The 56,238-nt window shown below is 37.4% G+C and carries 69 protein-coding genes (2 of these 69 only partly in view); 22 read left to right on the top strand and 47 right to left on the bottom strand.

Annotated features, from left to right (window positions below; all coding sequences use genetic code 11):
* The 6 genes from secDF to asnB form a co-directional block, all read right to left on the bottom strand.
* Positions 1-2,596, bottom strand: the 5' portion of a protein-coding gene (gene secDF / locus ES711_RS12095; protein WP_146893561.1) for a protein translocase subunit SecDF. It extends 389 nt beyond the left edge of the window; only the first 2,596 of its 2,985 coding nucleotides appear in the window; the start codon lies at positions 2,594-2,596; its stop codon lies beyond the left edge, outside the window.
* A 200-nt stretch (positions 2,597-2,796) separates the two neighbouring features.
* Positions 2,797-3,444 (bottom strand): hypothetical protein, encoded by a 648-nt coding sequence (locus tag ES711_RS12090; protein WP_146893560.1) that lies wholly within the window; start codon positions 3,442-3,444, stop codon positions 2,797-2,799.
* A gap of 144 nt (positions 3,445-3,588) precedes the next feature.
* Positions 3,589-4,251, bottom strand: a complete 663-nt coding sequence (locus ES711_RS12085) for a DUF4412 domain-containing protein (protein ID WP_146893559.1) — start codon at positions 4,249-4,251, stop codon at positions 3,589-3,591.
* A 169-nt stretch (positions 4,252-4,420) separates the two neighbouring features.
* Positions 4,421-5,341: a malate dehydrogenase gene (gene mdh, locus ES711_RS12080; protein ID WP_146893558.1), complete on the bottom strand. Its 921-nt coding sequence runs from the start codon at positions 5,339-5,341 to the stop codon at positions 4,421-4,423.
* A gap of 247 nt (positions 5,342-5,588) precedes the next feature.
* On the bottom strand, positions 5,589-7,529 hold the full coding sequence (gene gyrB, locus ES711_RS12075) for a DNA topoisomerase (ATP-hydrolyzing) subunit B (protein ID WP_146893557.1): 1,941 nt from the start codon (positions 7,527-7,529) through the stop codon (positions 5,589-5,591).
* 365 nt (positions 7,530-7,894) lie between these two features.
* Positions 7,895-9,565, bottom strand: a complete 1,671-nt coding sequence (gene asnB, locus ES711_RS12070; RefSeq protein ID WP_146893556.1) for an asparagine synthase B — start codon at positions 9,563-9,565, stop codon at positions 7,895-7,897.
* A 257-nt stretch (positions 9,566-9,822) separates the two neighbouring features.
* On the opposite strand from asnB, the gene ES711_RS12065 reads away from it, so the two are divergent.
* Positions 9,823-10,362 carry a DUF2911 domain-containing protein gene (locus ES711_RS12065; protein ID WP_146893555.1) on the top strand — a complete coding sequence of 180 codons (540 nt, stop codon included), beginning with the start codon at positions 9,823-9,825 and terminating at the stop codon, positions 10,360-10,362.
* Between the two features lie 55 nt (positions 10,363-10,417).
* Here ES711_RS12065 and ES711_RS12060 read toward each other — a convergent pair whose 3' ends face one another.
* Entirely contained in the window at positions 10,418-11,050 is a 633-nt protein-coding gene (locus ES711_RS12060) for a 7-carboxy-7-deazaguanine synthase QueE (RefSeq protein WP_146893597.1), read from the bottom strand.
* Positions 11,051-11,106: 56 nt separating this feature from the next.
* Complete coding sequence (locus ES711_RS12055; protein ID WP_146893554.1) at positions 11,107-11,553, bottom strand: RidA family protein; 447 nt, start codon at positions 11,551-11,553, stop codon at positions 11,107-11,109.
* Between the two features lie 57 nt (positions 11,554-11,610).
* Here ES711_RS12055 and ES711_RS12050 point away from each other — a divergent pair, with 57 nt between their 5' ends.
* From ES711_RS12050 to ES711_RS12015, 8 genes are all read left to right on the top strand, one after another.
* The gene (locus tag ES711_RS12050) at positions 11,611-13,155 is read left to right on the top strand and encodes a helicase HerA-like domain-containing protein (RefSeq protein WP_146893553.1); all 1,545 of its coding nucleotides are present in this window, start codon (positions 11,611-11,613) and stop codon (positions 13,153-13,155) included.
* 57 nt (positions 13,156-13,212) lie between these two features.
* The gene (locus tag ES711_RS12045; protein WP_146893552.1) at positions 13,213-13,767 is read left to right on the top strand and encodes a hypothetical protein; all 555 of its coding nucleotides are present in this window, start codon (positions 13,213-13,215) and stop codon (positions 13,765-13,767) included.
* A gap of 17 nt (positions 13,768-13,784) precedes the next feature.
* On the top strand, positions 13,785-14,756 hold the full coding sequence (locus ES711_RS12040; RefSeq protein ID WP_146893551.1) for a YitT family protein: 972 nt from the start codon (positions 13,785-13,787) through the stop codon (positions 14,754-14,756).
* A 159-nt stretch (positions 14,757-14,915) separates the two neighbouring features.
* Positions 14,916-15,284, top strand: coding sequence for a cupin domain-containing protein (locus ES711_RS12035; protein ID WP_146893550.1), 369 nt, complete (start codon positions 14,916-14,918; stop codon positions 15,282-15,284).
* Positions 15,285-15,297: 13 nt separating this feature from the next.
* Positions 15,298-16,128: an alpha/beta fold hydrolase gene (locus ES711_RS12030; RefSeq protein WP_146893549.1), complete on the top strand. Its 831-nt coding sequence runs from the start codon at positions 15,298-15,300 to the stop codon at positions 16,126-16,128.
* 18 nt (positions 16,129-16,146) lie between these two features.
* Positions 16,147-16,908 (top strand): 23S rRNA pseudouridine(2604) synthase RluF, encoded by a 762-nt coding sequence (gene rluF / locus ES711_RS12025; protein ID WP_146893548.1) that lies wholly within the window; start codon positions 16,147-16,149, stop codon positions 16,906-16,908.
* A 101-nt stretch (positions 16,909-17,009) separates the two neighbouring features.
* A complete protein-coding gene (locus ES711_RS12020) occupies positions 17,010-17,195 on the top strand; it encodes a hypothetical protein (RefSeq protein ID WP_146893547.1) in 186 nt (61 codons plus the stop codon).
* 1 nt (position 17,196) lies between these two features.
* Complete coding sequence (locus tag ES711_RS12015; protein WP_146893546.1) at positions 17,197-17,625, top strand: VOC family protein; 429 nt, start codon at positions 17,197-17,199, stop codon at positions 17,623-17,625.
* A gap of 26 nt (positions 17,626-17,651) precedes the next feature.
* Here the strand turns inward: ES711_RS12015 and ES711_RS12010 are convergent, their stop codons facing one another.
* From ES711_RS12010 to argS, 4 genes are all read right to left on the bottom strand, one after another.
* A complete protein-coding gene (locus tag ES711_RS12010) occupies positions 17,652-18,395 on the bottom strand; it encodes a YwaF family protein (RefSeq protein WP_146893545.1) in 744 nt (247 codons plus the stop codon).
* A 13-nt stretch (positions 18,396-18,408) separates the two neighbouring features.
* On the bottom strand, positions 18,409-19,287 hold the full coding sequence (locus tag ES711_RS12005; RefSeq protein WP_146893544.1) for a bifunctional 5,10-methylenetetrahydrofolate dehydrogenase/5,10-methenyltetrahydrofolate cyclohydrolase: 879 nt from the start codon (positions 19,285-19,287) through the stop codon (positions 18,409-18,411).
* Positions 19,288-19,386: 99 nt separating this feature from the next.
* Positions 19,387-20,715 carry a signal recognition particle protein gene (ffh, locus tag ES711_RS12000; protein ID WP_146893543.1) on the bottom strand — a complete coding sequence of 443 codons (1,329 nt, stop codon included), beginning with the start codon at positions 20,713-20,715 and terminating at the stop codon, positions 19,387-19,389.
* 222 nt (positions 20,716-20,937) lie between these two features.
* A complete protein-coding gene (gene argS / locus ES711_RS11995) occupies positions 20,938-22,716 on the bottom strand; it encodes an arginine--tRNA ligase (protein WP_146893542.1) in 1,779 nt (592 codons plus the stop codon).
* 572 nt (positions 22,717-23,288) lie between these two features.
* Here argS and ES711_RS11990 point away from each other — a divergent pair.
* Positions 23,289-25,343 (top strand): ATP-binding protein, encoded by a 2,055-nt coding sequence (locus tag ES711_RS11990; protein ID WP_146893541.1) that lies wholly within the window; start codon positions 23,289-23,291, stop codon positions 25,341-25,343.
* Positions 25,344-25,643: 300 nt separating this feature from the next.
* On the opposite strand, the gene ctlX is transcribed toward ES711_RS11990, so the two are convergent.
* Positions 25,644-26,576 (bottom strand): citrulline utilization hydrolase CtlX, encoded by a 933-nt coding sequence (ctlX, locus tag ES711_RS11985; RefSeq protein ID WP_146893540.1) that lies wholly within the window; start codon positions 26,574-26,576, stop codon positions 25,644-25,646.
* 135 nt (positions 26,577-26,711) lie between these two features.
* Between ctlX and ES711_RS11980 the strand changes: the two genes are divergently transcribed.
* Positions 26,712-28,445 (top strand): M14 family metallopeptidase, encoded by a 1,734-nt coding sequence (locus ES711_RS11980; protein ID WP_146893539.1) that lies wholly within the window; start codon positions 26,712-26,714, stop codon positions 28,443-28,445.
* Between the two features lie 5 nt (positions 28,446-28,450).
* On the opposite strand, the gene ES711_RS11975 is transcribed toward ES711_RS11980, so the two are convergent.
* Positions 28,451-29,032, bottom strand: a complete 582-nt coding sequence (locus ES711_RS11975) for an NUDIX hydrolase (protein WP_146893538.1) — start codon at positions 29,030-29,032, stop codon at positions 28,451-28,453.
* Positions 29,033-29,157: 125 nt separating this feature from the next.
* Between ES711_RS11975 and pyrE the strand changes: the two genes are divergently transcribed.
* Positions 29,158-29,802, top strand: coding sequence for an orotate phosphoribosyltransferase (gene pyrE / locus ES711_RS11970; RefSeq protein WP_146893537.1), 645 nt, complete (start codon positions 29,158-29,160; stop codon positions 29,800-29,802).
* A gap of 80 nt (positions 29,803-29,882) precedes the next feature.
* Positions 29,883-30,281 (top strand): SRPBCC family protein, encoded by a 399-nt coding sequence (locus tag ES711_RS11965; protein WP_146893536.1) that lies wholly within the window; start codon positions 29,883-29,885, stop codon positions 30,279-30,281.
* Here the strand turns inward: ES711_RS11965 and ES711_RS11960 are convergent.
* A complete protein-coding gene (locus tag ES711_RS11960) occupies positions 30,278-31,009 on the bottom strand; it encodes a biotin--[acetyl-CoA-carboxylase] ligase (protein WP_146893535.1) in 732 nt (243 codons plus the stop codon). The two genes, ES711_RS11965 and ES711_RS11960, sit on opposite strands and share 4 nt — an antisense overlap.
* A 95-nt stretch (positions 31,010-31,104) precedes the next feature.
* Here ES711_RS11960 and rsfS point away from each other — a divergent pair, with 95 nt between their 5' ends.
* The 7 genes from rsfS (at position 31,105) to ES711_RS11925 (ending at position 36,570) form a co-directional block, all read left to right on the top strand.
* Complete coding sequence (gene rsfS / locus ES711_RS11955; protein WP_146893534.1) at positions 31,105-31,476, top strand: ribosome silencing factor; 372 nt, start codon at positions 31,105-31,107, stop codon at positions 31,474-31,476.
* A gap of 10 nt (positions 31,477-31,486) precedes the next feature.
* Positions 31,487-33,502 carry an ATP-dependent zinc metalloprotease FtsH gene (gene ftsH / locus ES711_RS11950; protein WP_146893533.1) on the top strand — a complete coding sequence of 672 codons (2,016 nt, stop codon included), beginning with the start codon at positions 31,487-31,489 and terminating at the stop codon, positions 33,500-33,502.
* A gap of 124 nt (positions 33,503-33,626) precedes the next feature.
* The gene (locus ES711_RS11945) at positions 33,627-34,232 is read left to right on the top strand and encodes an LUD domain-containing protein (RefSeq protein ID WP_146893532.1); all 606 of its coding nucleotides are present in this window, start codon (positions 33,627-33,629) and stop codon (positions 34,230-34,232) included.
* 81 nt (positions 34,233-34,313) lie between these two features.
* Positions 34,314-35,135: a phosphatidate cytidylyltransferase gene (locus tag ES711_RS11940; RefSeq protein ID WP_146893531.1), complete on the top strand. Its 822-nt coding sequence runs from the start codon at positions 34,314-34,316 to the stop codon at positions 35,133-35,135.
* Entirely contained in the window at positions 35,125-35,778 is a 654-nt protein-coding gene (locus ES711_RS11935) for a phosphatidylserine decarboxylase family protein (protein ID WP_146893530.1), read from the top strand. The genes ES711_RS11940 and ES711_RS11935 overlap by 11 nt, the downstream gene beginning before the upstream one ends.
* Positions 35,775-36,041: an acyl-CoA-binding protein gene (locus tag ES711_RS11930; protein ID WP_146893529.1), complete on the top strand. Its 267-nt coding sequence runs from the start codon at positions 35,775-35,777 to the stop codon at positions 36,039-36,041. The genes ES711_RS11935 and ES711_RS11930 overlap by 4 nt, the downstream gene beginning before the upstream one ends.
* Before the next feature lie 115 nt (positions 36,042-36,156).
* Complete coding sequence (locus ES711_RS11925; RefSeq protein ID WP_146893528.1) at positions 36,157-36,570, top strand: hypothetical protein; 414 nt, start codon at positions 36,157-36,159, stop codon at positions 36,568-36,570.
* 79 nt (positions 36,571-36,649) lie between these two features.
* Here ES711_RS11925 and ES711_RS11920 read toward each other — a convergent pair whose 3' ends face one another.
* Together ES711_RS11920 and ES711_RS11915 are read right to left on the bottom strand one after the other, a co-directional pair.
* A complete protein-coding gene (locus ES711_RS11920) occupies positions 36,650-37,564 on the bottom strand; it encodes a dimethylarginine dimethylaminohydrolase family protein (protein WP_146893527.1) in 915 nt (304 codons plus the stop codon).
* Positions 37,565-37,628: 64 nt separating this feature from the next.
* Entirely contained in the window at positions 37,629-38,915 is a 1,287-nt protein-coding gene (locus ES711_RS11915) for a citrate synthase (RefSeq protein WP_146893526.1), read from the bottom strand.
* Positions 38,916-39,170: 255 nt separating this feature from the next.
* Between ES711_RS11915 and ES711_RS11910 the strand changes: the two genes are divergently transcribed.
* A complete protein-coding gene (locus ES711_RS11910) occupies positions 39,171-39,719 on the top strand; it encodes a DUF481 domain-containing protein (RefSeq protein WP_146893525.1) in 549 nt (182 codons plus the stop codon).
* Entirely contained in the window at positions 39,692-39,922 is a 231-nt protein-coding gene (locus tag ES711_RS16625; RefSeq protein ID WP_146893596.1) for a DUF481 domain-containing protein, read from the top strand. The genes ES711_RS11910 and ES711_RS16625 overlap by 28 nt, the downstream gene beginning before the upstream one ends.
* A 10-nt stretch (positions 39,923-39,932) precedes the next feature.
* On the opposite strand, the gene eno is transcribed toward ES711_RS16625, so the two are convergent.
* The 30 genes from eno to rplD form a co-directional block, all read right to left on the bottom strand.
* Positions 39,933-41,225, bottom strand: a complete 1,293-nt coding sequence (eno, locus tag ES711_RS11900) for a phosphopyruvate hydratase (RefSeq protein ID WP_146893524.1) — start codon at positions 41,223-41,225, stop codon at positions 39,933-39,935.
* A gap of 207 nt (positions 41,226-41,432) precedes the next feature.
* Entirely contained in the window at positions 41,433-42,536 is a 1,104-nt protein-coding gene (carA, locus tag ES711_RS11895; protein WP_146893523.1) for a glutamine-hydrolyzing carbamoyl-phosphate synthase small subunit, read from the bottom strand.
* Positions 42,537-42,613: 77 nt separating this feature from the next.
* Complete coding sequence (locus tag ES711_RS11890; RefSeq protein WP_146893522.1) at positions 42,614-43,264, bottom strand: hypothetical protein; 651 nt, start codon at positions 43,262-43,264, stop codon at positions 42,614-42,616.
* Positions 43,265-43,356: 92 nt separating this feature from the next.
* Positions 43,357-43,848, bottom strand: coding sequence for a 50S ribosomal protein L17 (gene rplQ / locus ES711_RS11885; RefSeq protein WP_146893521.1), 492 nt, complete (start codon positions 43,846-43,848; stop codon positions 43,357-43,359).
* Positions 43,849-43,982: 134 nt separating this feature from the next.
* The gene (locus ES711_RS11880) at positions 43,983-44,975 is read right to left on the bottom strand and encodes a DNA-directed RNA polymerase subunit alpha (RefSeq protein WP_146893520.1); all 993 of its coding nucleotides are present in this window, start codon (positions 44,973-44,975) and stop codon (positions 43,983-43,985) included.
* Between the two features lie 94 nt (positions 44,976-45,069).
* Positions 45,070-45,675, bottom strand: a complete 606-nt coding sequence (gene rpsD, locus ES711_RS11875; protein WP_146893519.1) for a 30S ribosomal protein S4 — start codon at positions 45,673-45,675, stop codon at positions 45,070-45,072.
* Between the two features lie 178 nt (positions 45,676-45,853).
* Entirely contained in the window at positions 45,854-46,243 is a 390-nt protein-coding gene (gene rpsK, locus ES711_RS11870) for a 30S ribosomal protein S11 (RefSeq protein ID WP_146893518.1), read from the bottom strand.
* Positions 46,244-46,343: 100 nt separating this feature from the next.
* A complete protein-coding gene (rpsM, locus tag ES711_RS11865) occupies positions 46,344-46,718 on the bottom strand; it encodes a 30S ribosomal protein S13 (RefSeq protein ID WP_146893517.1) in 375 nt (124 codons plus the stop codon).
* Positions 46,719-46,720: 2 nt separating this feature from the next.
* Positions 46,721-46,837: a type B 50S ribosomal protein L36 gene (ykgO, locus tag ES711_RS11860; RefSeq protein WP_008269159.1), complete on the bottom strand. Its 117-nt coding sequence runs from the start codon at positions 46,835-46,837 to the stop codon at positions 46,721-46,723.
* 12 nt (positions 46,838-46,849) lie between these two features.
* Positions 46,850-47,065, bottom strand: coding sequence for a translation initiation factor IF-1 (gene infA / locus ES711_RS11855; protein WP_146893516.1), 216 nt, complete (start codon positions 47,063-47,065; stop codon positions 46,850-46,852).
* Between the two features lie 7 nt (positions 47,066-47,072).
* On the bottom strand, positions 47,073-48,419 hold the full coding sequence (gene secY, locus ES711_RS11850; RefSeq protein WP_146893515.1) for a preprotein translocase subunit SecY: 1,347 nt from the start codon (positions 48,417-48,419) through the stop codon (positions 47,073-47,075).
* Positions 48,420-48,432: 13 nt separating this feature from the next.
* The gene (gene rplO, locus ES711_RS11845; RefSeq protein WP_146893514.1) at positions 48,433-48,885 is read right to left on the bottom strand and encodes a 50S ribosomal protein L15; all 453 of its coding nucleotides are present in this window, start codon (positions 48,883-48,885) and stop codon (positions 48,433-48,435) included.
* A gap of 12 nt (positions 48,886-48,897) precedes the next feature.
* Positions 48,898-49,080: a 50S ribosomal protein L30 gene (gene rpmD, locus ES711_RS11840; RefSeq protein ID WP_146893513.1), complete on the bottom strand. Its 183-nt coding sequence runs from the start codon at positions 49,078-49,080 to the stop codon at positions 48,898-48,900.
* A 107-nt stretch (positions 49,081-49,187) separates the two neighbouring features.
* The gene (gene rpsE, locus ES711_RS11835) at positions 49,188-49,712 is read right to left on the bottom strand and encodes a 30S ribosomal protein S5 (RefSeq protein WP_146893512.1); all 525 of its coding nucleotides are present in this window, start codon (positions 49,710-49,712) and stop codon (positions 49,188-49,190) included.
* 6 nt (positions 49,713-49,718) lie between these two features.
* Positions 49,719-50,075: a 50S ribosomal protein L18 gene (gene rplR / locus ES711_RS11830; protein WP_146893511.1), complete on the bottom strand. Its 357-nt coding sequence runs from the start codon at positions 50,073-50,075 to the stop codon at positions 49,719-49,721.
* 10 nt (positions 50,076-50,085) lie between these two features.
* Positions 50,086-50,628: a 50S ribosomal protein L6 gene (gene rplF / locus ES711_RS11825; RefSeq protein ID WP_146893510.1), complete on the bottom strand. Its 543-nt coding sequence runs from the start codon at positions 50,626-50,628 to the stop codon at positions 50,086-50,088.
* 12 nt (positions 50,629-50,640) lie between these two features.
* Positions 50,641-51,039, bottom strand: coding sequence for a 30S ribosomal protein S8 (gene rpsH / locus ES711_RS11820; protein ID WP_133758898.1), 399 nt, complete (start codon positions 51,037-51,039; stop codon positions 50,641-50,643).
* A gap of 168 nt (positions 51,040-51,207) precedes the next feature.
* Positions 51,208-51,477, bottom strand: a complete 270-nt coding sequence (rpsN, locus tag ES711_RS11815; protein ID WP_027126044.1) for a 30S ribosomal protein S14 — start codon at positions 51,475-51,477, stop codon at positions 51,208-51,210.
* A gap of 3 nt (positions 51,478-51,480) precedes the next feature.
* A complete protein-coding gene (gene rplE / locus ES711_RS11810) occupies positions 51,481-52,032 on the bottom strand; it encodes a 50S ribosomal protein L5 (protein ID WP_146893509.1) in 552 nt (183 codons plus the stop codon).
* 2 nt (positions 52,033-52,034) lie between these two features.
* A complete protein-coding gene (gene rplX, locus ES711_RS11805; protein WP_133758900.1) occupies positions 52,035-52,346 on the bottom strand; it encodes a 50S ribosomal protein L24 in 312 nt (103 codons plus the stop codon).
* An 11-nt stretch (positions 52,347-52,357) separates the two neighbouring features.
* Positions 52,358-52,726: a 50S ribosomal protein L14 gene (gene rplN, locus ES711_RS11800; RefSeq protein WP_027126041.1), complete on the bottom strand. Its 369-nt coding sequence runs from the start codon at positions 52,724-52,726 to the stop codon at positions 52,358-52,360.
* Positions 52,727-52,728: 2 nt separating this feature from the next.
* Positions 52,729-52,986 carry a 30S ribosomal protein S17 gene (rpsQ, locus tag ES711_RS11795; protein ID WP_133758902.1) on the bottom strand — a complete coding sequence of 86 codons (258 nt, stop codon included), beginning with the start codon at positions 52,984-52,986 and terminating at the stop codon, positions 52,729-52,731.
* Between the two features lie 18 nt (positions 52,987-53,004).
* Complete coding sequence (gene rpmC, locus ES711_RS11790) at positions 53,005-53,196, bottom strand: 50S ribosomal protein L29 (RefSeq protein WP_027126039.1); 192 nt, start codon at positions 53,194-53,196, stop codon at positions 53,005-53,007.
* A gap of 13 nt (positions 53,197-53,209) precedes the next feature.
* Positions 53,210-53,635 carry a 50S ribosomal protein L16 gene (rplP, locus tag ES711_RS11785; RefSeq protein WP_146893508.1) on the bottom strand — a complete coding sequence of 142 codons (426 nt, stop codon included), beginning with the start codon at positions 53,633-53,635 and terminating at the stop codon, positions 53,210-53,212.
* Positions 53,636-53,654: 19 nt separating this feature from the next.
* Positions 53,655-54,389 carry a 30S ribosomal protein S3 gene (gene rpsC / locus ES711_RS11780; RefSeq protein ID WP_146893507.1) on the bottom strand — a complete coding sequence of 245 codons (735 nt, stop codon included), beginning with the start codon at positions 54,387-54,389 and terminating at the stop codon, positions 53,655-53,657.
* A gap of 8 nt (positions 54,390-54,397) precedes the next feature.
* Positions 54,398-54,805 (bottom strand): 50S ribosomal protein L22, encoded by a 408-nt coding sequence (gene rplV, locus ES711_RS11775; protein WP_027126036.1) that lies wholly within the window; start codon positions 54,803-54,805, stop codon positions 54,398-54,400.
* An 8-nt stretch (positions 54,806-54,813) separates the two neighbouring features.
* Positions 54,814-55,092: a 30S ribosomal protein S19 gene (rpsS, locus tag ES711_RS11770; protein WP_133758905.1), complete on the bottom strand. Its 279-nt coding sequence runs from the start codon at positions 55,090-55,092 to the stop codon at positions 54,814-54,816.
* 10 nt (positions 55,093-55,102) lie between these two features.
* Positions 55,103-55,930 (bottom strand): 50S ribosomal protein L2, encoded by an 828-nt coding sequence (gene rplB / locus ES711_RS11765; protein WP_146893506.1) that lies wholly within the window; start codon positions 55,928-55,930, stop codon positions 55,103-55,105.
* Positions 55,931-55,940: 10 nt separating this feature from the next.
* The gene (gene rplW, locus ES711_RS11760; RefSeq protein ID WP_146893505.1) at positions 55,941-56,231 is read right to left on the bottom strand and encodes a 50S ribosomal protein L23; all 291 of its coding nucleotides are present in this window, start codon (positions 56,229-56,231) and stop codon (positions 55,941-55,943) included.
* A 6-nt stretch (positions 56,232-56,237) separates the two neighbouring features.
* Position 56,238, bottom strand: partial view of a 50S ribosomal protein L4 gene (gene rplD / locus ES711_RS11755; RefSeq protein ID WP_146893504.1) — a 1-nt sliver only. Its footprint extends 629 nt past the window's final position; a 1-nt sliver of its 630-nt coding sequence is all that appears in the window; its start codon lies off the right edge, out of view — the gene reads right to left on this strand; only part of the stop codon is in view: it crosses the right edge, with 1 base visible at position 56,238.

The raw sequence follows: 56,238 nt of genomic DNA, 5'->3' as shown, positions 1-56,238 counted from the left end.
TCATAGAGAAGATTCCCAATACGATAATCACATCATGGAAAACTGCTGTAACAGCACCCAATGAGAATTGCCATCTTTTGAAACGCAATAAAATATAAAGGAACACCACTACCAACGATCCTAGAACAGCCCATAAAGACTCTCTTTTGATATCATCAGCAATTGTTGGGCTTACTTTACTAGAGAACATTTTACCAATTTTCTTCTCATCAGAACCTACTTTAAATTCGTCATAAGTAAGGCCGTTTGGAAAATAAGGTCTTAACGTTTCAAAAAGCTCAGACTGTACTCTCTCGTCTGCCTCTGCAGTGTTTTCATCTACTAAATACTTTGTAGAAATTTTCAACTGGTGTGAGCTACCAATCGTTTTAACCTCAGCACTACCAAAAGCTTCTAAGACATCTGCCTTAACTTCTTCAGGATTTACTTCTTGAGCAAAACGGACTTGATAAGTTCTACCTCCAACAAAATCAATACCTTCATCTAAACCTTTAGTAAACAATGAGAATAAACTCAACACAATCGCAATGGCTGAAATGATGTAAGCCATTTTTCGCTTATTGATAAAGTCGATGTGCATGTTTTGGAATAAGCCTTTAGTAACTGAAGTTGAAAACGTTAAGCCCTTACCTTTAGCAACATACCAATCTACCAATAATCTGGTGATGAAAATAGCAGTAAACAATGACGTTACGATACCAATAATTAAGGTTGTTGCGAAACCTTTAATAGGTCCCGTTCCAAATACAAATAAGATAATGGCCGTCAATAAGGTCGTAATATTCGCATCTAATATAGAAGACAATGCGTTACTAAAACCGTCCTTAATCGCTTCTGCTTGGCTTTTGCCTTTGGCTAATTCTTCCTTAATACGTTCAAATATAAGTACGTTAGCATCGACTGACATACCAATCGTCAGTACAATACCCGCTAAACCAGGAAGTGTCAGTACAGCTCCTAACCCGGATAATACTCCAAAAATCAATAAGATATTTAATAATAAAGCTATATCGGCAAATAGGCCGCCTTTACCGTAGTACATGATCATCCATACTAAGACCAATGATAATGCAATTAAAAATGAGGTTGTCCCACTTTCAATAGCTTCTTGACCTAAAGATGCACCTACCTCATCAGCTTGCACGATAGCAGCCTTTGCAGGAAGTTTACCTGCTCTTAAAACGTTAGCTAAGTCAATAGCCTCATTAAGTTCAAACGAACCTGAAATCTCTGAGTTACCTCCAGAAATAGGACCTGTAGTTACTCCTGGCGCAGAATACACAATATCATCAAGCACAATAGCAATCTGACTCTGTTGTGCATAAGCCTTTCCGGTCATTTCTTCCCAGATCTTAGCTCCTTTACTGTTCATGGTCATACTTACCGAAGGTTGATTTCTTTGGTTGTAAGCTTGACGCGCATCCGTGATCACTGCACCACTTAATTCTGGCGTGTTCTCTCTGTTCCCTTTTATTGCATATAAATCTACAAATTCGCTGTTTTTAGCTTGAATACCCCAAGCAAACTTAACGTAGCGTTGGTCTGCTGGCAATAAAGAACGAACTTCAGGTTTGTTAAGGTAAGACATGATTTTCTCTTTGTCTTTGGCTTCAAATGTTGCCACAACTGGACCACCTGAACCGTAACCTCTTAACAAATCTAAAATTGGATTTTCGCCTACGGTAGTAGAATCCGTAGAGGTAACTCCGGTTAATTCTGCAATTTTACTATCGGCATCATCAATCGTGTCGGTTACTACTTCAGATTCTGCAATTTCGCTCTGTGCATTTTTATTCACTAAAGGTTTTAAAGCCTCATTAGCTTGTGCCAAGAATGGAAGAAACTCTTCTCCTCTATATACATCCCAGAATTCCAATTGAGCTGTACTCTGTAAAAGATTTTTAACTCGCTCAATATCTTTAGCACCTGGAAGTTCAACAAGAATACGGCCTGTGTTGCCTAATCTTTGAATGTTTGGAGATGTTACCCCAAATTTATCGATACGTTTGCGCAATACTTCAAAAGCAGAAATAATCGACTCATCAACTTTTTGCTCAATGATTGGCTGAACATCTTTGTCCGTCATATCAAAAGTGATATCCTCACTTAAAGTTCTATTGGCAAAAATATCTGGTGATGCTAATTTTTGATTGCCTTTAATTTTATCAAAAGCGAGGAAAAAGTCTTCAACATAAGAATTTTGACTGTTTTTCTGAAGTTCAGAAGCATCATCTAAAGCCTTATTAAAAACAGGGTCTTTACTATTGTTTGAAAGTCCTTTTAAAATGTCTTTTACAGAGATTTCAAGAATAACATTGATCCCACCTTTAAGGTCAAGACCTAAGTTCATGGCTTTATCTTTTACCTCATTGTAGGTAAAACTTGCGATACCCAAATCAAAAACCTCCTGATTGGATAAGGAGTCTAGATATCTTGTTTCTGCTTGAGCCCTTAGAGACGGGTCGTCAGATTTAAGCGCAGCGATTTCTTCGGCGCGATTTTCAATTTGGTTAGCTTTGAATGTAAATGATAATTGGTAAATACTCACCAATCCAAATAACACAGCAAACAGCTTTACTAATCCTTTGTTTTGCATTACTTTATTTTTTTTAAGTCAAATTTTTTAACGCGCAAATATAGAATTTACCGTCCATTTGACAATTGTTTTTTAAGAATATGTACGGATTGTGGAGTGTCATAGATATAAGCCTAAAGAACTGGCATTGATCTTTGAAAAAACACTCAGAAAAAAATGTAGCAAAGAAGTGATGAAGCGTACGTTGTTACTTCTAGCCCTTATGCCATGGGTCCTGCCCTGACTTCAGGGAATTTGTGTAGATCATGATCTTTAGTAATGGCAATATATTGCTGAATAGCAACTTTTAATTTAAGAACGGGCGCATTGGTATCAACAAATGTAATTTCCGTTGGAATGTAAAAATTAGGATTTACAAATCGGTATTGCCCTGCTTTTAATTCCAAAGCACTTTTACCGTTTAAATCAGATACGGCGTTGTGACCATCCTGAATTTCATAAACATCAAGATTGTAGTTGATCCCATCCTTTTGAGATGGCAGCTGAAGAGGTAGTTTGGATTTTTTATTGGCGATAAAGCCTAAAGCAAGTTCCTTTTGCTTAGAAAGTATGGCTTTAATACTTGCCACATTGGCATTGCTGTAATAGCTGATAACCATTGTGCCATCTTCCTGTTCAGTGACTTGAATATAGCCTACGCCAATCTGCTCTAGCTGTTGCTCGACGATGGCAATGGTGCGTTGTGCTTCGGAGGAATTGATGTCAGCGTCAGTAAATTGCAGTACAATTTCCTGATTGGGTAACGTAGGTTGCTGTTGCCCAAAGATGCCACCTAATACAGCGATAAAAATCAGTGCTGCACTAAGATACCATTTGGGTTGTATGTCTATAGTATGAATACGTTTCAACAGATTGAATTAATGTCCCTTTGAAGATTACATATCTGAATTTTGCCGTGGACTTTCAAGCGGCAAATATATGAAAAAAAATCCCGATAGCTATCGGGATTTATTTTTACAGTTTTAAGGTTTTATAGTTTTAATGACAATGACTTACATTCCCATAAGATTATCCGTTTTTGTTAAGCCTTCAGGTGGGGTCATGTTGAATTTGTCGTCCGCTATTTTTTCTGATTTCACTTCAGTGACTTCAGTAACCATATTCATTTTAAAGCCTTGTTGCTCCAAAACTAAGGTCATGTGCATTGGAAAACCTTTAAAAGCATCTCCAAACGCCGTGGTCTGTTGAGAAATAGCATGCAATTTATCAGTAGCATAAATGGAACCTTTCACATCGGCTCCGTCTTTTTTCATCGTCACATTGTACTTAACGCATTCGTAACCAAGAATTGTTTTTGTCTCATTTGTTTTTTCGATGCTCACGTTTTCGAGGTCAGCTGCTGAAGGAGTCATATCGGTTTCCATATATTTCTTACCCATCATGGCATTGTCTAGTAACATTAGCGCTTTTTTGGTAGCGTTATCGCCAATAAAAACTGTCGTGCCCGTCATTGGGTTACTGGTTTCTGAACGCGTTTTATCACCCTTAAAATAAGTCGTGGTTATCATATCGCCTAGCATCGATAATTGCGCATTCATTTGCTCATTATCACTAGACATAGACTGCTTTGAAGTAACAATACCTTCAGTGATTTTTTCTTGAGCAAAGATGGAGACACTCAAGCTTAGCGTTAGTATTAAAAGTAATTTTTTCATAGTTTTTTTTGTGTTTATTTGATTTGGCAAGATATATATTTATCCAATTATTTATTTAGATATGGTATAAAACTTAAAGTGCCTAAGTCTTTTTACTGATGAATTTCGCAGAAACGATATTCTCCAGCGCATCACTTAGGCACTTATTTTAATAAGTAATATGTACTAGTTATAAAAGGTCATTGGTTTTACGAACGCCTTCAGCACTTTCTTGCATGTGCGCTTTTTCAGCATCGTTCAATTCAATTTCTACAATTTTTTCAATTCCGTTACGTCCTAAAATTACTGGAGCACCAATACAGATATCATTCAATCCGTATTCGCCTTCCAACAATACTGAACATGGGAACATTTTTTTCTGATCGCAAGCAATAGCTTGCACCAATGCGCTTACTGCTGCACCTGGAGCATACCATGCTGACGTTCCTAATAACTTGGTCAAGGTAGCACCACCAACTTTGGTGTCTTCCATAACTTGGCCTAATCTTTCTTCCGATAAAAACTCAGTAACTGGCACACTGTTACGAGTTGCCAAACGTGTTAAAGGCACCATTCCCGTATCACTGTGTCCGCCGATTACCATACCGTCTACATCACTAATTGGTGCTTCCAATGCTTCTGCCAATCTGTATTTAAAACGTGCAGAATCTAAAGCTCCACCCATTCCGATAATTCTGTGTTTAGGCAAATCAGTAGATTTATGAACTAAATAAGCCATAGTATCCATAGGATTACTCACCACAATGATGATTGTATTTGGAGAATTTTTAATCAAGTTAGAAGACACATCCTTAACAATTCCGGCATTAATCCCGATTAACTCTTCACGAGTCATACCTGGTTTACGAGGAATTCCAGAAGTAATCACACAAATATCACTCTCTGCAGTTTTAGAATAATCGTTAGTGACTCCTGTTATTTTGGTATCAAAACCGTTTAAAGAAGCGGTTTGCATCAAATCCATTGCTTTACCTTCGGCAAAACCTTCTTTAATGTCCAATAAAACAACTTCACTTGCAAAATTTTTAATTGCGATATATTCTGCGCAGCTTGCCCCGACGGCTCCTGCTCCAACTACTGTAACTTTCATGTGTTTAAGTTTAAAATATTAAGATTAAATGTTCCACAAATTTAACATTTTTAAACTATAATATATTTAAGATTGTCTTAAAAGGAAAAAAATATTTAGTGTTCTAACACTCCTAACACCCATGTCAGTTTTCAGCTTAGTTTGTGTGCTCCTGATTATAATGAAAAAAACCTCCTTAAAACTTAAAGAGGTTTGATCTGATATAAATTTGTTATGTTGAATTCTGATTCTTCAGAACCCGAAAAATTTACGCATCAATATTTGCATAGATGGCGTTCTTCTCAATAAATTCTCTACGTGGTGGCACTTCATCACCCATCAACATGGAAAATATACGATCTGCTTCACCTCCATTATCAATTTGCACTTGGCGCAACGTACGGAATTCAGGATTCATTGTGGTATCCCAAAGTTGTTCCGCGTTCATCTCTCCAAGACCTTTATAACGCTGGATGCCCACACTTCCACCAAACTGTTCAGCTAAAGCATCACGCTCCTTATCACTCCAAGCGTATTCTTTTTTCTGTCCTTTTTTGACTAAATACAAGGGTGGTGTCGCAATGTAGATATGACCATTTTCAATCAGTTCCTTCATATATCTGAAGAAGAAGGTCAAAATTAAAGTTGCAATGTGGCTACCATCAATATCCGCATCACACATAATTACTACTTTATGGTAACGTAATTTTGAAAGGTTTAAGGCTTTACTATCTTCTTCTGTTCCAATAGTTACCCCTAATGCGGTATAAATATTTTTGATCTCTTCGTTTTCAAAAACACGATGTGACATTGCTTTTTCCACATTTAAAATCTTACCACGTAATGGCAAAATAGCCTGAAAAGCTCTATCACGACCTTGCTTTGCAGTTCCACCTGCCGAATCGCCCTCAACTAAAAACACTTCACATAATGCAGGATCTTGTTCTGAACAGTCACTTAATTTCCCAGGCAAGCCTCCAATACTCATGACGGTTTTACGCTGCACCATTTCACGAGCTTTTTGGGCTGCGTGACGTGCTTGGGCCGCAAGAATCACTTTTTGAACAATGATCTTAGCGTCGTCTGGATGCTCTTCTAAATAATCCGTTAACATTTCAGAAACGGCCTGACTAACAGATGCCGAAACTTCTCTGTTTCCTAATTTTGTTTTAGTCTGCCCTTCAAATTGTGGTTCCTGAACTTTTACTGAAATAATGGCGGTTAATCCTTCACGGAAATCATCACCAGCAATTTCAAATTTTAATTTATCCAACATTCCTGATTCGTCCGCATACTTTTTAAGAGTATGGGTCAAACCACGTCTAAAACCGGATAAATGCGTTCCACCTTCGTGGGTATTAATATTATTTACATAAGAATGCAAGTTTTCAGCATAGCTGGTGTTGTACACCATCGCCACCTCAACAGGCACGCCATTCTTTTCACCTTCAAATGCAATGACTTCCTTAATTAAAGGCTCGCGGTTACCATCTAAAAACTTGATGAATTCTCTAAGACCTTCTTCTGAATGGAATGTTTCACCTTCAAAAGAACCATCTTCTTTAGTCGCACGTTTGTCTATTAAATGGATGGTAATACCTTTATTAAGGTAAGCCAACTCACGCATTCTGCTCGCCAAAGTATCATAACTATACTCTAACACGTGAGTAAAGATGGTTGGGTCTGGTTTAAATGTTACAACCGTTCCTCTTTTTTCAGTTTCACCAACTTTCTTCACCGGATACATTGGTTTCCCTTTTTCGTATTCCTGTTCCCAGATTTCACCTTTTCTGTAAACGGTTGCTGTTAGATGCTCAGACAAAGCATTCACACAACTCACCCCTACACCGTGCAATCCACCAGAAACTTTGTAAGAATCTTTGTCGAATTTACCTCCAGCTCCAATTTTGGTCATCACCACCTCAAGTGCTGAAACGCCTTCCTTTTTATGCATGTCAACAGGAATACCACGACCATCATCTTCTGTAGTAATGGAATTGTCCTCATTAATGGTCACACTAATGTTGTTACAATGTCCTGCTAAAGCTTCGTCAATAGAGTTATCGACCACCTCATACACCAAATGGTGCAAACCTCTTGTGCCTGTATCCCCAATATACATTGAAGGACGCATCCGCACGTGCTCCATGCCCTCAAGGGCCTGAATGCTATCTGCTGAATAATTATCCTTATTAAACTCTTCTTTCATATATAATTGTCTATTATTTATATTAAAATCATATGTTGTGATCCTTTTTTAATTGTGAATTTCAGTGTAGAAATACGTCTCCTTACCAGAAGATAAGCTCACTATAAATCACAAAAAAAATGATACTTGCGCATCATTTTTGGATACCTACAAAGATAACGAAAAGTGACGCCATTTGAAAGTATTTCATGCAATAACTCTTATAATTATCAACATTTGTTAATTACTAAAAAGTGCCTTAAATCGGCTTTAAAGCACCTCAATTTAAATTTTGAACTATTTTAACATCTTCATAAAACGCAAAAAACCTCCAAATCGCTCAGACGCGGTATTTAGAGGTTTTCAATTTGATTAAATTTTGAATATTACGCTTTTACATAGGCATCTGAATGCACTTTTGCTACGGCTCTTCCACTAGGGTCATTCATATTTTTAAAACTCTCATCCCACTCTAAAGCGATTTTGGTGCTACAGGCTACTGATGCCTCTTGGGGCACACACAGCGCAGCGGCATCGCTCGGAAAATGCTCTGCAAAAATAGATCTGTAGAAAAACTCTTCTTTGCTGGTTGGCGTTTGTAATGGAAACTTGTATTTAGCGTTGGCCAATTGCTCGTCAGTTACTTCATGGTCAACCATCAATTTTAGAGTGTCAATCCAGCTGTATCCAACGCCATCGCTAAATTGTTCTTTTTGTCTCCAGGCTACACTCTCAGGAAGCATGTCTTCAAAAGCTTTACGCACCACCCATTTCTCCATCCGCTCTCCGTTAATCATTTTATCTTGTGGGTTGATGCGCATGGCAACATCCATAAACTCTTTGTCTAAAAATGGCACTCGACCCTCAATACCCCAAGCGGCAAGGCTTTTGTTGGCACGTAGGCAATCGTACATATGAAGTTTGCTCAGTTTTCTTACGGTTTCCTCGTGGAATTCCTTTGCGTTTGGCGCTTTGTGAAAATAGAGGTAGCCTCCAAACAATTCGTCAGCACCCTCTCCAGACAATACCATTTTAATGCCCATTGATTTGATGACGCGCGCCATTAAATACATGGGCGTACTGGCACGAATCGTGGTGACATCATAGGTTTCAAGGTTGTAAACGACATCTTTTAGGGCATCTAAGCCTTCTTGAATGGTGAATTTAATTTCATGATGCACTGTCCCAATATGATCAGCAACCTTTCTAGCCGCTGCTAAGTCAGGAGACCCTTCCAAGCCCACTGAAAAACTGTGCAATTGCGGATACCACGCTGCTTGAGTATCGCCAGATTCAATGCGCTTTTCAGCATATTTTTTTGCAATGGCTGAAGTCACTGACGAATCTAAACCACCAGAAAGTAGTACTCCGTATGGCACATCACTCATCAGTTGACGGTGAACTGCTGCTTCTAAAGCTTCTTTGATGGCTTTAATACTGGTTTCGTTATCCTTTACAGCCTCATAGTCCGTCCATTCACGTTTGTACCATTGTACAAACTTACCATCCTTGCTGCTTAAATAATGCCCTGGAGGAAACAGTTCAATTTTTGTACAGTAACCTTCCAAAGCTTTCAATTCAGACGCCACATAAAATGTTCCGTTTTGATCCCAACCAATATAAAGTGGAATGATGCCCATATGATCACGCGCAATGAAATACTCATCTTTTTCTACATCATAGATGGCAAAACCAAAAATCCCGTTCATTTCGTCAATAAAATCAACGCCTTTTTTTTGGTATAAGGCTAAAATCACCTCACAATCACTTTCAGTTTTAAAAGTGTAGTCAGGAAATTGCTTTCTTAATTCCCGATGGTTATAAATTTCGCCGTTGGCGGCTAAAATAAAACGTTGGTCCTCACTCACCAAAGGTTGCTTCCCAGAAGCTGGATCAACAATCGCTAATCGCTCATGCGCCATAATTGCTTTCTCATTATTATAGATACCACTCCAATCCGGTCCGCGATGACGGATAATTTTCGCCATTTCTAATAATTGAGGTCTTAAATCCTCAGCTTTTTCTTTTAAATCGAAGGCACATACAATTCCACACATGATTCTATCTTTATTTAATGTTGGTTTTATTATAATACTAAGGCAAATATCAAATTAACATATCAATAATAAAACAAATACATAAGTATTGATTACAATTTGGAATCATATAAACACAATCTAGGCAATACTAAAAGCATACGGTTGTAAAACGTACTTATTTTGACAAATCGAAAAGTTTAAACCTTCAAACCCCGATTAATCATCCTTTTTAATATTTTTAATATTAAATTTAACCTTTAAAAAATAAAAATTCTATGAAAACCATAATGAAAACAGTAGTATTAACCTTGGCCCTTGCATTCTCATATTCTGTCCAAGCACAGAAATTCCCTGATTTAGACAAGAGCCCTATGGATGCCGCCACGTATCCTGGAAGTTATAAAATTTCTAAAAAAGATATAAAAGTGGTGTATAGCCGTCCGCAATTAAACGGTCGTGATGTCGCAAAATTAGTTCCTAATGACGAAGTTTGGAGAACAGGTGCTAATGAAGCTGCGGAAATCACCTTTTATAAGCCTGTAACCTTTGGAGACACCAAAGTAAAACCGGGCACCTATACCTTATTTACAATTCCTGGCGAAAAGGAATGGACGGTCATCTTAAGTTCAGATATTAACGTGTGGGGTGCTTACACCTACAAACAAGACCAAGATGTCGTACGTCTTAAAGTTCCAGTTTCCACAAGTAAAGATATCTTAGAGGCATTTTCAATTGTTTTTGAAGAATCAGCAGCTGGTGCGATTATGCACATGGGTTGGGGCAGCTTTAGAGTAAAAGTGCCATTTACATTCTAAGCCAACAAATACGTACTGTAATAAATAAGAGTCTAGAAAAATCTAGTCTCTTTTTTTATGGAATATTTAAATATTTATGGGTCTGTAGCGACACTTTCCATTTCGGATTGGCCATTACGTAATCTACAATTTGTGGGACTACTTTATCGCGTTTGCTCCATTCCGGTTGCAAATACAAAATACAGTCCTTATTAACCTTCGCTGCTTGTTCTTCAGCAAATTTAAAATCGTCTTTGTTATAGACAATCACTTTTAACTCATTGGCCTTTTCATAAACCAATTCAGTAGGTAATTTTAATTTTTTAGGCGACAGACAAATCCAATCCCAAGTACCGGTAAGCTCATAAGCTCCGGAGGTCTCAATATGCACTTGCAATCCTTTCTCCTTCAATTTAGAAGTTAACGGCTTCATGTTCCACATTAAAGGCTCTCCACCAGTAATTACAATAGTGTTACTATATTTTGCAGCATTTTCAACAATAGCGTCTGCCATTGTTGGCGGGTGCAATTCTGCAACCCAGCTCTCTTTCACATCACACCAATGACAGCCTACATCACAACCACCTAATCTTATGAAATAGGCAGCGGTACCTTTATGGAATCCCTCTCCTTGAATGGTGTAAAACTCCTCCATCAATGGCAGTAAGAGACCTTGGGCAATCAATTCTTGTTTTTCACTTTTCGTCATAGCGTGCAAAGATACTTCATAATCTTTGAAGATTGAAGCCAAGGAAAAGAAGTTTTTTATTTGGCCGCTACAACCTCAATTTCTACGTTCGCCTTAAGCGCCAGTCCGCTAGCAGCGAATGTTGTTCGTGCCGGTTTGTTGGGGAAATACGTTTTATAAACCGCATTAAACGTCGCAAAATCGTCAATATCCCTTAAAATAACTGTACATTTAATAACTTTATCTAAAGACGATTTGTGATGTTCCAAAACCGCCTTAATATTTTCAATGCTTTGTTTTGTTTCTGCCTCAACTCCGCCTTCAACTAATGTTCGCGTGTCATGGTCTAATCCTATTTGTCCGCTTAAAAATAACAGTCCATTATACTCAACGACATCACTAAATGGTGACTCTTGTTTTTGAAATTCGTGTGAGGGATGAAAAACGACTTTATGTACAGATCTGTTACAACCAAATGAAAATAGCATCACAAAAACAATAAGGAGAAGCGCTTTAAGTTTCATTTTTTATCTTTTATACTTGAATAAAATTACACTATTTTTATGCAAAATTTCAGATTAATGGGCAAAAAAGACGAATTTTTAAAACATATTCAGGAAGGAAACACCAATAAAGGTGAGTTCATTACGTTGGGTTCTGCCATGTTGGATGGTGCAACCATTACTAACGCATTTGTTAACGTGCCTTTAAAGACATTAAATAGACACGGACTTATTGCGGGTGCCACAGGTACAGGAAAGACAAAAACTTTACAGGTTTTGGCCGAAAACCTATCTGACAAAGGCATTCCCGTATTGTTGATGGACATTAAAGGCGATTTGAGCGGTTTGGCTGAGCCAAGTCCGGGACACGCTAAAATTGATGAACGTCAGGCTAAAATTGGACTCCCATTTGAGCCGAAAGCATTTCCTGTGGAAATTTTAACCTTATCAGAGCAAGACGGCGTGCGGCTAAGAGCTACGGTCAGTGAATTTGGACCAGTATTACTATCGCGAATTCTCGATTTATCAGATACACAGTCCGGTATCGTTGCGGTAATTTTTAAATACTGCGATGATCATAAGATGCCGCTTTTAGATCTTAAGGATTTTAAAAAGATTCTACAATATGCCACCCAAGAAGGCAAAGCGGAGTTTGAAGATTCTTACGGACGAATTTCAACAGCATCCACTGGAGCCATTCTCAGAAAAATTATCGAATTGGAACAGCAAGGTGCCGATTTGTTTTTTGGTGAAACCTCTTTTGAAGTGGACGACTTATTAAGAATAGACGATAATGGTCGGGGTTATATCAACATTATACGCTTGACGGATATTCAAGACCGTCCTAAATTATTTTCAACATTTATGTTGAGTTTATTGGCAGAAATCTATTCCACGTTCCCTGAACAAGGCGATTCTGGACGCCCAGAACTCATCTTATTTATTGATGAGGCGCATTTAATTTTTAACGAAGCATCCAAAGCACTTTTAAATCAGATTGAAAGTATAGTCAAACTAATCAGAAGTAAAGGTGTTGGTATCTATTTTGTCACCCAAAACCCAACAGATGTGCCGGAGGCAGTTTTAAGTCAATTAGGATTAAAGGTGCAGCATGCGCTAAGAGCATTTACGGCAAAAGATCGTAAAGCCATTAAATTGACCGCACAAAACTATCCGGATACGGAATATTACGATACCGCCACCGTGTTGACCTCTTTGGGCACCGGCGAAGCTTTGGTGAGCGCTTTAGATGAGAAAGGACGCCCCACCCCATTGGCTGCAACCATGATGCGAGCTCCAATGAGCCGTATGGACATTTTAAACGACAGTGAGTTGTCCTCACTCTTGTCTAAGTCAAAATTAGTGCGGAAGTACAATGAGACCATTGATCGGGATAGCGCTTATGAAATGCTCAATCGGAAAATTGAGATGGCTGAAGCTGATGACGCCAAAGAAAAGGCAAAACAGGAGCTGGAAGATTTGAAGAAGGCGCAGTCCAAGCAACGCACCACAACCACGCGTCGCAGCTCTGCCATGAATCCTGTGGTTAAGGTACTGACCAGTGCTACCTTTATCAGAAGTGTTTTTGGCATCATCTCCAAAGTCATGAAAAACAAACGTTAATTACATTCATTTTATTTAAAATTCTGCATTTGCAGAGCCCCTAAAAAATATTAAAACATGCACAAATCACTTATTGGTATTGCTCTATTGTCACTAGTATTAACCAGCTGTGACAAAGATCAGGATCCATTTTTAATCCAAAAACAAAACATCGGTAAGGTTACTGATTCCACCCAAGTAAAAGATTTAAAACTCGTTTTTGAAAATGATTCGATTGTCAATTATATTGGGAGTGATGAATTTACCAGAAACATCAATACCATTGATATTTATGACACAGAAGGAGCCGCCCTACTCAGTATGTCTCCAAACAAGAGAGCGGATTCAACGGCTGTTTTTAGCAGCGTACGTATTTTAGATCCGAGATTTAAAACTGAAAAAGGGATTTCAACAGCAAGTACTTTTAAAGATATCCTAGACGCTTATGAAATTTCAAAAATTGACAACCTCATCAATTCTATTGTAGTAAGTGTAGACGAAATTAATGCTGCCTTTACCATTGACAAAAAAGAATTGCCTTCTAATTTACGATTCGACAGAAACCTAAATATCGAAGCCTCACAAATTCCGGACAATGCGAAAGTAAAATACTTTTTCATCCATTGGAATTAACCCACTAACACACGCAGATGAGTTCATTTTTCTCTAAATTATTAATTACCATTGCTCGAAGAAAACTTGAGTCAAAAAATTCATCCACCACAGTCAGTAATAAGCAAGTCCTACCGTTAGCACGGCGGATTAAAATTGAAATCGCCCACGGCATCAAGGATTATATTTATGTCCTGATTGGAGTGTTTTCAGCTGGGTTCGGTTTAAAGGGCTTTTTGTTGCCCAACCGGTTTATAGACGGGGGCGCCACTGGTATTTCGTTGCTTTTAGAAAATATCACCCATATTAACTTGAGTTATTTATTAATCCTTGTCAACATTCCATTTTTAATATTGGCGGCCAAAACCTTCAACGTAAAGTTTGCGCTGAGAAGTATTATTTCCATTGCCATCCTTGCCTTGGTAGTCCATTACATTAACTATCCTACCATTACCGAAGACCCACTGCTGATTGCGGTTTTTGGAGGTTTCTTTTTAGGTTTGGGGATTGGCTTGGCCATGCGGGGCGGCAGTGTTATTGACGGCACTGAGGTGCTCGCCATCTGGCTCAGCAAGAAATTATCCATTACTATTGGAGATGTGCTTCTTTTAATAAATATTATTATCTTTTCATTTGGAGCCTATGTGTTATCTGTAGAGATTGCACTTTACGCAATTCTAACCTATCTTTCTGCAGCAAAAACCGTAGATTTCGTAGTGGATGGTGTAGAAGAGTACGTTGGGGTCACCATTATTTCAAATCAGCATGAAGCACTTCGCAAGATGATTGTAGAAGAATTGAGACGAGCGTGCACCATTTATGTTGGCAAAGGAGGTTATGGCCGACAAGAAGAAGCTTATAACAAAGACATTATCTACACCGTAGTGACCAGGCTCGAATTGGCCAAACTACATACTGAAATAGACAAGATTGATGCGAATGCGTTTATTATTATGGGTCTTGTAAAGGATATTAAAGGTGGGATGATTAAAAGAAAACCGATGAAATAATTTTACTGAGGGAAGCATGACGCAATGGATTTACACATCCTAAATGCCAACTGAAGACTGAAAAGTGAAAAGTGAAGAGTGAAAAGTGAAAAGTGAAAAGTGAAAACTGAAAACTGAAGACTGAAAACTGAAAACTGAATTTAATAACACCAATACCGTATGTCAACTAAACCTTATACCATTCAAACGTCTCCATTTGTGGTTCCTACCACCGATGGCAAAATTATAAAAGAACATTTTGGACGGGCTTCTGATGGTAATACTCAGCTGAGCATCGCCCATATGACGGCTCCTGCCGGGTGGAGTGAACCTTTTCAAACACCTGAATTTGACGAGTACACCTTTATTATCAGTGGTAAAAAACAATTCATTATTGAGGACGACACGGTTATTTTGTCGGCGGGCGAATCCATCAAAATAAATAAAAATACCCGAGTTCAGTATTCCAACCCGTATACTGAGCCTTGTCATTACTTGGCTGTTTGTCTTCCTGCGTTTTCTATAGACTTAGTAAACAGAGAGGTATAATCAATAGCCAACCATGAAGAAGGAAATTCTTATTAAAATAATCGGAAACTATTACAATGCACTGAGTTATGTTTCAAAACCCTATGCGGCAGACAAAGCATTGTATTTATTTATGAAGCCCCGCTCTGGGAAACTGAATGAAGAGCAGTCCGATTTTTTAAATACCGCCTTTCAAGAAGAGTTGAAATTTGAGACGTTTCCTATCATGACCTACAGGTGGCCCGGCACAGGAAAAACGATCATCTTAACCCATGGTTGGGAAAGCAATTCCGCACGCTGGAAACGGCTCATCTTAGAACTGAGGAAAAAAAGTTTTAATGTGATTGCTCTGGACGCACCAGGTCATGGCAAATCAGGTAGCGAAATTTTTAATGCCATCATTTATGCTGAATTTATTAATGTTGTGGCCAAAAAATTCTCTCCTGATATTATGGTGGGTCATTCTGTAGGCGGGATGGCATGCGCATTATTTCAACATAAATATCAATTTCCCAACCTAAAAAAAATCGTTCTTTTAGGAGCACCATCTGAATTTCAAGATGTCATGAAACGCTATACAGACATGCTTGGCTACAACCACCGCATCGTGTCGCAGCTTAATCATACCATTAACGATCGGTTTGGAAGACCTGCGGACAGCTTCTCGACTGCAAAATTCTTAGAAACCATTGAGTCGGAAGGTTTGATCATCCACGATCAGGATGACCGGATCATTCCTTATAATGATGCCTTACTCCTAAAAAACAGTTTTAAAAATAGCCAACTGATTACTACAAAAGGGCTCGGCCATTCCTTAAACGACGCGACCGTTGCCCAACACATTTACAATTTTATTGGAGTTTAAATCCACTATATTTGTGCCATGGAAGAAAATTTGAAACGTATAAATAAATATTTAAGTGAAGTTGGTTACTGTTCACGGCGTGCAGCGGACAAACTTATTGAAGCTGGACGTGTAACCATCAACGGAAAAGTACCGGAAATGGGCACCAAAATTTCTGACACGGATGTTGTACATGTAGATGGCCAACCTATAAAAGACACTAAAGAAGGTTTTGTGTACCTCGCCTTTAACAAACCAATTGGTATTGTTTGTACAACAGATACCAGAGTAGAAAAGGATAATATTATTGATTATATCAACTACCCAAAGCGCATCTTCCCTATTGGGCGATTGGATAAACCTAGTGAAGGTTTGATTCTTTTAACTGACGATGGCGATATTGTAAATAAAATTTTACGCGCTAGTAATAACCACGAAAAGGAATATATTGTAAAGGTAGACAAGCCCATCTCGCAAACCTTCATTGAGCGCATGTCTAATGGTGTGCCTATTTTAGACACGGTTAGCAAGAAGTGCGAAGTTAAAAAATTGAGCACTTACGAATTCAGTATTATTTTGACCCAAGGTTTGAACAGACAGATTAGAAGAATGTGTGAATATTTAGATTACGAAGTAGAGGCCTTACAACGTATTCGCATTATGAATATCAAGCTAAATATGCCAGTTGGCGAATATCGCGAACTCACTGAAACAGAATTTAAGGATTTGAATCTCCTTTTATCAGATTCTGATAAAGACTTTGCCGAAACACCACCTAAAACGAGACGAAAAAGCAAATAAGGTATAGATTGGGGCATTAGAAGCAAAATATATTTTGTCTCATTATAATTGAAAACTGGAATTATAGTACTTTTAAACCATAAAATCTTAAACTATAAATTATGATTAAAATCTTAGCATTAATCTTGACCATTGGAGGCATGATTGCCTTAGTACTAGGCGTATTGGGAATATTTGGAAATAACTTTACCCAATTAGATCCATGGGCGCTTACCATTTTAGGAGGCGTTTTCTTTATTGCTGGCGTGTCCATGCTAAAATACAGAAAAGACGAACCAGTTTCATAACATGACAACATCTGAACTCTCTCCTTTTCACCTTGCCATTCCTGTCCATAACCTTGAGGAATGTAGGACTTTTTACAGGGATGTTTTAAATTGTGAAGAAGGGAGAAGTTCAGACCACTGGGTGGACTTTAATTTCTTCGGCCACCAATTAGTCATCCATTATAAAGCACAATCTACAGAAGACACCCATACCAACAGTGTGGATGGAAAAAGTGTCCCAGTACCACATTATGGTGTGGTTTTGCCTTGGAACACGTTTCAAGATTTCGCAAAACAGCTTTCAAATAAAGGGGTGGACTTCATTATTGAACCTTATATCCGTTTTGAAGGTCAAGTAGGCGAACAGGCCACGATGTTTTTTAAAGACCCTGCGGGTAATGCATTAGAATTTAAAGCGTTTAAGGATATGAGCCTATTGTTTGCTAAATAGTCTACCATACAAACCTAGCATCGTATTCAATTCGGCAATTTATCTAACTTAGTGCGACTATTTGCCAAATAAAATGGCAGATAAATAAGCAGAAAGTACGGCACCAATATCAGCTGCACAACAATGATATACAAAGGCCATTCTCCAAAATAATCCAATAAGGATGCGGATTTTGGTTTTTGGTTGAGATAAAAGTAATTGGCGTTTAATAGGTAATTGATCGCCACCATCATCAACACATATATTTGAAGTGCCAAGATGGATTTAAATATGCTTTTAAATTTAGGGGCCATTTTGAACACAAAAGTGGCATAAAAAATAACCATTAGTAATCCTAAATGTACCGCCCAATATCTGAGATAATCAAACGTAGGGAAACCGGTTGCAATATCCGGGGTGAGAATGGCTTGAAGTGTGCCAGCGATGATCCAAAAGACTAGAATTTCATACATCCAATACTTCCGGTAATGCGTAAAGATGGGCATTATAATGGCTAAAAGACTGCACAAATACAATGGCAAATCTTTTTGAATATCATAAGTGCATAAACTGAATTTATAGAGATGAAAACTGATCACAATTAGTGAGACTACAACGGCAAGCACGTGGATTAAAAGATGCTGCTGACTTTTATTCAGTTTTTGATTGGCGAACACTATTATACCAGCCCCAAAGATAAGTCCGATAAGAACAGGTATCCAGTGCTCAGCACTTCCTAAAACCACCCGTTCAAGAACCAAGGGCACGATAGAAAGCTGAACTGTTATCATTCGCTAAAGCGGTTTATTTTAGTTGACGTTCCCGCGCCAGAAGTGTATTTTTAAGCAACATGGCAATGGTCATTGGTCCTACTCCTCCCGGTACAGGGGTAATAAAACTCGCTTTTTTGCTGACGTTTTCAAAATCAACATCCCCCGTAATGCGGTAGCCTTTCTCGGTAGTATCATCAGGTACACGTGTAATTCCCACATCAATAATGACCACATCATCTTTTACCATTTCAGCTTTTAAGAAGTTTGGAACGCCCAATGCAGAAATAATGATATCTGCTTGAGAAGTGATTTGGGTAATATTTTTGGTGTGACTGTGTGTTAAAGTCACCGTTGAGTTTCCTGGAAATCCTTTTCTACCCATCAAAATACTCATCGGGCGTCCCACAATATGACTACGGCCAATCACCACGGTATGTTTTCCTTGGGTATCCACACCATAACGGTCTAACAATTCCAAGATTCCAAAAGGCGTTGCAGGAATAAAGGTAGACATGTCTAAGGCCATTCTGCCAAAGTTCATCGGATGAAACCCGTCCACATCTTTATCAGGGTTGACGGCTAAAAGTACCTTTTGCGTGTCAATTTGTTTTGGCAAAGGCAATTGAATAATAAACCCATCGATATCAGGATTTTCATTCAATTCATAAATTTTATCCAATAATTCTACTTGACTGGTAGTATTTGATAAGCGGACCATAGTAGAGTCAAATCCAACACGTTCACACGCACGTACTTTACTGGCAACATAGGTTAAACTCGCCCCATCATTTCCTACAATTACGGCAGCAAGATGAGGCACTTTTTCGCCATTGGCCTTCATTTTCTTTACTTCCTCAGCAATTTCATTTTTGATGTCATTGCTTACTTTTTTCCCGTCGAGTAGAACCATTATTTTAGTATTTAATTATCTGCAACTCCTCAAATTAATATTCGGAAAGCCTCAGAGGCGAAAATTTATTTATTTGTTTAGAGAACTGTCCACTAAGAACTATTTCATGTTTTTCATTGCTTGCATCATGGCTTTCCCTTTTCCACCTTGCATCATCTTCATCATCTTACTCATTTGGTCAAATTGTTTGAGGAGCTGATTAACTTCCTGAACTGAAGTCCCAGATCCCTTCCCAATGCGTTTCTTTCTATTGGCATTAATCACTGAAGGATTCGTGCGTTCTAATGGTGTCATAGAATGGATAATGGCTTCAATGCCTTTAAAGGCATCGTCATCAATATCAATATCCTTCATCATTTTACCCGCACCCGGAATCATTCCCATAAGGTCCTTCATGTTCCCCATCTTCTTAATTTGCTGAATCTGGGTCAAGAAATCGTCAAAACCAAATTGATTTTTAGCGATTTTCTTTTGAAGCTTGCGTGCTTCCTCTTCATCAAACTGCTCTTGAGCACGTTCAACCAAAGAGATTACATCTCCCATCCCCAAAATACGGTCAGCCATACGTGATGGATAGAACACATCAATAGCTTCCATTTTCTCACCTGTACCAATAAACTTGATTGGTTTGTTGACCACAGATTTAATAGAAATGGCGGCTCCACCTCGCGTATCACCATCTAATTTTGTAAGAATAACCCCGTCAAAATTTAAGACATCATTAAAGGCTTTTGCAGTGTTTACCGCATCTTGACCAGTCATGGCATCTACTACGAATAGTGTTTCTTGAGGTTGGATGGCGGCATGAATGTTAGAAATTTCTTTCATCATTGCCTCATCAATCGCCAAACGGCCCGCGGTATCTATAATAACCACATTATGTCCGTTGGCTTTTGCGTGTGCAATACCCGCTTTGGCAATTGCAACAGGATCTGTATTACCCTTGTCGCTATAGACATCTACCTTAATTTGATCTCCTACAACATGTAATTGATCTACAGCAGCAGGACGATACACGTCACAGGCTACCAATAAAGGTTTTTTAGTTTTCTTATTTTTAAGGTAGTTGGCTAATTTACCAGAGAAGGTCGTTTTACCTGACCCTTGCAAACCAGACATCAAAATTACACTCGGGTTTCCTGAAAGATTAAGCCCTTCAGCATCACCACCCATCAGTTCGGTCAGCTCGTCTTTAACCAACTTCACCATTAATTGTCCTGGCTGTAACGTTGTTAATACGTCTTGACCCAACGCTTTTTCTTTTACCGTGTTGGTAAATTCTTTAGCAATTTTAAAGTTAACATCGGCATCTAGCAATGCTCTACGAACCTCTTTTAAGGTTTCAGCAACATTGACTTCAGTAATGCTCCCGTGTCCTTTGAGGACGTGTAGAGCTTTATCTAACTTTTCACTTAAATTATTAAACATAGGGTTTCAGTGTTCAGTTTGCAGTTATAAAACCACAAAAAATTAAATTTTGAGTTGCAAATTTACATATTTGATGTCTATTTATAAAACCAAAAGGCTGAATTAATATCATCATGCCATCCTTATCAGCCATTTAAATTCAGATCCCGCTAAAAACCGGGTTGCGCTTAACTGACATTACTTAGGGCGCTTCTCTGTTATTCTATAAGTTTAATTAAAAAATTACATGCGTTCAGGAACGTCAATACCTAATAAACCAAAAGCACTTTTAATGGTCACGGCAACTTTTCGAGACAACGCCACTCTAAAGGTTTTTTCATTTTCATTTTCAGCACCTAAAATAGACACATTCTGATAAAATGAATTGAATTCCTTTACCAAATCATAAGTGTAATTAGCAATCAGCGCCGGACTATGCTGCTCTGCCGCATTTTGCACCACTTCTGGGAACAATAAAAGCTGCTTAATCAGTTCTTTTTCCTTTTGATGCAGTTCAATTGTTGTTGCATCGAACGTAGCTTTGGCATCTGCTTTTCTTAGAATGGACTGAATTCGAGCGTAAGTATATTGTATAAATGGCCCCGTATTACCTTGAAAATCGATAGATTCCTTAGGATCAAATAAGATACGCTTTTTAGGATCTACTTTTAAGATGTAATACTTTAAGGCGCCAAGTCCGATGGATTTATAAAGTTCTTCTTTTTCTTCAGCAGAATAACCTTCCAATTTGCCTAATTCTTCCGAAATTTCCTCAGCGGTTTGTGCCATTTCCACGATTAAATCGTCCGCATCAACAACCGTCCCTTCCCTACTCTTCATTTTTCCTGAAGGCAAATCGACCATCCCATAACTTAAATGGAATAAATTCTTAGCCCAATCAAAGCCGAGTTTCTTGATAATTAAAAACAAAACCTGAAAATGGTATTCTTGCTCATTACCTACGGTGTAAACCATGCCACCTACATCAGGAAAATCTTTTACCCGCTGAATGGCTGTACCAATATCTTGGGTCATGTACACGGCAGTACCGTCTGACCTTAAAACAATTTTTTCGTCCAAGCCGTCTTCGGTCAAATCACACCAGACGGAACCATCTTCCTTCTGAAAGAATACGCCCGATTTTAAACCTTCCGCTACAAATTCCTTACCTAAAAGATAGGTTTGACTTTCGTAATAGAGATTATCAAAATCGACTCCTAAATTTTTGTATGTTTCATCAAAACCTGTATACACCCAGGCGTTCATGGTTTCCCAAAGTGAAACTGTTTCCACATCGCCTGCTTCCCATTTTTGGAGCATTTCTTGTGCTTCAGTAAGAATCGGTGCTTCCTTTTTAGCGTCGTCTTCAGTTTTTCCTTGAGTGATTAGTTCTTGAATTTCTTTTTTATATTCCTGATCAAATTTCACGTAATAATTCCCCACCAACTTATCGCCTTTTAAACCTGACGATTCTGGAGTTTCACCATCACCATAACGTTTCCAGGCCAACATACTTTTACAAATATGGATGCCTCTATCGTTAATGATCTGAGTTTTATAAACTTTTTTCCCTGAAGCTTTCAAAATTTCGGAAACACTATATCCTAATAAATTGTTGCGAATGTGTCCTAAGTGTAACGGTTTATTGGTATTTGGTGAAGAATATTCCACCATGACCGCTTTGTCATCTGCTTGAGGGGTTACAAAACCGAAGCTATCATTATCCTTTATCGTTTCGAAAACTTCTAGATAATGTGCAGGTTCAATTTCAATGTTCAAAAAGCCCTTCACCACATTAAACGATTTGATCACTTGAAGCTTCTCCATGAGATATTGGCCAATTTGCTCGCCAATTTGAACCGGATTCCCTTTAACCACACGCAGCATTGGGAATATGACTACCGTGACATCGCCAACAAATTCTTTGCGGGTAGTTTGTAATTCTACCGACTCTAAATTGGCGGCAAAAATAGCATTAACCGCATTCTTTACCTGATGTGATATGGTTTCCTGAAGATTCATCTCATGTTAAATTTAAGTGTGCAAAGATAGGGTTTTAATTAAAATTTATTGATGCTGAGATGGATTAATGTGCACAACACAAGGTCTCATAACGCAGCCAATTGGAAGAAAGGACACTTTCGATAACTTGGCTTATAAGGTGACCAATACTGTCTCATTTTTAAATGTTTATTTCTGAGCGTATTGCCATTTAAATTGAATAACCATTCTATCTAAATAATTGATTTTTAACCCGCTAATAAAAATACGGATTAGTATTTCGCGCAGATGCATTTTACGGGCGTTTGTGCCGTTATTCCTAGAATTTTACCATTCAACGAGGAAGTTATTTTTGCAAAAAAGATCAGGAGTCACTTTAACTAATTTTTTGGCATTAAGACCTAAAAATTAGCATTTGCAAACCCTTTTATCCATTTTTGGTCAAGCTATTAAATCAAGGTTCCAATTACGTTGATAAACCATATAGAATCCTTAACATTATTGTTATTGTATATTGTGAACGTGCCTCACCTCTCCCTCAAGGCAAGCTCTATCGCATCAGCATTACAATTTATAACTCATTGCATCAAAAAATGAAACAGTTACTCCTGTTAGCTGCCTTTTTTGCTGTCGTCTTTGGTCATTCCCAAACCATAGAGATAGATAGCCTTGCTGTACAATTAGCTTATCAAAAACAGGATTCCTCTAAAGTAGTTACCTCCATCCACCTCATTAAAGCGCTGTACAAAACTGAAGCATACACAAAAGCGTTGATGTATATTTCAGAAACCGAACAGCTTTCGCAATCCATCAATTACCCGAAAGGCGTGGCCGAGGCCAATTACTACAAAGCTCTTATTTATACCCATAGGAATGATTATTTCAATGCCCTTGATCATTTCAATAAATCGAGAAAAATTTACCAAGAACTTAAAGACACTTTAGGTGTTGCTAAAGTGAGCAATAGTATAGGGCTGGTCGAGATTAAAAGAGGTAATTATAGTATTGGATTGGCTAATAGCTTGTCCGCCATACGCATCTTTGAGGAACTCAATTTAAATGATGAGCTCAGTTTCGCGTATAACAATTTGGCTGAAGCCTATTACAACACTAATCAATTTGACAAAGCATTGGAGTTTAATTTAAAAACCCGAAGGATTAGGGAGCGTTTACAAGACAGTGCAGGAATAAAACAATCTACTAAAAATATTGCTCAATTATATTCCAGACGAAAGGAACACCGAAAGGCTATTGAATATTACGAAGCTGTTTTGGCCATGCTCAATCCTGAAACCGACCAAGATTTAAGAGGTGAAGTATTGCCTAGGATTGGAGAAGAATATTTAAAATTTAAAGCTTACGATAAGGCTAATGACTATTTGGTTGAGGGTCTAAAATACAATCGTGATATCAATAATAAAGAAGGCATTTTACGAGCACTCAATTCTATGGGTGCTTTAAATCTTGAGCAAAATAGAACTCGAAACGCCGAAACCCTAATTTATGAAGCTCACGAACTAGCCAAAACCGCTGGCAACAACCAGGAGCTTTTAAAAAATTACCAACTATTGATGACTTTGGATTCTACCAAAGGTAGATATCAAAATGCCTACCGTTGGCAGCGCGAATATTTCAATTTGAAACAACAATTGGAATTTGAGAACCAACCTCAACTTTCTGACAATATAGAGTCTACTGAAGCGTCTTTTGCCACTACTGATAAGGATTTACTTAGTGCGCCAACCGATGACGAATCGCCGAGCAGCACCAAACAGGTCAAAAACTTACAACTATTATCTTATGTACTTATTGTTGGTTTCCTTGGTGTGTTGACGGTTTTACTTTTGATTTATTTGAAACGTAAAAACACGATTACCTACACTCAAGAACTTGAGGAAAAGAATAAACAAATTCAACTGCAAAACGATGCGATATTGGAACAGTCCCATCATCTGGAAGAAACGAATAAAGTAAAAGACCGTTTATTTTCTATTGTTTCGCATGATTTAAAAGATTCGATTTCCTCAATAAAAGGCTTCTTAGATCTCTTAAAAGAGGACAGTATCAGCAGAGAAGAATTTAATGAATTGATACCGGAACTCAGTGAGAATGCAAATAATGCTTCTTTATTGCTATTCAATCTGTTAAATTGGTCCAAATCTCAAATGCAAAATCTTGAACCAAAGCCAGAACTGTTCAACATTCAAGACATTTTTCATAGTAAACTTAATTTAGTCGATCAGAAAATAGAACAAAAACGCATTGTCGTAATAGATGAATCGCAACGCGAATTTATTTATGCCGATAAAAGCATGGTAGAAATCATTATTCAAAATCTCATTACTAATGCTGTAAAATTTAGTCGAGTTGGCGACATTGTTACGGTTTCTAACCGCGATGTTGGCGGAAAATCTTTGATTTGTGTAGAAGATACTGGTGTAGGCATTGCCAAAGAAAATTTAGGAAAACTGTTTCAAAACAACAACTTTACCACCGTTGGCACCCAAAATGAAAAAGGTACTGGATTAGGCTTGACCATTTGTAGAGAATTAGTGGAACTTAATCAAGGCCGCATTTGGGTAGAAAGCACTCCTAACGCAGGAACGAAATTCTATGTAGAGCTTCCAAAAGTAAAAACGGAGAGTTAAAAGAAAAAAGCTTGACGTGTCGCATACAACATCAAGCTTTTATTGTTATTCATTAGTGTTCGGCAAACATATAAGTTGACAAACTCCTTTAGATCAACAGACATTACGAGTTTTTTAATATGATACCTTAATTTTTAATATCCTTTTCTACCAAGAGTGATTTGATGATTTGAATTTAAATGATCGTTGTTAGTCAGTTAGTTAGTTGCAAGCAAGTCTTTATTCTTGTCCCGATAGCAATCGGGACTAACAGCGCAGCGATCTTGATTCTTTATAGGATTATTATTATTATTATTATTATTATGCTTTTGGTAAAAAGACTTCCGCCATCATACAGCGAGCACTTCCACCTCCGCAGGTTTCTATAGTTTCTAAATTGCTAGAAAGAATGTCACAATGTGCAGTCAGTTTTTCAATTTGATGCGGCGTTAGACTCTCGTGTGCCGCTTGGCTCATCACCAAATAGCATTTACCATCAGCGCCACTGACCTGTAACATATTGCCCGCAAAATGATGCATTTGCTTTTCGGTAATGGCCACAATTTCCTTCCCATCTTCTTTAAGATGTTTCAGCACATGTTTGCGTTCCTTTTTATCGTCAATACTATCAGCACAAATAACTGCAAAAGTATCGCCTACACACATCATCACATTAGTATGGTAAATTGGTAAACGTTGGTCATCTACAGTTTGATATGCGGTAAACACAATAGGATGATAATCAAAATCTTCACAAAATTCAATAAATAAGTCTTCGTCTGCTCTTGCAGATAAGGCACAATAGGCCTTCCCGTTAACCCGGTCTAAAACAATACTTCCTGTCCCTTCCAAAAAGAAATGATCTTCTTCAGCACTGGTATAATCAATAATATTTTCAATTTCAAAACCTTCCGCTTCCAAACGGGTAAACAACTCCTCACGACGTTCTTTTCTTCGGTTTTCAGCAAACATTGGATACAAAGCAAGATCGCCATTTTCATGAAAACTCACCCAGTTATTAGGGAAGATAGAATCTGGAGTATCATTTAATTTGTCATCTTCTTCAACAATCACATTAACGCCCACAGCACGCAATCTATCCACAAAGGCATCAAACTCAGCTTGTGCTTTTTTATTGATTTCAGAGTTTTTAAGTTCTAAGTCTTCCTGAAAATAATTATTGACGGCCGTTTGTTCATTCTTCCTAAAATTCACAGGACGAATCATTAAAATTGTATTTGTGGTTTGTTGCATATTGAAGTACATTTTATGGCTGTAAAACTAGTTTAATTTCATTAATTTTGGAAGCTTAAGTGCTTTTAATTCAGCCTTAAGATTTTAAGTGTGACGTGCACATCGCACTCTGATTTTAATCGAAAAAAATTCTCCATGAAAACCTTTTTGCTCTTCTTCATTATCGGCCTAACTACCGTTGCACAAAATAAAAATACAACCTTAGATTTTTTGACGGTCTTTGAAAATAGTAACGGACTTGAAACAGGGACATATCAGGAGGTTATTAATTATTATCGGCTTTTAGCCATAACTTATCCTGAGATTAAATTGGATAGTATTGGGGAGACTGATTCCGGCAAACCACTACATATGGTTACCTACAACCCTGATGCGAATTTTAACTTTGACAAGATAAGAGTCTCTAAACAAATTATGCTGATCAATAATGGTATTCATCCAGGAGAACCGGATGGGATTGACGCCACCATGCTATTATTTAGAGATTTGGCACAAGGCAAAATCGTAAGTCCGAAGCATACGGTAGTAGTCACAATTCCTATCTACAATGTTGGGGGCAGTTTAAATAGAACCTCTACTACACGAACCAATCAAGACGGTCCGAAAGCATATGGTTTTAGAGGCAACGCCAGAAACTATGATTTGAACAGGGATTTTATAAAAGCAGACACTAAAAACGCCCGCACCTTTACCCAAATTTACCATTTGGTACAGCCAGCGGTTTTTATTGATAATCATGTAAGCAATGGTGCAGACTATCAATACACGCTCACCCATTTATTTACACAACACAATAAATTGGGTGGAGATTTAGGCCAGTATCTTCATACAGAAATGATGCCAAGTCTAGAACACCGATTAGCTGCAAAAAATTGGGACATCACACCATATGTCAATGTTTTTAATAAAGTTCCAGAAGCTGGCTTTAGTCAGTTTTATGATTCGCCACGTTACTCCACCGGTTATACTGCGCTGTTCAACACTTTGGGCATGATGGTAGAAACCCACATGCTCAAACCTTACAAACCTCGGGTAGAAGGTACCTATGAGTTGATGAAAAGTATGCTGGATATTTTAGAACGCGATCATGAAAAAATTAAAGTCTTACGAGCTCAAGCATTAACACAATTACAAGCGTCCAAAACCTATGCTTTGGCTTGGACGGTTGACACCACTAAATCGACCACATTACAGTTTAAAGGCTATGACGGCCAAATGATTCCGAGCAGCATCACCGGAAGCAACCGCTTGTATTACGACCGGAACAAGCCATTTACCAAAGCAGTCGCCTACCAAAATCAATTTATACCTACACAGGAAGTGGTGATCCCAACCGCTTATATCATTCCACAAGGATGGTGGAACGTGATCGATTTAATGAAATTGAATCATGTAGAAATGAGAATACTAGATAAGGACACTACAGTTGCAGTAGAAAGCTATACCATTGACCGCTTCCAAACCCGAAACCAAGCTTATGAAGGACACTACCAGCATTACAATACCAAAGTCAACACATTACAAACGGACATCACATTTAGAAAAGGCGATTACTATGTGCCTACACATCAGAACGCATTTCGATACCTGATGGAAACATTAGAACCAGAAGCACCAGACTCCTTTTTTAATTGGAATTTCTTTGATATGATCCTTCAGCAAAAGGAAGGCTTTTCACCTTACGCCTGGGAAGATGTAGCTGCTGACTTATTGAAAACTAATCCAATTTTAAGATTGGCGTTTGAAACTAAAAAGAAATCTGATCCTGAGTTCACAAAAAGTTGGTATACACAATTAGAATGGTTGCATAAGCAGAGTAGATATTACGAAAAAGCGCACCTACAGTATCCGGTGTATCGAGTTATGTGATGCTACTAGACTAAAATTTTAATGTTGGCGTAAGAGTTTTCCATAGCGTTTTTAATTTGCTGCGGATTGAGCCATGCCACTTTTGTAATACCCTCGTCCTCTTGCGGCTCTAGACATCCGTTATAATTGGTTTGCATTTCAAACCAATAGGTAATTTTGAGTTGGTGCCTTCCGTTACGCTTAAATATATGATAAGTCGTTTCTAATGGTGCGATTATTTTTAAACCGTTAACCTTAGTTTCCTCTTCAACTTCACGTAGGGCAGTTTCTTCAATACTTTCTTTGCCTTCAATCTTCCCTTTTGGCAAATCCCACTTATCATTTCTGTATATAAAAAGCACTTCGCCTTTTTCATTATATACTTTCCCACCACCGGCAATGACATTAGGCAGTAGTTTAAGGAAAGATTTCAACAATTTTTCTTCACTTTTACCAATTAACCGGGCGCCCTCAAGGTCAGTAGAATTGAGTTCCTTGATCACTTTTCCAATATTTACAGTACTCAACAGATAGTTTTTGAAATCTTTTTCTTTCTTAACTTTGGTGGTGAGAATAATAGGCTTGTCGTTTACAAAAACTTTATACATCTTTTCTATTATGAAAATATTGAATTTGTAAAAATATAATATTTTGATTCACAGCAGTCTTTTTGAAAAAAATTTTTCATTAATATTTTGAATTTAAAATCTATAAAATTGTTTAATTTTGTGTCATGATTTTTAATAAACAAACCGCTAAAAAAACCGCTGAACTGCTATTGCAGATTCACGCGATAAAACTTCAGCCGAATAAACCTTTTACTTGGGCTTCTGGCTGGAAATCCCCAATTTACTGTGATAACCGCATTGTGCTCTCCTACCCGCCAATTCGCAATTACGTGCGCGAAACTATGGCAAAACATATTGAGCAACACTATGGCAAACCAGATGTAATTGCAGGTGTGGCTACAGGCGCCATTGGCATAGGGGTTTTAGTTGCTGAATATTTAGGTCTTCCTTTTGTTTACGTAAGACCGGAAGCCAAAGGTCATGGTCGTCAAAACCAGATTGAAGGACACATTGAAAAAGGACAGCATGTAGTTGTGGTTGAAGATTTAATTAGTACCGGAAAAAGCAGTCTCAATGCCGTAAAAGCATTGGAAGATGCTGGTGTTAACGTTAAAGGGATGATTGCCATTTTCTCCTACGGATTTGAAGTGGCGATTAACAACTTTAAGGCAGCTGACGTTACCTTACACACTTTAAGTAATTACGAATGCCTTTTAGAACAGGCTTTAGACACCAAGTACATTACAACAAAGGAACAAGAAGTTTTGGCCGCTTGGAATGCAAATCCTAGTGAATGGAATGCTTTTTGAGTGAATATCAACTCAAATTAGTTGGTTTACACACCAAAGAACCTTCTGAAATCTAATTAGTATAAATACAACATACGATAATGAATTTACAATCACCAACAGTAACCGTTGAGAAAAACCCGCAAGAAGTATTTGAATTCTTATCAGACGTCAAAAACTTCGAACAATTAATGCCTGATAACATTAGTAAATTTGAGGTATTGGGAGAGGATAAGTTTCTTTTTGCCTTAAAAGGAATGCCAGAAATTGTTTTAAAGAAAAAAGAGGCCGTAGCCCCACACAAAATTGTTTTAGGCGCTGCTGGTGGAAAATTAGACTTTTCCTTAACTGGCGATATCCAAGAAACCGGCACTGATCAGAGCGAGGTAAAATTGACCTTTGAAGGCGATTTTAACGCGATGATGGGCATGATGATTAAAGGGCCAATCTCTAAATTTATTGAGACTTTGGTGAGCAATATGCCAAAAGCAATCAACTAATATAGCAGTGCAACTTCTTTAAAATCGAATCTTTTTATAATCTCGTCTTCTACTTTAATTAAGAGTTGTCCGTGATTTGAGATTCCAACAATATATCCAGAAAACAGCGAGCCTTCAGCATTTGTAAATGTTGAAGGTTTGTCTTTTCTAAACAATTGTGATTCATAGGAAGCTTTTAAAAAACTAAATGCTTCCTGTTTCAAGTAATTAAAATGAATTTCAATCTGTTTCAAGATCACATCCAAAACTTCATCTAGGTTATGAACCTGCCCAGAGAGTAATAATAAAGAAGACGCCGAGGGCAAAGCCGAAAAGTCAGTCTGGTTTACATTGAGTCCGATTCCTATGACGGATCCTGATATTACGTTCATTTTGATGACATTTTCAATCAAGATTCCAGCAATCTTTTTATTATCTGACAAAATGTCGTTAGGCCACTTCACCTTTACATCCTTTAAACCGAGACTATTTAGTGCTTCAAAAACCGCCAAAGACACGGCCATACTGATATAAAAATGCTGGCTTACCTCTAAAAACGAAACGTCCTTAAATACACTAAAGGTAAGGTTCTTGGCTTCCTGGGCTTCCCATATCGTACCCATTTGTCCGCGGCCTTGGGTTTGCAATTTAGCTACTAGGGCAAGTCCATCTTCGGCATGGCCTGCTACACTAAGCTTTTTTAAGTAAGTGTTGGTGGAATCAATGGCATCAAGTTTGATAATACGCATGTGCAAGCTTTTGAGATTTTATAATTTTCTTATGAGATTTTAAGGCTTAAAACAACTAAAATTATAATAACTTTGCACAAATTTAATTTAAATTAATGGCGAAAGAAAATAACAACTCAGATGAACTGATTACCACTATAATAGCTGGTATTGAAGACGTCAAAGGAAAAGAGATAAAAATACTTGATCTACGGGAGATCGAAAACACGGTTTGTGACTATTTCATTATTTGTGAAGGAAACTCAAACACACAAGTTAACGCCATTGTTAATGCAGTTCAAAAGAAAGTCAGCAAAACACTTAAAGACCATCCTTGGCATGTGGAAGGAAGTGAAAATGCTGAATGGGTTTTAATTGATTATGTTCACGTTGTCGTACATGTGTTCCAAAAACACCTCAGACAGTATTATGATATTGAAAGCCTTTGGGGGGACGCTAAAACAACCGTTATAGAAACTAGTTACTAAAAAAAGATTAATGTCAAAAGAAAATAAAAATTTAAACAAAAAACCAAAGTTAAGTCCATACTGGATTTATGGTTTGGTGATTGCTGCTTTCTTTGCGGTGCAAATATTCTCTGGTGGCTTTGGTGGGCAAGATGCTAAAACCACGACACCTTCTCAATTTTTTGAGTATTTACGAAAAGGCGATGTAGCCAAAGTAGAAATCGTAAATAATAGAGAAGCTAAAGTGTATTTGACCGATGAGGCTCTTAGTACAGACACTCATAAAGGCACAAAACCAAACAATATTCTTCCTTCAGTGACGCCTAGTCCAAACTATAGGTTTGAATTTGGTGATTTAGCATTGTTTCAGGAAGAGGTCAGATCCATTATAAATGAAAATAACTTAAACAGCACTGAAGTCACTTTTGAGACGGAACATAATGTTTGGGGAGATTTTCTATTAGGACTGTTGCCATTTGTATTAATTATTGGTGTTTGGATTTTTATTATGAGACGTATGTCTTCTGGCGGCGGTGGCGGCGCAGGCGGACAACTCTTTAACATCGGGAAATCGAAAGCAAAATTATTTGATGAAAACACTGATGTGAAGACTTCATTTAAAGACGTTGCCGGATTAGAAGGTGCTAAGGAAGAAGTTCAAGAAATTGTAGATTTCCTTAAAACACCTGAAAAATATACCTCTTTAGGTGGTAAAATACCTAAAGGCGCCCTCTTGGTTGGCCCTCCAGGAACTGGTAAAACTTTATTGGCAAAAGCAGTTGCTGGTGAAGCAAAAGTACCGTTCTTTTCACTATCCGGTTCAGACTTTGTTGAGATGTTTGTCGGTGTAGGCGCATCTCGAGTTAGAGATTTATTTAAACAAGCCAAAGAAAAGTCGCCTTCAATTATTTTTATTGATGAGATTGATGCTATTGGTCGTGCGAGAGGTAAAAATGCGATGTCCGGTTCTAATGACGAGCGTGAAAACACCCTGAATCAACTTTTAACTGAAATGGATGGTTTTGGAACCAATACAAACGTCATTGTTATAGCTGCAACCAATAGAGCCGACATTTTAGATAAAGCACTGATGCGTGCTGGTCGTTTTGACCGTCAAATTTTTGTGGACCTTCCGGATATTGTGGAGCGTAAAGAAATTTTTGAAGTGCATTTAAGACCGATTAAAAAAGCTGAGGATTTAGATATTGATTTCCTTGCAAGACAAACTCCTGGATTCTCTGGAGCGGACATCGCCAACGTCTGTAACGAAGCGGCATTAATTGCTGCGCGTAAAGGAAAAAAGGCGGTTAATAAACAAGATTTCTTAGACGCTGTAGATAGAATCATTGGTGGTCTGGAGAAAAAGAATAAAATTATCACGGTTGATGAAAAACGTGCCGTGGCTTTTCACGAAGCAGGACACGCGACAATCAGCTGGATGCTGGAACATGCAGCACCTTTGGTAAAAGTAACAATTGTACCACGTGGCCGCTCTTTAGGAGCTGCTTGGTACCTTCCTGAAGAACGCCTGATTGTAAGGACAGAGCAGATGCTTGATGAGATGTGTGCTGCCCTAGGAGGTCGTGCTGCTGAAAAAGTTATTTTTGATAAGATATCTACCGGTGCTTTGAGCGATTTGGAAAAAGTAACCAAACAAGCTCGTGCCATGGTTACAGTTTATGGGTTGAGTGAAAAAGTAGGAAATTTAACCTATTACGATTCTTCAGGACAATCTGAATACGGATTTACAAAACCTTATAGTGAGCAAACTGCCGAATTGATTGATCAAGAAATTTCTGTGATCATTGAGGAACAATATGCGCGCGCCATCAGAATTCTTGAAGAGAATAAAGATAAGTTGACAGAATTGGCTGAAGAGCTTCTTGAAAAAGAGGTCATCTTTAAGGACAATTTAGAACGTATTTTTGGACGTCGTCCATTTGAAAAAGATGTCTTGGAACACGAAAGACTTCAAAATGAGTCCAAACCTATTGCGGAAGAAATTGAGATTGCGGTAGAAGACATTAAAAACACCGACCCAATTTAATAACACCTTTAATTCAAATTCATATAAAAAACTTAAATTAATCTAATGTTAATTTAAGTTTTTTTATATTTGAGGAATTCATTATTGAAACTAGGGTAAAACCTAGGTTAATAGCACCCCCTACATGAGTCTATTTCGTAAAATTTTCGGCTTAAAAAGTACGCCAGAAGATAACATAAAAAGCGAAGAGAGAGGCAAATATATGCCTGAAATCAAGCTGCCTATAGACGAGAAATTTACTATAAATTTTAAGGCCAACGGTGGAAAGTTTCTGTATTGTGAAAATATGGAAGAAATCTACAAGACCTTAAAAAACATTCTTCAAGAAAATAATTGGGAAGACAAGAATGTCTTTTTACTTGATTCACGACTCAAAGATTTGTTCAAGGACTTTCACCTTAGAGATACAAAGAAAGCATCAGAAAGCGAATATTTTCTATCTACCTGCGAATATTTAATTGCAGATGACGGATCCTTACTCATTTCCTCCAATCAAATTGCTGAAAAAAAATTAAGAGATCTTCCTGCCAATTTCATTATCTACGCCACAACCAGTCAATTTGTTGAAAACATTGGAGAAGGCTTAAGAGGCATCAAAAACAAGAATAAAGATCGCATTCCTACCAATATCACCACCATCAAGCATTTTAAGACTTTAGAAGATAAAGACTTTCTTACTTATGGAAGTAGCTCAAAAAACCTATATTTGCTACTTCTCGAAGATTTATAATGAAATTTTTTACTTTATTTTATGTCCAGAAGTCTATATAAAAATGTATCATTTGTCATTAAATTTATTTAAAAATCACAAATGAAGGAATTTAGTACAAGAGCCATTTCTGGCGCTATCTATATATCATTACTCATACTATCCATATATTGGCAGTATGTATTGGTGGTTCTCTTTTTTATCTTTGGACTTATTTGCATGGCTGAATTCAAGAAACTTATACAACTTGAAAGTAAAGCCCCATACATCGTATTTACGACAATGTATCTCGGGTTTAGCATCTGGGCGCTCATTCCGGAAACCGATGCAGGCTTTAAGGAAGCGATTCAAATTTTACAGACCATTACCATTTTCGTGCAGTTGTTCTTAATTAAGGATTTGTTTTCAGAAAAAACGATTCCGCTGTTCGAATCAAAACGGTTTATCCTCACAACATTCTATTTAACAAGTGCGTTTATATTTTTAATTATGATTGCTAACAATGGCAAAGAATTTACACCAATGTTATTGTTGGGGTGTTTTGTATTGATTTGGGTTAATGACACTGGAGCTTACATAATAGGCAAAAATTTTGGAAAACAAAAGCTGTTCCCTAGTGTGTCTCCTAAAAAGACCTTTGAAGGATTTTTAGGTGGCTTATTTTTTGCTTGTATAGCCAGTTATTTTATTGCCATGCTTACGGGCAAGTTAGATTTTACCAATTGGTTGATATTGGCTATCATTACAAGTGTATTTGGTACCTTAGGCGATTTGATAGAGTCTAAATTTAAACGACAAGCGGGCGTAAAGGACAGTGGCGTGATCATGCCTGGCCATGGCGGCTTGTTAGATCGGTTAGATAGTATTATTTTTGCAGCACCATTTTTATATTTATTTTTAAGATTATTCCCATATGTTTCATAAAGAAGGCCATAAAATAGTCATGATTTCTATTGCACTAGTTGTTATAGCCATTATGAGCATTGATTATTTTGTTACGTTATCCTGGTTAAGGACTACCTTAATGCTTTTAGTTATAGCGTTTTTTCTCATAATACTACAGTTTTTCAGAAACCCAAAACGTTTAGGAACGCTTCATGATAACCATGTCCTTTCTCCTGTCGATGGGAAAGTTGTGGTAATTGAGGAAGTTTTTGAGAAGGAATTTTTTAAAGATAAGCGCATTCAGGTGTCTGTATTTATGTCGCCTATTAATGTACACGTTACCCGGTATCCTATTGGTGGTAAAGTAGTGTATAGCAAGTATCACCCGGGCAAATATCTTGTCGCTTGGCATCCAAAGGCTAGTGAAGACAATGAACGTACTACAGTAGTTGTAGAAAACCAGACCTTTGGTCAGGTACTTTACCGTCAGATTGCCGGAGCTTTGGCCAAACGGATTGTCAATTACGCTAAAGTAGATGCGATGGCTACCCAAGGGGCTGATTCTGGATTTATAAAATTCGGATCGCGGGTCGATCTCTTTTTACCTCTTGATGCCGATATAAAAGTAGAACTCAACCAAAAAGTAAAAGGCGGGATTAGTGTGATTGCTGAAACAAAATGACTTCTGACAACTTAGATATTGAATTTAGAGAGGCTGTAGAACGCATTAATAGTTATACAGGTGCATTCCCTGCTGATTTACTACTTCGTCTGTACGCCTATTATAAAAAGGCTACAAACGACTATTCCGGTCCGCGAAGCAAGAAGCCTATCATCAACGCCTTTAAGACTAATGCGCTCTTCCAAATTAAGAGTGTATCTGAAGCTGAAGCCAAACGCATTTATATCGATTTGGTGAACAATTATTTCCTGTACGGAAAATAATCTCTTATTTTATTATCAGATTTTTCTGTAGCATAACTCCTGTGTTTTTATATATCTTAGATGCCCAGCTCCCAGTTTAACCTGCGGCTAGCTCATTAATTCTACTAAATGCCATATGGATTATAAAACCTTTATAAAAAGGGATTATGTGTTAGTTCTCCTGATCAGTGTACTCTACTTCTTAACCGTTAAGAATGTGGTGCCGGTAGTTGCGTATTTAGTAATAGCTGTCATCAGCAGTATTTATTTTTTTCCTGTGAAGTTATTCTTAGGTGATGCATTTGATAACACATCAAAAAAGAAACATATTTTGGCAGCGCTTTCCTATTTTGTTACCAGCAATATTATTACGCTTACCGCCTCAGTGTTTTTTCAAGAGGAGTCTGGTTTTGTCCATACTACGCTTGGCATTTACGCTCTCATCAATCTCGGATTCCTATTCTATTTTTATTGGACTGAAAAATCGAGATATAATGTGATCTTATGCTGCTGTGTGCTCGTTTTAACCTCTGCTAAATTCGCAATATAAAACGGCATCAGTACCCACAAAAAAACCGGAGCAAAAAGATGTCTTTCTATTCCAGTTTTTAAAGTTATAACTATAGTTATTAATCTCTGATCAGCGGCATCGTACTGCAGCGCAACAAGCCTTCCTGCTTAGCGATTTCGGCATAAGGGACTTCTTCAACAGTAAATCCCTGCTGGCGCAACCACTTATTTAAACGGGTGAATTTCTGTTCGGAAATGACCACATCCTCAGAAATTGAAAAGATATTACTGTTCATGTGGTACATTTCCTCTCGAGTAATATGGAAGAGATTGTTTTTGCCGAACAAATTGACCAAATACATATAGTCGCTTTCTTCCCTAAAACCACTCTTATAAATAATTCCTTTATTTTTTCCTACGGGTTGAAAACAACAATCCAAATGCAACGCGTTATCTCTTGGTTCTATTCTCGATTTTACCAAATCGAATTCTTTAACAATTTTGTTAGGAAATAATTGCTTTATATAATTGACACCTTCCATATTGGTACGGGCGGTGATGTAATCTTTATAATCGCTCCCTTTGTAGGTGCCAATAAATATATGATTGTTCCAGAGCATCACGTCTCCCCCTTCCACGTGTACTTCTTCAGGTGGACGAACAACTTTTTGTGAATCAATTTGATCGATTACGTACTGAATCGCATCCAATTCTTTCTCCCTATCGGGAAGAATATTGGCTTTGATAAAAAGATCATCAATCACAAAAGCAATGTCTCTGGCAAAAATCTGATTGTAGTCTTCAATTTGATCTGGACGGTACACTTTTACGTCATACTTCTCCAAAACCTTAGCAACAGCTTCCATTTCTTTTACCATGTCAGCTTCTATTGGATAGGTACCCGCTTTTATATGTTCCAACGATTTAGGATCGTAGGCCTCATCAATTCCCGGCGTGGGTCCATTGCTCACCGCTGTTCCTAAAACCACGGCCCTTAAACGGGAGGTTTCATTTTTAATATTCAATTTCAGCATAATCTAAAGTATAAAAAAAGCTTCATCTAAAAAAAATGAAGCTTTCTGCATTATTAATATCGTATTAACGCTTATCGATCGATTTGAAAGACCTTAAAGTTTCTCCAATATAGATTTGTCTCGGTCTGCCTATTGGCTCCTTATTCAATCTCATTTCACGCCATTGTGCAATCCAACCTGGTAAACGTCCTAAAGCAAACATTACCGTAAACATATCTGTTGGGATGCCCATAGCTCTGTAAATGATTCCTGAATAGAAATCAACGTTAGGATACAGTTTACGCTCTACAAAATAAGGATCTTTTAACGCTTCTTGTTCTAAAGCTTTTGCAATCTCTAAAATTTTATCTTCAACACCTAAGTCGTTCAACACTTCATCGGCAGCTTTTTTAATGATTTTAGCTCTTGGATCGAAGTTTTTGTACACGCGGTGACCGAAGCCCATCAAACGGAATGGATCTTCGCGGTCTTTGGCTTTTGCCATATATTTATCAGTATCACCACCATCAGCATTAATGCCTTCCAACATTTCTAAAACCGCTTGATTAGCGCCACCGTGAAGTGGTCCCCACAATGCAGAAATACCTGTAGAAAGCGATGCAAATAATCCAACATGGGATGATCCTGCAATTCTTACCGTTGATGTAGAACAGTTTTGTTCATGATCAGCATGAAGAATTAATAATTTATCCAAAGCATTTAAAACAATGGGATTCATTTTATAATCTTCGTTAGGCTGCTTGAACATCATTTTCAAAATGTTCTCTACATAGCCTAAGTTTTTGTCACCATAATCTAATGGCAAACCATTCTTTTTACGGAAGGTCCATGCCACCAAAACTGGGAACTTACCCAAAATCTTAACAATAGCCTTATACATATCTTCTTCAGAATCGACATTGACAGAAGATGGATTAAAGGCTGTTAATGCACTTGTAAGCGATGCAATAACGCCCATTGGATGCGCTGACTTAGGAAATGCATCTACTATTTTTCGAATATCCTCATCAACAACTGATTGTGCTTTAATATCTGAGTGGAATTTGTCCAATTGTTCTTTAGTTGGCAATTCACCAAAAATAAGCAAGAACGCTACTTCAAGAAAGTCTGCTTTTTCAGCCAATTCCTCTATGGAATAACCGCGGTATCTTAACACGCCCTTTTCACCATCTAAAAATGTTATGGCACTTTGGCAGGATCCTGTGTTTTTATAGCCTGGATCGAGGGTGATAACACTATCTGTAGTACTTCTTAAAGTGCTGACATCAATGGCAACTTCTTTTTCAGTACCTACAATTAGTGGGAATTCGTATTTTTTACCGTCTATTTCTAACGTAGCTTTGTCTGACATATGTATCTATAAGTTTATTTTGAGTTTGTAATTGTAAAGTGATGTCACGAATTTACGAAATATATCACTATTTTGAAAGCAACGCACGAGCATTTTAGCAATCTTAATATTAATAAAATCTATGTATAACGTGGCATATCCCGTGGGTGTTCTTTCGGATTTTGTTAATTTTGGCATCTGCTAACGTATTGTACGGCAGTAAGCTCTTTATCCAAAAAAGATAATTATATCATATTAAACAAATTACAGGATACTATGCGATTTTTAATTTTGATACTTTTAGTGCTTTTTGGCAGTGTGGCGCAGTCACAGGTGATTAATATAGAAACCATGCGCAAGAAGACGGATTCAGCTAAATGGATCGGATCATTAAGTTTGGATGCGAGCTTTATAAAAAACAAAAACAGCATTTTTAAAATTGCCAATAAAGCCCATATTCAATATAACAACTCCAAAGAATTATGGTTATTTGTCAATGATTTAAAATTTGAAAAAGCAGCAGGCGAATCTTTTGTAAACAAAGGCACTCAGCATTTGCGGTACAACCACCGACTGACGGAGACGGTAAAGATGGAAGCCTTTGCCCAGGCACAGTACGATGCGATTTCCGAAATTGATTTTAGAGGCTTATTAGGAATTGGTCCTCGATTCAAACTGTCTAGCAATGATGATTATAGATTTTATTTAGGAACGCTCATCATGTACGAATATGAGAAAGCTTCAAAAATTGAAGCGAACAACGTCAACGAAAATCTGCGGGCGAGCACTTATATCTCATTAGCCTCTACCCTACAGAAACCTTAGGAATTATAAGCACGAGTTATTACCAACCACGCTTGGATGCGTTTAATGACTACCGACTATCCAGCACCACCAGCATTCTGCTCAAAATTTGGGAAAACCTGTCCTTTAAAACGACGTTTACTTACAATTTTGACGCCTACCCAGTGGTTACCATACCAAAAGCCCAGTACGAATTAACGAATGGGCTTTTATATACGTTTTAAAACTTGAGGTTTATTTCAGTTTAAAGGCTTTGTTTTGTGGAAAATAAGCCACATTCTCCAATTCTTCCTCAATGCGTAACAATTGGTTGTATTTGGCCATACGGTCACTACGTGATGCTGAACCTGTCTTAATTTGTCCACAGTTTAAAGCAACAGCTAAATCAGCAATAGTATTGTCTTCAGTCTCTCCTGAACGGTGCGACATTACTGAAGTATAACCTGCATTATGCGCCATATTAACTGCGGCAATCGTTTCGGTCAACGTTCCAATTTGGTTCACTTTAATTAGGATTGAATTGGCAATACCATTTTCAATGCCTTTAGACAAGCGCTCTACATTGGTCACGAACAAATCGTCACCCACCAGTTGCACGGTATCTCCAATTTTCTCAGTGAGGTATTTCCACCCATCCCAGTCATTTTCATCCATGCCATCTTCAATAGAAATAATTGGGTATTTAGATGCTAATTCTGCCAAATAATCGGCTTGCTCTGTACTGGTTCTTATTTTTCCAGTTTCGCCTTCAAATTTGGTATAATCATATTTGCCATCCACATAAAATTCTGCAGCTGCACAATCTAAAGCGATCATCACATCATCACCTAAAGTATACCCTGCTTTATCAACCGCTTTTTTGATGGTATCCAAAGCATCTTCAGTACCTCCAGCTAAGTTTGGCGCAAAACCGCCTTCATCGCCAACAGCAGTACTTAAACCTCTATCGTGCAATACACTTTTTAGATTATGAAAAATTTCAGATCCCATTTGCATGGCATGGGTAAAACTTTTCGCTTTTACTGGGATGATCATAAATTCTTGAAACGCGATAGGCGCATCAGAATGTGAGCCTCCATTAATGATATTCATCATTGGTACAGGAAGCGTATTGGCTGAAACACCGCCTACGTATCTGTATAACGGCATGCCCAACTCTCCTGCTGCTGCTTTAGCAACTGCTAAAGAAACACCCAAAATAGCGTTAGCACCTAATGTTGATTTATTTTTGGTCCCGTCCAAATCGATCATCATTTGGTCAATTTTGTTTTGCTCAAACACTGATGTTCCTAGAAGTTCCTGAGCTATTATAGTGTTGACATTTTCAACTGCTTTCAGCACGCCTTTGCCCATGTAAGCTTTCCCACCATCTCTAAGTTCTACAGCCTCATGTTCTCCCGTCGAAGCACCTGAAGGTACCGCAGCGCGTCCCATGATTCCGTTCTCTGTAACAACGTCTACCTCAATAGTAGGATTGCCACGTGAATCAAAAATTTGTCTTGCATGAATGTTGATGATGATACTCATTGTTATAATTTTTTAGTGCTGTTGTTTATAATTTTTATAGTCAGCATTAGATTCTTCTGTCGTTTCCGGTAATGCCGAGCTTTGCTAATTTACGAAATTGTTACTCTAATTGCCCACTCAGTTTTCAGATTTACATTTAAAAAGAGCGATATTGTTTGCGCTATGAAGAAACCTCAAAGAACACTGCGGATCTTTGAGGTTTTTACACTATTTATTTTTTATATTCTCGATAAACTGATCAAACAAATACGAGGCGTCTTGCGGACCCGGACTTGCTTCAGGATGGTATTGTACCGAAAAGCAATTTTTAGATTTCATACGCATCCCAGCAACCGTGTGGTCATTTAAATGAATGTGCGTTATTTCAAAATCAGGATGCTGTTCTGTTTCTTCCTTGTTAATGGCGAATCCATGATTTTGAGAGGTAATCTCTCCTTTACCAGTCACTAAATTCTTAACCGGATGATTAATCCCTCTATGACCATTGTGCATCTTGTAAGTTGAAATGCCGTTTGCCAACCCGATTACTTGGTGACCGAGACAAATTCCGAAAAGCGGCAAATTATGATCGATTATTTCTTTAGCCAAAGCAATAGCATTCTCTAAAGGTTCAGGATCTCCAGGACCATTAGAAAGAAAATAACCATCTGGATTAAATGCCTTCATATCCTCAAAAGTGGCATTGTATGGAAACACTTTAATGTACGCATCGCGTTTGGCGAAATTTCTGAGAATATTCTTCTTTATTCCTAAATCTAAAGCGGCAATGCGGTAGGTTGCGTTTTCATCGCCCACAAAATAAGGTTCAGTCGTACTCACTTTAGAAGCAAGTTCCAAACCGTCCATTTCAGGCACTTCTGCCAATTGTTTTTTCAACCCTTCAACATTGTCCACTTCTGTTGAAATGACCGCGTTCATAGCCCCATTTTCTCTGATATAGGTCACTAAAGCACGCGTATCAACATCTGAAATCGCCAATAGGTTATTTTTATTGAAAAAATCCTCTAAAGAACCTTCCGCCGAAGCTCTTGAATAGTTATAACTAAAATTTTTACAAATGAGTCCAGAGATCTTAATATCATCTGATTCTACTTCGTCAGCATGGGTGCCATAATTACCAATATGGGCGTTGGTGGCAACCATTAGTTGACCATAATAGGAAGGATCTGTAAAAATCTCCTGATAACCAGTAGTTCCCGTGTTAAAACAAACTTCTCCAAAGGCAGAACCTTCTCTACCTACTGATTTACCGTGGAATATTGTACCATCTGAAAGTAAAATGATGGCTTTTTGACGCTTATTATATTTCATAATTCGAAAAGAGTTTGGCAAAATTGCATAAAAAAAAGGATAAACTAAAATGTTTATCCTTTTTTTAAGGTGTTTGTTTATAAAGTGTCATAGTACTTAAAAATTTTAATAATGTCTTCCTCTTTTGAAAAGGACCATTTTTGAGTTTTTACTTGTTTATTGACAGCAGATTTTTCAGAATCTACAGCATCAAGGATATTTTTCTTACTTGGCCAGAAGCTCAGGAGTTCATCATTAGTGAAAAGATAATACTTCTCTTCAAAAACATATTTCCCAGGTCCAATAACTGTACTAGTTATATGATGTAACTCCGGCTTTTCTACTACAATGTGTTCTTTTAAAAACATCTTGTCATCATCAAAAGTATACAAGACTTCATAAAATTTATCTCCAATTTTATCAAACCGTTTGCCTTGCGCTTCAACTTTATTTATTCCGTGAAAAATAAATATAGAATCATTGGTCATCTTAGAAGCAAAAAATGAATTTTTAGCATTGTAGTTAATGTTTGGTACATTGATCACCTTGTTGTCAGCGGTAAAGACTTTGGCAGGTTGGTCCCATTCTTTAAACAGATAAACACTTCCACCAATAGTATTCTCACCAGACAAGGTCGCATTCATAGTGGCTACACCACTAGTTCCAGATGAAGGACTGTAACTAATATTTGTTTGTGCCTGCGTACAAACACTGCACGCTAATAAAATTATAAAAAATAGGGTTTTCATATCGGAGCAGATTACATATTTTGAGAAGTTAATATACAAAAAAAGGATAAACAAACTGTTTATCCCCTTTTATATTATAAATGTAAACCCATTTATTCTTCCTCTTCGTTTTTGGCTTTCTTATCAGCAACTGGCGCTGCAACAGGGGCAACATCAGCGTCAGACTTTTTAGAACGACCTCTACGAGTAGTTTTCTTTTTAGGTTGCTTATCAACATTGTAAATTTCGTTGAAATCCACTAATTCGATCATTGCCATATCAGCGTTATCACCTAAACGATTTCCTAATTTGATGATACGTGTGTATCCTCCTGGACGATCGCCAACTTTTGGTGCAACATCTCTAAACAATTCAGCTACCGCTTCTTTTTGTCTGATTCTGCTATACACAATACGTCTGTTGTGTGTAGTATCTTCTTTAGACTTTGTAATCAATGGCTCAACAAATTGCTTTAAAGCTTTTGCTTTTGCAACTGTAGTGTTGATTCGCTTGTGCTCAATTAAAGAACAAGCCATGTTTGCCAACATTGATTTTCTGTGTGCGGTTTTACGACCTAAATGGTTTATTTTTTTTCCGTGTCTCATGACATTTTAAATTTGACATCATCTTGCTGCCATATCCCTTCGGAGAGCAAATTATGAGTCGTTAGTAATTATTTATTTTGAAAAAATTAGAATAATCATCAATCGCAAATCAAAAATCTACAATCGTAAATTAACTAGTCTTTATCTAATTTGTATTTACTTAAGTCCATTCCGAAGTTCAAACCTTTAACATTTACTAGTTCTTCTAGTTCAGTTAATGATTTTTTACCGAAGTTTCTGAATTTCATTAAATCATTTTTATTGAAAGATACTAAGTCACCTAAAGTATCAACTTCTGCAGCTTTTAAACAGTTTAATGCACGTACAGAAAGATCCATATCAACCAATTTGGTTTTCAATAGTTGTCTCATGTGAAGGGATTCTTCATCATAAGTCTCCGTCTGCGCAATTTCATCAGCTTCTAATGTGATACGCTCATCAGAGAATAGCATAAAGTGATGAATTAAGATTTTAGCCGCTTCAGTTAACGCATCCTTAGGATTGATTGATCCATCTGTTTGGATTTCAAAAACCAATTTCTCGTAATCCGTCTTTTGCTCAACACGGAAGTTTTCAATCCCGTATTTCACATTTTTTATTGGCGTGTAAATTGAATCTGTAAAGATGGTTCCAATTGGTGCAGAAGCTTTTTTATTTTCTTCAGCAGGAACATAACCTCTACCTTTTTCAATAGTCAATTCCATATTGATGCTCACTTTGGAATCTAAATTACAGATGACCAAATCTTTGTTAAGCACTTGAAATCCTGATATGAACTTTTGAAAATCGCCAGCAGTAATTTGATCTTGTCCTGAGATAGAAATGGTAACAGTTTCGTTATCAATTTCATCAATTTGACGCTTAAAGTTAACTTGCTTTAAGTTCAAAATAATTTCAGTAACATCTTCAACTACACCTGCAATTGTAGAAAACTCATGATCTACACCTTCAATTCTGACAGATGTAATAGCAAATCCTTCTAAAGAAGATAATAATACTCTTCTTAAAGCATTCCCTACTGTTAATCCGTAGCCAGGTTCCAAAGGTCTAAATTCAAACTTCCCTTCAAAAGGTGTTGAATCAATCATGATTACTTTATCAGGCTTCTGAAAATTTAATATTGCCATACTATTCTTCTTTTTAATTGTTAATTAGTTGCGCGGATTATAAGTATGAAGAAGACGAATAAACCCTTTGGCTAACTCCCAATATGATTAATTATTATTTAGAGTACAATTCAACGATAAATTGTTCGTTGATATTTTCTGGAATTTGAACTCTTTCAGGAATAGAAACAAACGTTCCTTGTTTAGTTTCGTTATTCCATGTCATCCATTCATAAACTGTGCTAGAGTTAGATAAAGAATTTTGAATGATATCAAGAGATTTAGATTTCTCTCTTACCGCAATAACGTCTCCAGCTCTTAATTGATAAGATGGGATATTTACGATTTCTCCATTAACAGTAATATGTCTGTGAGAAACCAATTGACGCGCTCCACTACGTGAAGGTGATAAGCCTAATCTGAAAACAACGTTATCTAAACGAGATTCACATAATTGAAGCAAAATTTCACCGGTAATACCACGTGCAGCTGTTGCTTTTTTAAACATGTTTCTGAATTGCTTTTCTAAAATACCGTAAGTATATTTAGCTTTTTGCTTTTCCATTAACTGGAGTGAGTATTCAGATTTCTTTCCACGACGCTTGTTAGCACCGTGTTGACCTGGAGGATAGTTTCTTTTCTCGAAAGCTTTATCATCTCCAAAAATAGCTTCACCGAATTTTCGGGCTATTTTAGTTTTAGGACCAGTATATCTTGCCATTTCTTAAATTTAATTATGAGAGCGTCTATGAATTAAGGTCTTAATCTCATCCTTCGATAAACAGTGATCTCTCGTTAATACTTGATTATTATTTTTTTTTGAGTCTGCAAATTTACATATAAAAAAACTAATATCAACCATTTAAAACAGTTGATATTAGTTCTACTTACGTTATAAATTATACACGTCTACGTTTTGGAGGGCGACATCCATTATGTGGTAATGGCGTAACATCAATAATTTCTGTTACTTCAATACCTGCATTGTGGATAGAACGGATAGCAGATTCTCTACCGTTACCTGGTCCTTTAACATAAACTTTTACTTTTTTCAGTCCAGCTTCTCTTGCTACTGCAGCACAGTCTTCAGCGGCCATTTGGGCAGCATAAGGAGTGTTCTTTTTAGAACCTCTAAAGCCCATCTTACCTGCTGATGACCAAGAAACGACATCACCTTTTTTATTTGTCAAAGAGATAATGATGTTGTTGAATGAAGCTGCAATGTGTGCCTCTCCGTTAGCTTCAACAATAACCTTACGTTTTTTAACTTTTGTACTTGACTTTGCCATATGTATTTAGTTTTTAGTATTAGTATATAGTCGCTAGAATCCTAAACCGTTAAATTTCAAACAGATTCTTTCCAACGTCTAATAGACTAAAGACTATTTTTTATTTGGTTGCTTTTTTCTTGTTAGCAACAGTTTTTCTTCTACCTTTTCTCGTTCTAGAGTTGTTTTTAGTACGTTGACCTCTTAATGGAAGTCCAGCTCTATGACGAATACCTCTGTAACATCCGATATCCATTAAACGTTTGATGTTTAATTGAATTTCAGAACGCAACTCACCTTCAATAGTTAAGGCACCTACAGCTTCACGAATATTACTAATTTCGTCATCTGTCCAGTCCTGAACTTTTGTGTTTTCGTCAACTTTAGCTTGTGCTAAAATTTCTTTTGCTCTGCTTGCACCTATTCCATAGATGTAAGTTAAAGAGATCACTCCTCTTTTCTGTTTTGGTATATCTACACCTGCGATTCTTGCCATAATTAACCTTGTCTTTGTTTGAATCTAGGATTCTTTTTGTTAATGACGTAAAGTCTTCCTTTGCGACGTACCAACTTACAGTCAGCACTTCTTTTTTTAACTGATGCTCTTACTTTCATCTGTTCTATTTATTAATATCTATAAGTTATTCGAGCCTTAGACAAGTCATAAGGGCTCATTTCTAATTTGACCTTGTCTCCTGGTAACAATTTAATGTAGTGCATACGCATTTTACCAGAAATATGCGCGGTGACTATATGTCCATTTTCTAATTCAACACGGAACATAGCATTGGATAATGCTTCAATTATGGATCCGTCTTGTTCTATTGATGCTTGTTTTGCCATAATAATATTAAGCTACTGCTTTTCTATTTTTCCCGGTTTTCATTAAGCCATCGTAGTGCTTGTTCAATAAATATGAATTGATTTGTTGCATTGTATCAATCGCAACACCAACCATAATTAATAACGAAGTCCCTCCAAAGAACAATGCCCAACCTTGCTGAACACCCATCAATTTTACAACAACCGCTGGAAAAACAGCAATCATAGCTAAGAAGATAGACCCCGGTAAGGTTATTTGAGACATAATTTTGTCTAAGTATTCTGAGGTTTCAGTTCCTGGTCTAATACCTGGAATGAAGCCACCACTACGTTTTAAATCGTCAGCCATTTTGTTGGTAGGAACCGTAATTGCCGTGTAGAAATATGTAAACACGATAATCAACAATGCAAACACAACATTATACCAAAGACCAAAAATGTCAGAGAAATTTGTTTGTAGCCACACGCCAACAGCACCCTCACCTAAACCTTTACCTATTAATGTAGGCACAAACATAATTGCCTGAGCAAAGATGATTGGCATTACACCAGAAGCATTCAATTTTAAAGGTAAGAACTGTCTTGATCCAAATACATTCTTTTCATAACCACCAGAAGCAGTACGACGCGCGTATTGGACAGCAATCTTGCGAACACCCATGACCAACATAATTGATAGAAGAATGATGACGAACCAGATGACCAATTCAATAAGTACCATCATCAATCCACCGTTACCACCACCTTCTAATCTAGAAGCGTAGTTTAATAGGAAAGACGCTGGCATGTTTGCGATGATACCAACCATAATTAATAAAGAAATACCGTTACCGATACCTTTATCAGTGATTTTCTCACCTAACCACATTGCAAATACAGTACCAGTTACCAAGATAATTACTGAAGACACGTAGAACATTGTTCCTGTACCCAATAAGAATGCTGATGAAGGAATACCTAAAGCTGGTAAACTTGCCAAATAACCTGGTGCTTGCACCAAACAGATAGCGATGGTTAACCAACGTGTAATTTGATTGATCTTTTTACGTCCGCTCTCCCCGTCCTTCTGTAATTTCTGAAGATAAGGAATAGCGATACCCATTAATTGAACGACAATTGAAGCCGAAATGTAAGGCATAATACCCAGAGCAAATACCGAAGCATTTGCAAAAGCTCCACCTGTAAAGGCATTAAGAAGTCCTAAAATACCCTGATCCGTGTTACTGGCCAAAGCACCTAACTGACTTGCATCAATACCAGGTAAAACTACCTGCGCACCAAAACGGTAAACTAAAAGTAGACCAAGCGTAAGCATGATTCTATCTTTTAGTTCTGTTATTTTCCAAACATTTTTTAAAGTCTCTATAAATTTCATTCTCTAAAAGGTCTTATAAAGTTACAGCTTCTCCTCCGGCAGCTTCAATAGCAGCTTTTGCTGAAGCGGTAAATTTATGAGCAGTAACTTTTAATTTCGATTTCAATTCGCCACGACCTAAGATCTTAACAAGATCATTCTTGTCAACAAGACCTAGTTCTAATAACGTTACGAAATCTACAGTGTCTTTAATGATTTGATCATCTACCAATGCTTGTAATTTATCAAGATTTACACCTTGATACTCTACGCGGTTGATATTTGTAAATCCAAACTTAGGCACACGTCTTTGAAGAGGCATTTGCCCACCTTCAAATCCTAATTTTTTAGAGTAACCAGAACGAGACTTTGCTCCTTTGTGACCACGAGTTGCCGTACCACCTTTACCAGAACCTTGTCCTCTACCTATTCTCTTGCCTTGATTTTTAACTGACCCTTCAGCCGGTTTTAAATTACTTAAATCCATTATTCTGCTGTATTATTTTGTTCCCTCTACAGAAACTAAATGTTGAACTTTATTAATCATTCCAAGGATACTTGGCGTGTCATCATGCTCAACAACCTGGTTCATTTTGTGCAACCCTAAAGACTCTAAAATTCTCTTTTGGGTTAGCGTGCGGTTGATAGCACTTTTTACTTTTTTTACTTTAATTTTTGCCATTGTTTTTATAGTATTAAGTAGTTAGTATTAGGTATTAAGAATCTAGCTCAAAGTGCATTAAAAATCACTTGTTACTTTGTACTTAATACGTCGTACTCCATACTTATTTATCCGTTAAATACTTTTGAAAGTGAAATACCTCTTTCTTTAGCGATAGAACCTGCATTTCTCAACTGCAATAAAGCATCAAAAGTTGCTTTAACTACGTTATGAGGATTAGAAGATCCTTGAGATTTTGATAGTACATCATGTACACCAACAGCCTCTAAAACCGTTCTTACAGCTCCACCAGCAATAACACCAGTACCTTCAGATGCTGGAATGATATTTACTCTTGCACCACCATACTTCCCTTTTTGTTCGTGAGGTAATGTTTTATTTTGGATAGGAATTCTTACCAAATTTTTCTTAGCGTCTTCAATGCCTTTTGCAATTGCAGTAGCCACATCTTTAGATTTCCCTAAACCATGTCCTACAACACCTGCTTCATCTCCAACTACTACAATAGCAGAAAAACCGAATGCTCTACCACCTTTAGTAACTTTAGTAACTCTTTGTACACCTATAAGATGATCTTTAAGGTCTAATCCACTAGGTTTTACTAATTCTGCGTTTTTATATTTTTGATACATAATGTCTTAAAATTTTAGTCCTGCTTCTCTAGCACCATCTGCTAATGATTTTACTCTTCCGTGATATTGATAACCACCTCTATCAAAAGCAATAGTCTCAACACCTGCTTTCAAAGCTCTTTCGCCAACAGCTTTACCAACTAAGGCAGCTATTTCTAATTTGGTCCCTTTAGCAGAACTAATGTCTTTATCTCTTGAAGATGCAGCACTAATAGTATTACCAGTTACATCATCAATTATTTGAGCATAAATTTCTTTATTGCTTCTAAATACAGCTAAACGAGGTCTTGCTTCTGTTCCAGAAACAACCTTACGTATCCTGCTTTTAATTCTTAATCTACTTTGATTTTTTGTCAATGCCATAACTATACGATTATGCTGATTTACCTGCTTTTCTTCTTAATACTTCTCCAACAAACTTGATACCTTTTCCTTTGTAAGGTTCAGGTTTTCTATAGCCGCGAATCTTAGCTGCCACTTGACCAACCAATTGTTTGTCATGTGAAGTTAATTTTACGATTGGATTCTTTCCTTTTTCAGAAATAGTCTCCACTGTAACTTCTGGAGCAACTTCTAATACAATATTATGAGAAAACCCTAAGGCTAAATCTAATTTTTGTCCTTGGTTTGAAGCTCTATAACCAACACCAACCAATTCTAATTGCTTGGTCCAGCCTTGAGATACTCCTTCAACCATATTCTTTACCAATGATCTGTAAAGACCATGGTTAGTTCTTGCTTCTTTACTATCTGATGGACGTGCCACTGACACTTCACCATCTTTTACAGTAATTTCAACACTTTCGAATTTCTGACTCAACTCACCCAATTTACCTTTTACAGTAATTACGTTGTCTTTGACGTCTATTGTAACCCCTTCAGGGATTGCTACTGGATTATTTCCTATTCTTGACATATCTCTCCTTTTTTAGTAAACGTAGCACAATAATTCACCACCAACATTCTCTTTATGCGCTTGCTTTCCTGTCATTACTCCGTGAGAAGTTGATACGATTGCAATTCCAAGTCCGTTAAGGATTCTTGGCATCTCGCTAGAGCTTGCATATTTACGTAAACCTGGTTTACTTAATCTTTGAATTTTTCTGATGACAGGCTCTTTAGTCTCTTTGTTGTATTTAAGCGCTATCTTGATAGTGCCTTGTACTGAAGAGTCATCAAACTTGTAACTTAAAATATATCCTTGGTCGAATAATATTTTAGTGATTTCTTTTTTCAGATTTGATGCAGGAATCTCGACAACTCTATGGTTGGCCATTACTGCATTTCTAACGCGTGTTAGATAATCTGCGATTGGATCTGTATTCATTTATATTAAATTGCGGACGTGGTTTTTGGTTCTCCCCAAACCTACATCCAGTTCATACTTTTAATTGAGATGCAAACATAAAATCTTAAACATCTACATAGATGCGAAATGTCGCATCTTTACAACGCGATCAATCGCGTTATATCAGAAACACAAGGTATTGCGTTTCTACCAGGATGCTTTTCTAACTCCTGGGATCAAACCTTGGTTTGCCATTTCGCGCAACATTACACGAGAGATTCCAAAGATACGCACGTATCCTCTTGGTCTTCCGGTCAATTTACAACGGTTGTGCAAACGTACTGGTGAAGCATTTCTTGGTAATTTTTGTAGTGCTTCGTAATCGCCAGCTTCTTTTAAAGCTTTGCGTTTGTCAGCATACTTATCTACCATTTTTTGTCTCTTCACCTCACGGGCTTTCATTGATTCTTTAGCCATATCTTAGTTCTTTTGAAAAGGTAAACCCAATTCTGTTAATAGCGATTTTGCTTCTTTATCTGTAGGAGCCGTCGTGACAAAGGTAATATCCATTCCTGAAATATTGTTAACTTTATCAATATCTATTTCTGGAAAGATAATTTGCTCAACAATACCTAAGTTGTAGTTTCCTCTTCCGTCAAAGCCAGTAGCTTTAATACCGTTAAAGTCTCTTACACGAGGTAACGCTGAAGTTACCAAACGGTCTAAGAACTCATACATTTGCTCACCGCGTAATGTTACTCTTGCACCAATTGGCATACCTTTACGTAATTTGAACGTTGCGATATCTTTCTTAGACAATGTTGCTACAGCTTTTTGACCAGAAATTTTGGTCAATTCATCCACAGCGTGGTCTACTAATTTTTTATCGGCAACTGCAGCACCAACTCCTTTAGATATTACTATCTTTTGAAGTTTAGGAACTTGCATTACGTTTTTATATCCGAATTCTTCTGTAAGAGCAGAAACTACTTTGTCCTTGTACTCTTGTTTTAATCTTGGAATATAAGCCATAACTAAATTACTTCATTTGATTTTTTAGAAAATCTCACTTTTTTATCGCCTTCCATTCTATAACCAACACGGGTGGTTTCACCTTTACCACTTAAAAGTGATAAATTGGAAATATGAATAGGCGCTTCTTTCTCTACAATGCCACCTTGTGGGCTTTGTGCACTTGGTTTAGTATGTTTCTTAACCATGTTCACGCCTTCAACGATCGCTTTGTTCTTATCTTTTAAGATCTTTACAACTTTACCTTCTGTACCTTTATGGTCTCCAGCTATTACTTGTACTGTATCTCCCGATTTTATTTTAAACTTTGTCATCTTATTAGTCATTAAAGCACTTCAGGTGCTAATGATACAATTTTCATGAATTGCTTGTCACGAAGTTCTCTTGCAACAGGTCCAAAAACACGTGTGCCTCTCATTTCTCCTTGCGGATTTAAAAGTACACAAGCATTGTCATCAAATCTGATATAAGATCCGTCAGGACGTCTTACCTCCTTTTTGGTACGTACAACAACGGCTGTAGAAACAGCACCTTTCTTGATGTTACCATTAGGTGTTGCATCTTTTACAGAAACAACTATCTTGTCGCCTACAGAAGCATATCTTCTTTTAGTACCACCTAAAACGCGGATAGTCAAAACTTCCTTCGCTCCAGTGTTATCAGCTACTTTTAATCTTGATTCTTGTTGTAACATAATTACTTCGCTCTTTCAATTATTTCTACTAATCTCCAACTTTTAGATTTACTTAAAGGTCGTGTTTCCATGATCTTTACTGTATCTCCAATGTTACAGTCATTTGTCTCATCGTGTGCAACGTATTTTTTCGTTTTCAACACGAATTTACCATACATAGGGTGTTTTACTTTCTTAACTTCAGAAACCACAATTGATTTCATCATTTTGTTACTGGTAACAATCCCTATACGTTCTTTTCTTAAATTTCTTTTTTCCATCTTTCAGCGGAATACAAATTATTGTACTTCTCTTTTAGTTAATTCGGTTGCAATTCTTGCTACAGAACGTCTCACGTTGCGTAATTGAATCGGATTTTCTAAAGGCGAGATAGCATGTGCCATATTCAGGTCAGCATAACTCTTTTTAGTTTCACCTAACTTATCTTGTAATTCAGCTGTAGAAAGCTGTTTAATTTCTGATTGCTTCATAATATCTTATGTATTAAGCTTCGTAATCTCTAGCGATTAAGAATTTTGTTTTTACAGGTAATTTTTGTGCTGCCAAACGTAATGCTTCTTTAGCAACGTCTAATGGCACGCCACCTACTTCAAACATAATTCTACCTGGTTTCACTACAGCTACCCAATATTCTACAGCACCTTTACCTTTACCCATACGTACTTCAAGAGGCTTTTTGGTAATAGGCTTGTCCGGAAATATTTTGATCCAAAGTTGCCCTTCTCTTTTCATAAAACGTGTAGCTGCAATACGAGCTGCCTCTATTTGACGAGATGTTAAAAACATTCCCGTTTCGTGTACTGATTTAATACCAAACATTCCGTTGGAAAGTTCTGTACCTCTACCAGCATTTCCTTTCATGCGGCCTTTTTGCTGCTTACGGAATTTTGTCTTTCTAGGTTGTAACATTTTTCTTTAACTTTAAAAATTACTTTCTACGACGGGACTTATTAGCGTTCCCACCACGTCTTGGTGCTTCAGACCCTCCTTTGCCACCTTGCTTTTTGGATAAACCAACAAGCGGGGAAAGATCTCTTTTACCATAAACTTCACCTTTCATAATCCACACTTTAACACCCAGTCTACCATAAGTAGTATGTGCCTCAACTAAAGCATAGTCAATATCGGCTCTAAACGTTGATAATGGAATTCTTCCTTCTTTGTAGTGTTCAGAACGTGCCATTTCAGCTCCGTTTAAACGACCACTAATTTGAATCTTGATCCCTTCAGCATTCATACGCATTGTTGCAGCAATTGCCATTTTGATGGCACGTCTGTAAGAAATACGATTCTCGATTTGACGAGCAACGCTAGATGCAACTAAAAATGCATCCAATTCTGGTCTCTTAATCTCGAAGATGTTCAATTGAACTTCCTTATCTGTAATTTTCTTAAGCTCTTCTTTTAACTTGTCTACCTCTTGACCACCTTTACCGATAATGATACCAGGTCTTGCAGTTGTGATAGTAACGGTTACAAGTTTAAGCGTACGCTCAATAATTACTCTTGACACACTTGCTTTAGATAAACGAGCGTGAACATATTTTCTAATCTTATCGTCTTCAGCAAGTTTATCTCCATAATCATTGCCACCGTACCAGTTAGATTCCCATCCTCTGATAATTCCTAAACGATTTCCGATTGGATTTGTCTTTTGTCCCATATCTCTATTTAAGCTTGTGTGTTATTGTTTGCTCCAATAACCACGGTAACGTGGTTAGAACGTTTTCTAATTCTGTGTGCACGACCTTGAGGTGCAGGGCGTAGTCTCTTCAACATTGCGCCACCGTCTACTCTGATCTCTTTAACGAACAAGTCAGCATCTTCAATGCTTGCATCTTCATTTTTTGCTTGCCAATTGGCAATTGCTGAAAGCACCAACTTCTCTAAACGACGAGATGCTTCTTTTGGGCTAAATCTTAAGATATTTAGAGCCATTTCAGCTTTTTGTCCTCTTACCAAATCCGCAACTAAGCGCATTTTTCTCGGTGATGTAGGACAGTTATTAAGCTTAGCAAAAGCGATGTGCTTTTTTTCTTCCTTAATAGCGTCTGCCATTTGTTTTTTACGACTTCCCATAGCTCTACTTATTTTTTACCTTTATTTTTAGCACCAGCGTGACCTCTAAAAGATCGTGTTGGTGAAAATTCTCCTAATTTGTGACCTACCATGTTCTCAGTTACAAAAACTGGTACAAATTGACGACCATTGTGAACAGCAATTGTTTGTCCAACAAAATCAGGTGAAATCATAGAGGCTCTTGACCACGTTTTGATAACCGTCTTTTTGTTTGAAGCTACATTGTCTTCAACTTTTTTACTCAATTTATAATGGATGTAAGGTCCTTTTTTTAATGAACGTGCCATATTATCTCAATTATTTCTTTCTACGTTCTACAATATATTTATTACTCGCTTTTGTTTTAGAACGGGTTCTATAACCTTTAGCAGGTATACCATTTCTAGAACGTGGATGACCACCTGAAGACTTACCTTCACCACCACCCATTGGGTGATCGACAGGGTTCATAACTACTGGTCTTGTACGTGGACGTCTACCTAACCATCTTGATCTACCTGCTTTACCAGATACGGTCAATTGATGATCAGAGTTAGATACCGCTCCAATTGTTGCCATACACTCTACAAGTACCAAACGTGTTTCACCAGAAGGTAATTTAATAGATGCAAATTTTCCATCTCTCGCCATTAACTGTGCGAATGAACCAGCACTTCTTGCCATAATTGCTCCTTGTCCAGGACGCAACTCAATACAAGAAATAATAGTTCCTAATGGAACGTGTTTTAAAAGCATTGCATTTCCAATTTCTGGAGCAATCCCTTCAGCACCTGAAACTACTGTTTGCCCAACTTGTAAACCATTTTGAGCAATCATGTAGCGTTTTTCACCATCTTGATAGTTCAATAAAGCGATAAATGCTGTTCTGTTTGGATCGTACTCGATTGTTGCAACTTCAGCTGGAATTCCAGTTTTGTTACGTTTGAAATCGATTACACGATACTTTCTTTTATGACCACCACCAATATAGCGCATGGTCATTTTTCCTTGACTGTTTCTACCACCAGATCTTTTGTTCGGAACGAGTAAACTCTTTTCCGGCTTATCAGTAGTAATGGCGTCAAATCCATTAACTACTCTAAATCGCTGACCTGCTGTGATCGGTTTTAATTTTCTTACTGACATTTGTCTTTAATTACATGTTAGTGTATAAATCAATTGATTCACCTTCCGCCAGTTGTACAATTGCTTTTTTAACAGCATTTGTTTTACCATTCTGAATACCTGTCTTTGTGTGACGGGTTCTTCTATCTGGACGGACATTTATAGTGCGAACTTTTTCAACGGAAACGCCATAAGCAGCTTCCACCGCTTTTTTTATTTCAACCTTGTTCGCCTTCGTATTCACTTGGAAGCTATAGCAGTTATTTAACTCGCTATTAGCTGTCGCTTTTTCAGTGATTATAGGTTTAATTAAGATGCTCATGTTTCCT

Origin of the sequence: Gelidibacter salicanalis, from assembly GCF_007997285.1 — a bacterium.
GTDB lineage: Bacteria > Bacteroidota > Bacteroidia > Flavobacteriales > Flavobacteriaceae > Gelidibacter > Gelidibacter salicanalis.
This window is presented reverse-complemented; position numbering and strand designations above follow the sequence as displayed.

Coding starts and splice junctions, on each gene's coding strand:
- mdh (WP_146893558.1), bottom strand. CDS start 5,341: ATGAAAGTTACAGTAGTTGGAGCAGGAGCCGTCGGGGCAAGCTGCGCA.
- carA (WP_146893523.1), bottom strand. CDS start 42,536: ATGAAATATAATAAGCGTCAAAAAGCCATCATTTTACTTTCAGATGGT.
- infA (WP_146893516.1), bottom strand. CDS start 47,065: ATGGCAAAACAAGCATCAATAGAACAAGACGGATCCATAATTGAAGCA.
- ES711_RS12055 (WP_146893554.1), bottom strand. CDS start 11,553: ATGAAACTTAAAGCGCTTCTCCTTATTGTTTTTGTGATGCTATTTTCA.
- rplF (WP_146893510.1), bottom strand. CDS start 50,628: ATGTCAAGAATAGGAAATAATCCAGTAGCAATCCCTGAAGGGGTTACA.
- rpmC (WP_027126039.1), bottom strand. CDS start 53,196: ATGAAGCAATCAGAAATTAAACAGCTTTCTACAGCTGAATTACAAGAT.
- ykgO (WP_008269159.1), bottom strand. CDS start 46,837: ATGAAAGTAAGAGCATCAGTTAAAAAAAGAAGTGCTGACTGTAAGTTG.
- rpsQ (WP_133758902.1), bottom strand. CDS start 52,986: ATGGAAAAAAGAAATTTAAGAAAAGAACGTATAGGGATTGTTACCAGT.
- ES711_RS11965 (WP_146893536.1), top strand. CDS start 29,883: ATGAATTTACAATCACCAACAGTAACCGTTGAGAAAAACCCGCAAGAA.
- rplP (WP_146893508.1), bottom strand. CDS start 53,635: ATGTTACAACCTAGAAAGACAAAATTCCGTAAGCAGCAAAAAGGCCGC.
- ES711_RS11880 (WP_146893520.1), bottom strand. CDS start 44,975: ATGGCAATATTAAATTTTCAGAAGCCTGATAAAGTAATCATGATTGAT.
- ES711_RS11920 (WP_146893527.1), bottom strand. CDS start 37,564: ATGCTGAAATTGAATATTAAAAATGAAACCTCCCGTTTAAGGGCCGTG.
- ES711_RS12045 (WP_146893552.1), top strand. CDS start 13,213: ATGCACAAATCACTTATTGGTATTGCTCTATTGTCACTAGTATTAACC.
- rplQ (WP_146893521.1), bottom strand. CDS start 43,848: ATGAGACACGGAAAAAAAATAAACCATTTAGGTCGTAAAACCGCACAC.
- rpsN (WP_027126044.1), bottom strand. CDS start 51,477: ATGGCTAAAGAATCAATGAAAGCCCGTGAGGTGAAGAGACAAAAAATG.
- ES711_RS11940 (WP_146893531.1), top strand. CDS start 34,314: ATGAAGGAATTTAGTACAAGAGCCATTTCTGGCGCTATCTATATATCA.
- ES711_RS12040 (WP_146893551.1), top strand. CDS start 13,785: ATGAGTTCATTTTTCTCTAAATTATTAATTACCATTGCTCGAAGAAAA.
- rpsE (WP_146893512.1), bottom strand. CDS start 49,712: ATGTATCAAAAATATAAAAACGCAGAATTAGTAAAACCTAGTGGATTA.
- rpsC (WP_146893507.1), bottom strand. CDS start 54,389: ATGGGACAAAAGACAAATCCAATCGGAAATCGTTTAGGAATTATCAGA.
- ES711_RS11925 (WP_146893528.1), top strand. CDS start 36,157: ATGGATTATAAAACCTTTATAAAAAGGGATTATGTGTTAGTTCTCCTG.
- ES711_RS11960 (WP_146893535.1), bottom strand. CDS start 31,009: ATGCGTATTATCAAACTTGATGCCATTGATTCCACCAACACTTACTTA.
- rplB (WP_146893506.1), bottom strand. CDS start 55,930: ATGTCAGTAAGAAAATTAAAACCGATCACAGCAGGTCAGCGATTTAGA.
- ES711_RS12030 (WP_146893549.1), top strand. CDS start 15,298: ATGAAGAAGGAAATTCTTATTAAAATAATCGGAAACTATTACAATGCA.
- ES711_RS11915 (WP_146893526.1), bottom strand. CDS start 38,915: ATGTCAGACAAAGCTACGTTAGAAATAGACGGTAAAAAATACGAATTC.
- ES711_RS11975 (WP_146893538.1), bottom strand. CDS start 29,032: ATGTATAAAGTTTTTGTAAACGACAAGCCTATTATTCTCACCACCAAA.
- ES711_RS11990 (WP_146893541.1), top strand. CDS start 23,289: ATGAAACAGTTACTCCTGTTAGCTGCCTTTTTTGCTGTCGTCTTTGGT.
- ES711_RS12050 (WP_146893553.1), top strand. CDS start 11,611: ATGGGCAAAAAAGACGAATTTTTAAAACATATTCAGGAAGGAAACACC.
- ES711_RS12005 (WP_146893544.1), bottom strand. CDS start 19,287: ATGGTTCTACTCGACGGGAAAAAAGTAAGCAATGACATCAAAAATGAA.
- rplN (WP_027126041.1), bottom strand. CDS start 52,726: ATGTTACAACAAGAATCAAGATTAAAAGTAGCTGATAACACTGGAGCG.
- pyrE (WP_146893537.1), top strand. CDS start 29,158: ATGATTTTTAATAAACAAACCGCTAAAAAAACCGCTGAACTGCTATTG.
- gyrB (WP_146893557.1), bottom strand. CDS start 7,529: ATGAAAGAAGAGTTTAATAAGGATAATTATTCAGCAGATAGCATTCAG.
- rplO (WP_146893514.1), bottom strand. CDS start 48,885: ATGGATTTAAGTAATTTAAAACCGGCTGAAGGGTCAGTTAAAAATCAA.
- ES711_RS11980 (WP_146893539.1), top strand. CDS start 26,712: ATGAAAACCTTTTTGCTCTTCTTCATTATCGGCCTAACTACCGTTGCA.
- ffh (WP_146893543.1), bottom strand. CDS start 20,715: ATGTTTAATAATTTAAGTGAAAAGTTAGATAAAGCTCTACACGTCCTC.
- ES711_RS12020 (WP_146893547.1), top strand. CDS start 17,010: ATGATTAAAATCTTAGCATTAATCTTGACCATTGGAGGCATGATTGCC.
- rplR (WP_146893511.1), bottom strand. CDS start 50,075: ATGGCATTGACAAAAAATCAAAGTAGATTAAGAATTAAAAGCAGGATA.
- rpsD (WP_146893519.1), bottom strand. CDS start 45,675: ATGGCAAGATATACTGGTCCTAAAACTAAAATAGCCCGAAAATTCGGT.
- rpmD (WP_146893513.1), bottom strand. CDS start 49,080: ATGGCAAAAATTAAAGTAAAAAAAGTAAAAAGTGCTATCAACCGCACG.
- rpsS (WP_133758905.1), bottom strand. CDS start 55,092: ATGGCACGTTCATTAAAAAAAGGACCTTACATCCATTATAAATTGAGT.
- ES711_RS12060 (WP_146893597.1), bottom strand. CDS start 11,050: ATGACGAAAAGTGAAAAACAAGAATTGATTGCCCAAGGTCTCTTACTG.
- rpsM (WP_146893517.1), bottom strand. CDS start 46,718: ATGGCAAGAATCGCAGGTGTAGATATACCAAAACAGAAAAGAGGAGTG.
- rplE (WP_146893509.1), bottom strand. CDS start 52,032: ATGGCTTATATTCCAAGATTAAAACAAGAGTACAAGGACAAAGTAGTT.
- ES711_RS12085 (WP_146893559.1), bottom strand. CDS start 4,251: ATGAAAAAATTACTTTTAATACTAACGCTAAGCTTGAGTGTCTCCATC.
- rsfS (WP_146893534.1), top strand. CDS start 31,105: ATGGCGAAAGAAAATAACAACTCAGATGAACTGATTACCACTATAATA.
- rplX (WP_133758900.1), bottom strand. CDS start 52,346: ATGACAAAGTTTAAAATAAAATCGGGAGATACAGTACAAGTAATAGCT.
- ES711_RS11910 (WP_146893525.1), top strand. CDS start 39,171: ATGCGATTTTTAATTTTGATACTTTTAGTGCTTTTTGGCAGTGTGGCG.
- rpsH (WP_133758898.1), bottom strand. CDS start 51,039: ATGAATACAGATCCAATCGCAGATTATCTAACACGCGTTAGAAATGCA.
- ES711_RS12035 (WP_146893550.1), top strand. CDS start 14,916: ATGTCAACTAAACCTTATACCATTCAAACGTCTCCATTTGTGGTTCCT.
- rluF (WP_146893548.1), top strand. CDS start 16,147: ATGGAAGAAAATTTGAAACGTATAAATAAATATTTAAGTGAAGTTGGT.
- ES711_RS12065 (WP_146893555.1), top strand. CDS start 9,823: ATGAAAACCATAATGAAAACAGTAGTATTAACCTTGGCCCTTGCATTC.
- ES711_RS11935 (WP_146893530.1), top strand. CDS start 35,125: ATGTTTCATAAAGAAGGCCATAAAATAGTCATGATTTCTATTGCACTA.
- ES711_RS12010 (WP_146893545.1), bottom strand. CDS start 18,395: ATGATAACAGTTCAGCTTTCTATCGTGCCCTTGGTTCTTGAACGGGTG.
- rplV (WP_027126036.1), bottom strand. CDS start 54,805: ATGGGAAGTCGTAAAAAACAAATGGCAGACGCTATTAAGGAAGAAAAA.
- ES711_RS11945 (WP_146893532.1), top strand. CDS start 33,627: ATGAGTCTATTTCGTAAAATTTTCGGCTTAAAAAGTACGCCAGAAGAT.
- ES711_RS11930 (WP_146893529.1), top strand. CDS start 35,775: ATGACTTCTGACAACTTAGATATTGAATTTAGAGAGGCTGTAGAACGC.
- rplW (WP_146893505.1), bottom strand. CDS start 56,231: ATGAGCATCTTAATTAAACCTATAATCACTGAAAAAGCGACAGCTAAT.
- asnB (WP_146893556.1), bottom strand. CDS start 9,565: ATGTGTGGAATTGTATGTGCCTTCGATTTAAAAGAAAAAGCTGAGGAT.
- argS (WP_146893542.1), bottom strand. CDS start 22,716: ATGAATCTTCAGGAAACCATATCACATCAGGTAAAGAATGCGGTTAAT.
- rpsK (WP_146893518.1), bottom strand. CDS start 46,243: ATGGCAAAGTCAAGTACAAAAGTTAAAAAACGTAAGGTTATTGTTGAA.
- eno (WP_146893524.1), bottom strand. CDS start 41,225: ATGAGTATCATCATCAACATTCATGCAAGACAAATTTTTGATTCACGT.
- ES711_RS12015 (WP_146893546.1), top strand. CDS start 17,197: ATGACAACATCTGAACTCTCTCCTTTTCACCTTGCCATTCCTGTCCAT.
- secY (WP_146893515.1), bottom strand. CDS start 48,419: ATGAAATTTATAGAGACTTTAAAAAATGTTTGGAAAATAACAGAACTA.
- ES711_RS11890 (WP_146893522.1), bottom strand. CDS start 43,264: ATGAAAACCCTATTTTTTATAATTTTATTAGCGTGCAGTGTTTGTACG.
- ftsH (WP_146893533.1), top strand. CDS start 31,487: ATGTCAAAAGAAAATAAAAATTTAAACAAAAAACCAAAGTTAAGTCCA.
- ctlX (WP_146893540.1), bottom strand. CDS start 26,576: ATGCAACAAACCACAAATACAATTTTAATGATTCGTCCTGTGAATTTT.